The organism is Methylobacterium sp. 174MFSha1.1 (assembly GCF_900116815.1).
Lineage (GTDB): Bacteria > Pseudomonadota > Alphaproteobacteria > Rhizobiales > Beijerinckiaceae > Methylobacterium.
The window spans coordinates 1-49900 of sequence record NZ_FPCB01000044.1 but is presented as its reverse complement, the minus strand read 5'-3'; the positions used below and the strand labels follow the sequence as shown (position 1 = coordinate 49900).

At 70.1% G+C, this 49900-nt stretch carries 41 protein-coding genes, 4 tRNA genes and 1 pseudogene; 38 read left to right on the top strand and 8 right to left on the bottom strand.

What is annotated here, in order from left to right; genetic code table 11:
- Positions 1–672, top strand: a 672-nt coding sequence (locus tag BM430_RS28850) for an IS3 family transposase (protein WP_143132152.1), incomplete at its 5' end; no start/stop codon positions are given.
- A 131-nt stretch (positions 673–803) separates the two neighbouring features.
- On the opposite strand, the gene trpE is transcribed toward BM430_RS28850, so the two are convergent.
- Complete coding sequence (trpE, locus tag BM430_RS28845; RefSeq protein WP_093570668.1) at positions 804–2318, bottom strand: anthranilate synthase component I; 1515 nt, start codon at positions 2316–2318, stop codon at positions 804–806.
- 4 nt (positions 2319–2322) lie between these two features.
- Positions 2323–4227: a peptidylprolyl isomerase gene (locus tag BM430_RS28840; RefSeq protein ID WP_093570667.1), complete on the bottom strand. Its 1905-nt coding sequence runs from the start codon at positions 4225–4227 to the stop codon at positions 2323–2325.
- A gap of 197 nt (positions 4228–4424) precedes the next feature.
- Between BM430_RS28840 and tpiA the strand changes: the two genes are divergently transcribed.
- Positions 4425–5186, top strand: coding sequence for a triose-phosphate isomerase (tpiA, locus tag BM430_RS28835; protein WP_093570666.1), 762 nt, complete (start codon positions 4425–4427; stop codon positions 5184–5186).
- A 275-nt stretch (positions 5187–5461) separates the two neighbouring features.
- On the opposite strand, the gene BM430_RS28830 is transcribed toward tpiA, so the two are convergent.
- Positions 5462–5537, bottom strand: a tRNA-Val gene (locus BM430_RS28830).
- Between the two features lie 205 nt (positions 5538–5742).
- On the opposite strand from BM430_RS28830, the gene BM430_RS28825 reads away from it, so the two are divergent.
- From BM430_RS28825 to BM430_RS28665, 33 genes are all read left to right on the top strand, one after another.
- Positions 5743–5819 (top strand) — tRNA-Asp (locus BM430_RS28825).
- A 44-nt stretch (positions 5820–5863) separates the two neighbouring features.
- Positions 5864–5940, top strand: a tRNA-Asp gene (locus tag BM430_RS28820).
- A gap of 56 nt (positions 5941–5996) precedes the next feature.
- Positions 5997–6073, top strand: a tRNA-Asp gene (locus BM430_RS28815).
- A 150-nt stretch (positions 6074–6223) separates the two neighbouring features.
- Positions 6224–7885 carry a methyl-accepting chemotaxis protein gene (locus BM430_RS28810; RefSeq protein ID WP_244539702.1) on the top strand — a complete coding sequence of 554 codons (1662 nt, stop codon included), beginning with the start codon at positions 6224–6226 and terminating at the stop codon, positions 7883–7885.
- Positions 7886–8002: 117 nt separating this feature from the next.
- Positions 8003–8545 (top strand): CAP domain-containing protein, encoded by a 543-nt coding sequence (locus BM430_RS28805; protein WP_093570665.1) that lies wholly within the window; start codon positions 8003–8005, stop codon positions 8543–8545.
- Positions 8546–8872: 327 nt separating this feature from the next.
- On the top strand, positions 8873–9238 hold the full coding sequence (locus tag BM430_RS28800; RefSeq protein WP_093570664.1) for an NADH-quinone oxidoreductase subunit A: 366 nt from the start codon (positions 8873–8875) through the stop codon (positions 9236–9238).
- Between the two features lie 49 nt (positions 9239–9287).
- Entirely contained in the window at positions 9288–9869 is a 582-nt protein-coding gene (locus BM430_RS28795; RefSeq protein ID WP_093570663.1) for a NuoB/complex I 20 kDa subunit family protein, read from the top strand.
- Between the two features lie 8 nt (positions 9870–9877).
- Positions 9878–10540: an NADH-quinone oxidoreductase subunit C gene (locus BM430_RS28790; protein WP_093570662.1), complete on the top strand. Its 663-nt coding sequence runs from the start codon at positions 9878–9880 to the stop codon at positions 10538–10540.
- A gap of 6 nt (positions 10541–10546) precedes the next feature.
- Positions 10547–11737: an NADH-quinone oxidoreductase subunit D gene (locus BM430_RS28785; RefSeq protein ID WP_093570661.1), complete on the top strand. Its 1191-nt coding sequence runs from the start codon at positions 10547–10549 to the stop codon at positions 11735–11737.
- Positions 11738–11795: 58 nt separating this feature from the next.
- Entirely contained in the window at positions 11796–12881 is a 1086-nt protein-coding gene (nuoE, locus tag BM430_RS28780) for an NADH-quinone oxidoreductase subunit NuoE (RefSeq protein ID WP_093570660.1), read from the top strand.
- 49 nt (positions 12882–12930) lie between these two features.
- Entirely contained in the window at positions 12931–14232 is a 1302-nt protein-coding gene (gene nuoF, locus BM430_RS28775) for an NADH-quinone oxidoreductase subunit NuoF (RefSeq protein ID WP_048431988.1), read from the top strand.
- A gap of 99 nt (positions 14233–14331) precedes the next feature.
- Positions 14332–16413: an NADH-quinone oxidoreductase subunit NuoG gene (nuoG, locus tag BM430_RS28770; RefSeq protein ID WP_093570659.1), complete on the top strand. Its 2082-nt coding sequence runs from the start codon at positions 14332–14334 to the stop codon at positions 16411–16413.
- 13 nt (positions 16414–16426) lie between these two features.
- The gene (nuoH, locus tag BM430_RS28765; protein ID WP_093570658.1) at positions 16427–17449 is read left to right on the top strand and encodes an NADH-quinone oxidoreductase subunit NuoH; all 1023 of its coding nucleotides are present in this window, start codon (positions 16427–16429) and stop codon (positions 17447–17449) included.
- A gap of 23 nt (positions 17450–17472) precedes the next feature.
- Entirely contained in the window at positions 17473–17961 is a 489-nt protein-coding gene (gene nuoI, locus BM430_RS28760) for an NADH-quinone oxidoreductase subunit NuoI (RefSeq protein ID WP_048425444.1), read from the top strand.
- 190 nt (positions 17962–18151) lie between these two features.
- Positions 18152–18772, top strand: a complete 621-nt coding sequence (locus BM430_RS28755) for an NADH-quinone oxidoreductase subunit J (protein ID WP_093570657.1) — start codon at positions 18152–18154, stop codon at positions 18770–18772.
- A gap of 139 nt (positions 18773–18911) precedes the next feature.
- Positions 18912–19217, top strand: coding sequence for an NADH-quinone oxidoreductase subunit NuoK (nuoK, locus tag BM430_RS28750; protein ID WP_048425446.1), 306 nt, complete (start codon positions 18912–18914; stop codon positions 19215–19217).
- 84 nt (positions 19218–19301) lie between these two features.
- Positions 19302–21431 carry an NADH-quinone oxidoreductase subunit L gene (gene nuoL / locus BM430_RS28745; RefSeq protein WP_093570656.1) on the top strand — a complete coding sequence of 710 codons (2130 nt, stop codon included), beginning with the start codon at positions 19302–19304 and terminating at the stop codon, positions 21429–21431.
- A 22-nt stretch (positions 21432–21453) separates the two neighbouring features.
- Positions 21454–22974 carry an NADH-quinone oxidoreductase subunit M gene (locus BM430_RS28740; protein WP_093570655.1) on the top strand — a complete coding sequence of 507 codons (1521 nt, stop codon included), beginning with the start codon at positions 21454–21456 and terminating at the stop codon, positions 22972–22974.
- Positions 22975–22984: 10 nt separating this feature from the next.
- Complete coding sequence (gene nuoN / locus BM430_RS28735; protein ID WP_093570654.1) at positions 22985–24430, top strand: NADH-quinone oxidoreductase subunit NuoN; 1446 nt, start codon at positions 22985–22987, stop codon at positions 24428–24430.
- 4 nt (positions 24431–24434) lie between these two features.
- Positions 24435–25235: a biotin--[acetyl-CoA-carboxylase] ligase gene (locus BM430_RS28730; protein WP_093570653.1), complete on the top strand. Its 801-nt coding sequence runs from the start codon at positions 24435–24437 to the stop codon at positions 25233–25235.
- Positions 25236–25439: 204 nt separating this feature from the next.
- Positions 25440–27113 carry a ribonuclease J gene (locus tag BM430_RS28725; RefSeq protein ID WP_093570652.1) on the top strand — a complete coding sequence of 558 codons (1674 nt, stop codon included), beginning with the start codon at positions 25440–25442 and terminating at the stop codon, positions 27111–27113.
- Positions 27114–27435: 322 nt separating this feature from the next.
- Positions 27436–27840 carry a methylmalonyl-CoA epimerase gene (gene mce, locus BM430_RS28720; protein ID WP_093570651.1) on the top strand — a complete coding sequence of 135 codons (405 nt, stop codon included), beginning with the start codon at positions 27436–27438 and terminating at the stop codon, positions 27838–27840.
- The gene (locus BM430_RS28715; RefSeq protein ID WP_244539701.1) at positions 27837–28169 is read left to right on the top strand and encodes a DUF1467 family protein; all 333 of its coding nucleotides are present in this window, start codon (positions 27837–27839) and stop codon (positions 28167–28169) included. The genes mce and BM430_RS28715 overlap by 4 nt, the downstream gene beginning before the upstream one ends.
- 461 nt (positions 28170–28630) lie before the next feature.
- Positions 28631–29965 (top strand): proline--tRNA ligase, encoded by a 1335-nt coding sequence (proS, locus tag BM430_RS28710; protein WP_093570650.1) that lies wholly within the window; start codon positions 28631–28633, stop codon positions 29963–29965.
- A 4-nt stretch (positions 29966–29969) separates the two neighbouring features.
- Positions 29970–31274 (top strand): lipoprotein-releasing ABC transporter permease subunit, encoded by a 1305-nt coding sequence (locus BM430_RS28705; protein WP_093570649.1) that lies wholly within the window; start codon positions 29970–29972, stop codon positions 31272–31274.
- Between the two features lie 108 nt (positions 31275–31382).
- Positions 31383–32087, top strand: coding sequence for an ABC transporter ATP-binding protein (locus BM430_RS28700; protein WP_093570669.1), 705 nt, complete (start codon positions 31383–31385; stop codon positions 32085–32087).
- Positions 32088–32269: 182 nt separating this feature from the next.
- Entirely contained in the window at positions 32270–34948 is a 2679-nt protein-coding gene (gene ppdK / locus BM430_RS28695) for a pyruvate, phosphate dikinase (protein WP_093570648.1), read from the top strand.
- 58 nt (positions 34949–35006) lie between these two features.
- On the top strand, positions 35007–36743 hold the full coding sequence (locus tag BM430_RS28690) for an adenylate/guanylate cyclase domain-containing protein (RefSeq protein ID WP_093570647.1): 1737 nt from the start codon (positions 35007–35009) through the stop codon (positions 36741–36743).
- 153 nt (positions 36744–36896) lie between these two features.
- Positions 36897–38102, top strand: coding sequence for a cell wall hydrolase (locus BM430_RS28685; RefSeq protein WP_093570646.1), 1206 nt, complete (start codon positions 36897–36899; stop codon positions 38100–38102).
- 476 nt (positions 38103–38578) lie between these two features.
- Positions 38579–39487: an aldo/keto reductase gene (locus tag BM430_RS28680; protein WP_093570645.1), complete on the top strand. Its 909-nt coding sequence runs from the start codon at positions 38579–38581 to the stop codon at positions 39485–39487.
- Positions 39477–40190 (top strand): NADPH-dependent F420 reductase, encoded by a 714-nt coding sequence (locus BM430_RS28675; RefSeq protein WP_093570644.1) that lies wholly within the window; start codon positions 39477–39479, stop codon positions 40188–40190. The genes BM430_RS28680 and BM430_RS28675 overlap by 11 nt, the downstream gene beginning before the upstream one ends.
- Positions 40187–41575, top strand: coding sequence for an NTP/NDP exchange transporter (locus tag BM430_RS28670; RefSeq protein WP_093570643.1), 1389 nt, complete (start codon positions 40187–40189; stop codon positions 41573–41575). Before BM430_RS28675 ends, BM430_RS28670 begins: the two co-directional genes overlap by 4 nt.
- A complete protein-coding gene (locus tag BM430_RS28665) occupies positions 41568–42221 on the top strand; it encodes a class II aldolase/adducin family protein (RefSeq protein WP_093570642.1) in 654 nt (217 codons plus the stop codon). Before BM430_RS28670 ends, BM430_RS28665 begins: the two co-directional genes overlap by 8 nt.
- Before the next feature lie 222 nt (positions 42222–42443).
- Here the strand turns inward: BM430_RS28665 and BM430_RS28660 are convergent, their stop codons facing one another.
- Entirely contained in the window at positions 42444–43427 is a 984-nt protein-coding gene (locus tag BM430_RS28660; protein WP_093570641.1) for an MBL fold metallo-hydrolase, read from the bottom strand.
- Between the two features lie 298 nt (positions 43428–43725).
- Between BM430_RS28660 and hydA the strand changes: the two genes are divergently transcribed.
- Both hydA and BM430_RS28650 read left to right on the top strand, forming a co-directional pair.
- A complete protein-coding gene (gene hydA, locus BM430_RS28655; RefSeq protein WP_093570640.1) occupies positions 43726–45222 on the top strand; it encodes a dihydropyrimidinase in 1497 nt (498 codons plus the stop codon).
- A gap of 57 nt (positions 45223–45279) precedes the next feature.
- Entirely contained in the window at positions 45280–45684 is a 405-nt protein-coding gene (locus BM430_RS28650; protein ID WP_093570639.1) for a carboxymuconolactone decarboxylase family protein, read from the top strand.
- A gap of 36 nt (positions 45685–45720) precedes the next feature.
- On the opposite strand, the gene BM430_RS28645 is transcribed toward BM430_RS28650, so the two are convergent.
- On the bottom strand, positions 45721–46473 hold the full coding sequence (locus BM430_RS28645) for a 2-keto-4-pentenoate hydratase (RefSeq protein WP_093570638.1): 753 nt from the start codon (positions 46471–46473) through the stop codon (positions 45721–45723).
- Positions 46474–46481: 8 nt separating this feature from the next.
- Positions 46482–48059, bottom strand: a complete 1578-nt coding sequence (locus BM430_RS28640) for a gamma-glutamyltransferase family protein (RefSeq protein ID WP_093570637.1) — start codon at positions 48057–48059, stop codon at positions 46482–46484.
- Positions 48060–48361: 302 nt separating this feature from the next.
- Here BM430_RS28640 and BM430_RS28635 point away from each other — a divergent pair, with 302 nt between their 5' ends.
- Positions 48362–48601, top strand: a complete 240-nt coding sequence (locus BM430_RS28635) for a hypothetical protein (RefSeq protein WP_093570636.1) — start codon at positions 48362–48364, stop codon at positions 48599–48601.
- A 3-nt stretch (positions 48602–48604) separates the two neighbouring features.
- Here BM430_RS28635 and BM430_RS28630 read toward each other — a convergent pair whose 3' ends face one another.
- Together BM430_RS28630 and cysC are read right to left on the bottom strand one after the other, a co-directional pair.
- Complete coding sequence (locus tag BM430_RS28630) at positions 48605–48820, bottom strand: hypothetical protein (RefSeq protein WP_093570635.1); 216 nt, start codon at positions 48818–48820, stop codon at positions 48605–48607.
- Positions 48821–48925: 105 nt separating this feature from the next.
- Positions 48926–49498, bottom strand: a pseudogene (gene cysC / locus BM430_RS28625) (adenylyl-sulfate kinase); the annotation flags it as partial.
- Between the last annotated feature and the right edge of the window lie 402 nt (positions 49499–49900).

Sequence of the window (49900 nt, the reverse complement as noted above, 5' to 3'; positions counted from 1 at the left end):
GAGGCTCACAGCCGCAAGCGCATCGCCCGGCTGATGCGACAGGCGGGTCTCGTCGGGGCGTGCCATCGCCGCGGCGGACCGGTGACGACGCGGCGCGATCAGGAGGCCCGACCGGCTCCGGACCTGGTCGACCGCAGCTTTGCGGCCGATGAACCCAACCGGCTCTGGGTCGCAGACATCACCTACATCCCAACGCGTGCCGGGTTCCTCTACCTGGCGATCGTGCTCGATGCGTTCAGCTGTCGGATCGTCGGCTGGTCGATGGCGGATCATCTGCGAACTGAACTGGTACTGGACGCGCTCGAGATGGCTGTCGGCCAGAGAAAGCCGCGGGACGTGATCCACCACTCGGATCAGGGCTCGCAATATACATCGCTAGCCTTCGGCAGCCGCTGCCGCGAGGCGGGTGTGCGGCCCTCGATGGGCTCGGTCGGTGATGCCTACGACAACGCCATGGCCGAGAGCTTCTTCTCGACCCTGGAATGCGAGTTGCTCGCCCGCCGGCGCTTCCAGTCCCGGCCCGAGGCCCGCATGGCCCTCTTCAGCTACCTCGAGGGCTTCTATAACCCCGTACGGCGACACTCCGCCCTGGGCTACCGCTCACCCCTCGTCTACGAACAGGAGTATCCCCCAAAACCCGCAACCGGGACCCTGGTCAGCCAAGCCCCGTAGCCGTCCACAGAAACGGGGCAATCCCAGACGCGGAGGGTGACAGGAGCTGGGTTTGTCCGTCCGTTGACTTGGCTCCGTCGACTTGGCTCCGTCGACTTGTCGATGGAGCCGCCCTCCGGAAAGCGGACCCGCTACTGCCCGCGCCGCGCCTGCGCGGCGAACCGAACGGCCTCCTCCGCCGCCCGGAACAGCGCCTTCGCCTTGTTGACGCATTCCTGCTGCTCGGAGGCCGGATCGGAATCGTGCACGATGCCGGCACCCGCCTGGACGTGCATGCGCCCGTCCTTGACGATGGCGGTGCGGAGCACGATGCAGGTGTCCATCTGGCCGTCGGCGCCGAAATAGCCGATGCAGCCGCCGTACGGCCCGCGCTTCTCGCGCTCCAGTTCGTCGATGATCTGCATCGCCCGCACCTTGGGCGCGCCCGAGACCGTGCCGGCGGGGAAACCTGCGGCGAGCGCCGAGAGGGCGTCGTGCCGGGGATCGAGGCGGCCCTCGACGTTCGACACGATGTGCATGACCTGGCTGTAGAATTCGAGGAAGAACGAATCCGTCACCCGCACGCTTCCGATCTCGGCGACACGACCGACGTCGTTGCGGCCGAGGTCGAGCAGCATCAGGTGCTCGGAGCGCTCCTTGGGGTCGGCCAGCAGCTCGTCGGCGAGCGCACGATCCTCCTCCGGCGTCGCGCCGCGGCGGCGGGTGCCGGCGATCGGCCGGATGGTGACCGCGCCGTCGCGCACCCGCACCAGGATCTCGGGCGACGAGCAGACGATCTGGAAGTCGCCGAAATCGAGGTAGCATAGGAACGGCGCCGGGTTGACCCGGCGCAGCGAGCGGTAGAGCGCCAGCGGCGGCAGGGTGAACGGCGCCTCGAAGCGCTGCGACAGCACCACCTGGAAGATGTCGCCGGCGGCGATGTACTCCTTGGCCCGCGCGACCATGCCCAGGAAATCGTCGGGTGCGACGTTCGAGACCGCTTCCGGTGCCGGGATCTCGGTCGGGTTCTGCCGCGCCTCGACCGGCAGCGGGCCCTCCAGCGCGTCGGCGGCGCGCTCGAGACGCGCCAGGGCCGCCTCGTAGCCGGCCCTGGCCGAGAGGCCGGGGGCAGGGCGGATCGGCGCCACGAGGGCGATCTCGTCGCGCACCGCGTCGAAGATCACCATCACGGTCGGGCGGACCAGGATCGCGTCCGGCACCCCGATCGGGTCGGGATGGGGCGCGTCGAGCCGCTCCATCTCGCGAACCATGTCGTAGCCGAGATAGCCGAACAGGCCGGCCGCCATCGGGGGCAGGCCCGCCTCGGCGGGGATCGCGCTCTCGGCGATCAGCGCCCGCAGGCTGTCGAGGGGCGCGGCCTCCTCGGGCGCGAAGGCGGCGAGGTCGGGGGCGTTCGCGCGCTCGGCCCGGCCCCTGGCGCAGCGCCAGATCAGGTCGGGATCGAGCCCGATCATCGAGTAGCGACCGCGCACGGCGCCGCCCTCGACCGATTCGAGCAGGAAGGCGGCGCCCTCGCGCCCCGCCTTCAGCTTCAGGAAGGCGGCGACCGGCGTCTCGAGATCGGCCACCAGGGTGGCGCGCAGGAGGACCGGGCGGCCCGACTCGTAGGCCGCGGCGGCGGCCTCCTGGGATGGCGAGACGAGCACGGGATCAGTACTCGCCGCCGATGGCGCGTCGGAAGGCGCCCTCGTTGACAGACACGCCGGCCTGCTTCTGCACGTCGGCGATGTACTGGGCGAGCACGTCGTCGGCGAGCGCCGTGCGGTACTGCCCCTCCACCGCGACCGCGCCCTGGGCCGTCGGCACGAAGGCCGGCACCGTGGCGCCCGTCACCCGGAACACCACCCGGGCGGTCGCGTCGCCCGAGGCCGTGCCGGCCTTGCCCACCGGCGTCGCGAACAGGCGGGCGACGCCCTCGGTCGAGAGGCCGTCGCGGCCGCGGCCGCGGGCGATGTCGGTCGCGGTCTTCGTCTCCTGGCCCAGGGACTTCGCCACCTCCTCGATCGCCTCGCCCTTGTCGAGGCGCTCGGTCGCTTCGCGGGCCTTGGCGGCGAGGCGGCGAGAGACCTCGTCGGCCTTCCACTGCGCCACGACGGCGTCGCGGACCTCGGCGAGCGGCTTGTCGTGGGCCGGATCGATCTTGCTCACGTCGTACCAGACGTAGCCGCCGGAGCGGGTGCGCAGGGCCTCGTTGTCCGCGCCCATGTCGCTCCGGAAGATCGCCGCCAGCGTCGCGTCCTTGTCGGGGATCGCGTCGACAGCCTTGCCCTGCGGGTCGCGGCCCTGCGCGTCGACCGCCGGCACGGAGACGAGGGCGAGGCCCTGCTCGCGGGCGATGTCGGCCAGGGGCTTGGCGCCGGCGCGCTGGTCCTCGATCGCGTCGTGGACCTTTTCCAGGCCGTCCCGGGCCTTCTCCAGGGCGACCTCCTGGCGGACCTCGCCGGCCACCTCCTCGAAGGGCTTGCGGGCGCCGGGCTGCACGTTGGTCACCCGCAGGAGCACCGTGCCGAAGCGGCCCTTGACCGGCTCGCTCACGGCGTTCGGCTCGGCCGCGAAGGCGGCCTCCGCCACCGCCGGGTCGAACAGCTCGGACTTGGCGAAGGTACCGAGGTCGAGCGCCTTGGCGTCGAGGCCGCGCTCGGTCGCGACCTGGTCGAAGGTCACCGCGTTGCTGCGGATGCGGGCGAGCGCGGCCTGGGCGTCGGCGTCGTTCGGGAACACGATCTGCTGGATCGAGCGCTTCTCGGGGGTGCCGAAGCGGCTCTTCTCGGATTCGTAGCGGGCGCGGGCCTCGGCCTCCGGCACGGCGTCGGGCTTGGCCAGCGTCGCCGGATCGAGGACGAGCAGGTTGACGCTGCGGTATTCCGGCGCCCGGAACGCGCTCTTGCGCTCGGTGTAGAAGGTGTTCACCTCCTCGTCGGTCGGGGCCGGGATCTCGCCCGCGGCCGCATCCGGCAGGGTGAAGTAGGCGGCCGCTCGGCGCTCGGCGGTGTAGCGGTGGATCGCCTCGCGGGCGGCGAGCGGCACCGGCAGGTCGGCGGTGATCGCGTCGGCGAGCTGGAGGCGGGCGGCGACGGCGCGCTGCTCCTGCACGAAGCCCTGCTCGGTCAGGCCGGCCTGGCGCAAAGTGTCGCGAAACGTGTTGACGTCGAAGGCGCCGTTCACGCCCTTGAAGGCCGGTTCCTCCTGGATCAGCCGCACCACCGCGGTATCGGGGATGCGCAGGCCCAGATCCTTCGTCTTCTGGTCGAGGGAGGCCTCGGTGATGAGCTGCGCCAGAACCTGCCGGTCGAGGCCGAGCGCCCGGGCCTGGTCCGGGGTGATCGGCCGCCGGCTCTGGCGCGACAGGCGCTGGAGCTGGTTCTGGTAGGCGGTGCGCAGGGCCTCGGCCGGGATCTGCGTGCTGCCGACCGTGGCGACCGCATTGCTGCCGCCGCCCCGGAAGATGTCGCCGATGCCGAAGATGGCGAGGCCCGCGATCAGGAGGCCGAACACCACCGTCACCACGATCTTGCCGAGCCAGCTCTGGCTGGCGGCGCGGAACCCCTGGAGCATCGCGATCCTCGAAAACCTGGGAGGCGCCGCCCGCGCGGGGACGCCCTGAATCCGGCCGCGATACCGCATAAGCGCCGTTAGGCAAAGAGCGGCGCCTGCCACCGGTTTGCCGCCCGGCGGCGGACCTGTTACCCGGCAACGCTTGGTGATGACGGCGCCGTCGACGACGACGCTTGGTGACGATCCGGGGAGACGTGATGACGACCGAACGGCCGCGCCCGCTGGTGGCGGGAAACTGGAAGATGAACGGCCTCCAGGCCTCGCTGAAGGTGGCCGAGGCCGTCCGCGACGGCCTCGACGCGGGGTTGGCGCAGCGGATCGACGTGCTGGTCTGCCCGCCCGCGACCCTGGTCGGCGCGATGGCCGCGACGCTGAAGGGCTCCCCCGTCGCGGTCGGCGGCCAGGACGTCCATGCCGAGGCGAGCGGGGCTTACACCGGCAACGTCTCGGCCGAGATGCTGGCGGATCTGGGCGCGACCCACACCATCGTCGGCCATTCCGAGCGCCGGGCCTATCACCACGAGAGCGACGCCGACATCCGCGCCAAGGCGCTCGCCGCCCGCCGGGCCCGGCTCGTCGCGATCATCTGCGTCGGCGAGACCCGCGAGGAGCGCGAGGCCGGCCGCACCCTGGAGATCGTGCGCGGCCAGCTCGCCGGCTCGCTCCCCGACGGCGCCACGGCCGCCGACACGGTGATCGCCTACGAGCCGGTCTGGGCGATCGGCACCGGGCTCACCCCGACGGTGGACGACGTCGCCGAGGTGCACGCGCTGATCCGCAAGGAGCTGGAGGGTCGGCTGGATGCGGAGGGCGCGAAGGTGCGCATCCTCTACGGCGGCTCGGTTAAGCCCTCGAACGCGGCCGAGTTGATGGGCGTTGCCCATGTGGACGGCGCACTCGTGGGTGGGGCGAGCCTGAAGGCCGAGGACTTCCTGGGAATCGCGGCGGCGTATCGCTGAAAGGCGGTCCTTGAGCTTCCGCTCTGGCGGAGCCGCCTCTCGGCGTCATCCCGGGCCTCGCTTCAGGCGCTGACCCGGGATCCACAACCGCTGACGGGACCAAACACGGCGACCGGCTTTCCGCCTTGTCCTGAAACCCCGGTGGATCCCGATCCCGGGCTCCGCAGCGCGGCCCCGGGACGACGCGGAGGGTTTCAGAAGCCTGGGGGCGAAGGCGGCAGGTCGTATGCTGCAGCCCGCCTGGCACAGGCGAGTAATGCGCGCCGCGAAAGCGCTGGTGGGCGGTGACGGGCTCGAACCGCCGACCCTCTCGGTGTAAACGAGATGCTCTACCAACTGAGCTAACCGCCCGGATGCGGGCATCGTTAAGGCGCCTCGCCCGAGAGTGCAAGGCTTCGCGTGCAGCCCGTGCTCCCGCGCGGGCGGGATGCCGCGAGAGCCGCCGGCATGCCGGCTTCGGACCCTCGTCACCCCTCCCGACTTTCTTGAGCCGGCGGCTTGACAGGGTAGGGGGCTCCCCATACACCGCGGCCATCGCAGCACTGCGAGACGCCGGGCGGACGTAGCTCAGTCGGTTAGAGTGCCGGCCTGTCACGCCGGAGGTCGCGGGTTCGAGCCCCGTCGTCCGCGCCACTTCCTTCATCGGAAAGGCGTTTCTGTAGTGCATAGCGCCCTGTGCGGACGTAGCTCAGTCGGTTAGAGTGCCGGCCTGTCACGCCGGAGGTCGCGGGTTCGAGCCCCGTCGTCCGCGCCATCTCCTCCCAGGAGGAAGGGCAGCCCAAAGCTGCAGGGTACATGCGAGCGCGCCGCGCGGGCGTAGCTCAGTTGGTTAGAGTGCCGGCCTGTCACGCCGGAGGTCGCGGGTTCGAGCCCCGTCGCCCGCGCCACTCACCGCAGACGACACTGATCTTCCAGCAAAAGTGTCGATGTAAGAACCTGACGCTAAGGCACCATCAAGCATCTCCGTCCTATCGTCCCGTTGGACGCAGCGGGGATCGACGATGACTTGGTCTGGGGTATCCTGGTCGAACATGAGCGTGAGCCGGAAGTTCGCCGTGATGATGGCGGCGGCGGTGATCGGCTTCTCCGCCGTGGTCGCCTATGCCCTGCGGGCCAACCACGACAGCCTGATCGCCGAGCGGGTCGCCAAGATGCGCGCCCTCTCCGACGTGGCGCTCGCCGCCGCTACGAGCCTGGAGGCGCAGGCCGCGGCCGGCACGATGAGCCGCGAGGCGGCCCTCGCGGCGTTCCGCGCCCGCGCCCACGACATGCGCTACGAGGGCGACAACTACCTCGCGGTCTACGACTTCTCCGGCACCGCCCTGGTGATCCCGCCCAAGCCCGAGTGGATCGGCAAGGACATGAGCGGGCTGAAGGATGCGAGCGGCCTGCTCCTCGTCCGGGCGATCGTCGACATCGCCCGGTCGGGTACGCCCGGCACCCTGCGCTACGTCTTCCCCCGCCCGGGCGGCACCGCCCACGTGCCGAAGCTCAGCTATATCCAGGGCTTCGCGCCCTGGGGGCTCGCGATCTTCACCGGCGTCTACATCGACGACATCGAGGCGGCGTTCTGGCGGCAGGCGCTCTGGCTGTGCGGCATCGCCGGCGCGGCCCTGGTCGGCGTCGGATTGCTGGGGCTGCTCGGGTGGCGCTCCATCGTCGGCGGGCTCGAGGGTCTGAGCGGGGCGACGGCCGCGCTCGCGGGAGGGCGCTACGACCTCGCGGTGCCGGGCACGGGGCGGCGCGACGAGATCGGCGGCATCGCCCGCGCCATCGACGGCTTCCGGCTGGTGCTGATGGAGCGCGAGACGCTGGCGGCCGAGCGCGATGCGAGCGCGGCGCAGGCTCGCCGCGCCGAGCAGGTCGGCCAGGCGGTCAGGACCTTCGAGAGCAAGGTGGCGGAGGTGCTGGCGCAGGTCGACGCCGCCGCCCGGGACCTCGACGCGACGGCGCGGGCGATGTCCGGCACCGCGGCCGAGGCCGTCGGACGGGCCGGCACGGCGGCCAGTTCGGCGGCGGACGCGTCCCGCGAGGCCGGGGGGTTGGCGGAGGCGGCCGACGGGCTCGGCCGCTCGGTCGCGGCGGTCGGCGCCGACGTGCGCGAGGCGGCCGCGATGGCGCGGGACGCCGTGACCGGGACCGACCGCACGGCGGCCGTCATGCAGAGCCTCAGCGAGGCCGCCGCCCGCATCGGCGACGTGGTCTCGGTGATCGCCGGCGTCGCCTCGCAGACGAACCTTTTAGCGCTCAACGCGACGATCGAGGCGGCCCGGGCGGGCGAGGCGGGCCGCGGCTTCGCGGTGGTCGCGGCGGAGGTCAAGCAGCTCGCCGGCCAGACCGACCGGGCGACGCAGGAGATCGCCGCCCAGGTCGCGGCGATCCAGGACACGACGCGCCAGGCGGCGAACGCGATGGGCGAGGTCGCGACCCAGGCCCGCGCCATCAGCGGCGTCTCGGCCCGGGTCGCCACGGCGGTCGAGGCGCAGGTCGGCGCCACCCAGGCGATCGTGTCGGGCGTGGCGCAGGCCGCCTCCGGAACCGCCCTGGTGAGCGGCTCGGTCGAGGGGCTCGCCCTCGACGCCGAGGCCACCGGCGAGGCCGCCCGGCAGGTGCTCAACGCCGCCGACACCGTCGCGCGGCAATCGGCCAGCCTCGGCGCCGAGGTGAACCGCTTCCTCACCACCCTGCGGGCGGCCTGAGCCCGGATGACCTCGGGGACGCGCCCGCCCCGAAAATTTCCACAATCGCCCGACAGGTGGCGCTCTCGCGCGGCGCCGCCGCGTCCAAGTCTTCGAGAGACAGGGCTTCGAGAGACGATGTCGCATCCGTTCCGTTCGACGGTTCCCGCTCCCCAGACGGCGGAGATTCCGCGGCGCGGCCTCGTGACGATCGTGCTGCTCGGGGCTGGCTTGGCGCTCGCCGGATGCAGCGGCTCGGCGATCCTGCCCGCGCCGGACCTGCCGACCACGCCGGTGATCCTCGACGAGGCCGCGGCCGCGGCCGCGATCTCGCGCTACCGGGCGAGCCACGGCCTCGGGCCGGTGGTGATCGATTCCTCGCTGATCCGCGCCGCCTCCTACCAGGCCGAGGCCAATGCCCGGGCCGGCCAGCTCTCGCACGAGGTCGGCGGCACCTTCGACGCGCGACTCAAGCGCGCCGGCTTCGGCGGCCGCTACGCCGCCGAGAACCTGAGCGCGGGCTCCACCACTTTCGACGACGTGCTGAAGCGCTGGCAGGTCTCGCCCGAGCACAACCGCAACATGCTGATGCCGCAGGTCAGGCGCGTCGGCATCGCCCGGGTGGATGCGCCCGGCAGCCGCTACAAGCGGTTCTGGGCCTTGATCCTGTCGGACGGCTGAGAAGCGTCGCCGCACCGCGGAATCGGGCCGAATCGCGCAAAACACCCCGGAAGGGCAGGGCCCTGCGACGATCCTCCCCGCCCGCCGGACTCTTCCGGGCGTTGTGTGCAGGGCATGAGCCCCTATCTTGCGTGCAGACGTTCGCGGTTTGTGCGGTGCGAACGCCCCTTGTTTCGCAATACCCGCTCGTTTAAGCCTCGCGCACCTTCCGGGCTTTGGAACCGTTCCGAGAACGGCCCCGGCGGCCGGGTTCCGCCCGGGCACGCGCCAAGGCTCACGCTAAGGCCCGCTCACCCAAGGCCTCGCGCCTACCCTTGAGGATGCTCGATGAACGGCCTCCTGTCGGATTACCTGCCGCTGGTGATCTTCATCGGCGTCTCCCTCTTCATCGCGGCGGCGCTCCTCGTGGCCCCGTTCCTGGTGGCCTATAACAGCCCGGACCCGGAGAAGCTCTCGGCCTACGAGTGCGGGTTCAACGCCTTCGACGACGCGCGCATGAAGTTCGACGTGCGCTTCTACCTCGTCGCCATCCTGTTCATCATCTTCGACCTCGAAGTGGCCTTCCTGTTCCCGTGGGCGATCACGTTCGGGGATCTCGGCTGGTTCGGCTTCTGGTCGATGATGGCCTTCCTCGGCGTACTCACCGTCGGCTTCGTCTACGAGTGGCGCAAGGGCGCCCTCGAGTGGGACTAGCAGACCGACGCGCAGAGCCGCCCCCGAGACGTAGGAACCGGACCCCACCATGGCCCTCACCACCGTCCGCGCCCCGACGATCGCGCCGCAGCCGAAGGGTATCCTCGACCCGGCCACCGGCAAGCCGATCGGCGCCAACGATCCGACCTTCCTGACGATCAGCGACGAGCTCGCCGATCGCGGCTTCCTGCTGACCACCGCCGACGACCTCATCACCTGGGCCCGCACCGGCTCGCTGATGTGGATGACCTTCGGGTTGGCCTGCTGCGCCGTCGAGATGATGCAGATGTCGATGCCGCGCTACGATTGCGAGCGGTTCGGCTTCGCCCCGCGCGGCTCGCCGCGCCAGTCCGACGTGATGATCGTCGCCGGCACGCTCACCAACAAGATGGCGCCCGCGCTCCGCAAGGTCTACGACCAGATGCCGGAGCCGCGCTACGTCATCTCGATGGGCTCCTGCGCCAACGGCGGCGGCTACTATCACTATTCCTACTCGGTGGTGCGCGGCTGCGACCGGGTGGTCCCGGTCGACATCTACGTCCCGGGCTGCCCGCCGACCGCCGAGGCGCTGCTCTACGGCGTGCTGCTGCTGCAGAAGAAGATCCGCCGCACCGGCACGATCGAGCGCTGAGGCTGGCCATGAGCAACGGCATCACCATCCGCGCCCATACCCAGAGCGAGCAGGGCGACGCGGTCCTCGCGCGCCTCTCCGATACCCTCGCCGAGACGCTCGGCGCCGCCATCGCCGACCGGGCGATCGCCTTCGGCGAGCTGACCCTCGTGGTGGAGGGCTCCGAGATCGTGCGGGTGCTGACGCACCTGCGCGACGCTCCGGCCTGCGCCTTCTCGACCTTCATCGACATCTGCGGGGCCGACTATCCGGGCCGGGCGAAGCGCTTCGACGTCGTCTACCACCTGCTGTCGATGCGCCATAACCGGCGCATCCGCGTGAAGGTGCAGACCGACGAGCGCACGCCGGTGCCGACCGCGATCCCGGTCTTCCCGGCGGCGAACTGGTACGAGCGCGAGACCTACGACCTCTACGGCATCCTGTTCTCGGGCCATCCGGACCTGCGCCGGCTGCTCACCGATTACGGCTTCGAGGGCCACCCCCTCCGCAAGGACTTCCCGCTCACCGGCTTCGTCGAGGTCCGCTACGACCAGGACGAGGCACGGGTGGTCTACGAGCCCGTGCGACTGACGCAGGAATTCCGCAACTTCGACTTCCTGTCCCCCTGGGAGGGCACCGACTACGTGCTCCCGGGCGACGAGAAGGCCGACAAGGCACCGGCGAAAGGCTGAGCCGACATGGGCGAGCACAGCATCCGCAACTTCTCGATCAATTTCGGCCCGCAGCACCCGGCGGCGCACGGCGTGCTGCGCCTGGTGCTGGAGCTCGACGGCGAGGTGGTCGAGCGCGTCGACCCGCATATCGGCCTGCTTCACCGCGGCACCGAGAAGCTGATCGAGGTCAAGACCTACCTCCAGGCGACGCCCTATTTCGACCGGCTCGACTACGTCGCACCGATGAACCAGGAGCACGCCTTCTGCCTGGCGATCGAGCGGATGCTCGGCCTCGAGGTGCCGCGCCGCGCCAAGCTGATCCGCACGCTCTACTGCGAGATCGGCCGGCTGCTGTCGCACCTCCTGAACGTCACCACGCAGGCGATGGACGTCGGCGCCCTCACGCCCCCGCTCTGGGGCTTCGAGGAGCGCGAGAAGCTGATGATCTTCTACGAGCGCGCCTCGGGCGCTCGTCTCCACGCCAACTACTTCCGGCCGGGCGGCGTCCACCAGGACCTGCCGCCGAGCCTGATCGACGACATCGAGGCGTTCTGCGAGACGTTCCCGCAGGTGGTCGACGACCTCGACAACCTCGTGATGGCCAACCGCATCTTCAAGCAGCGCAACGTCGACATCGGCATCGTCACCGTCGAGGAGGCGCTCGCCTGGGGCTTCTCGGGCGTGATGGTGCGCGGCTCCGGCATGCCGTGGGACCTGCGCAAGTCGCAGCCCTACGAGGCCTACGACGAGATGGATTTCGACATCCCCGTGGGGAAGAACGGCGACACCTACGATCGCCAGGTCATCCGCATGGAGGAGATGCGCCAGTCGGTGCGCATCATGAAGCAGTGCATCGCCAAGCTGCGCGAGCCGGCCGGCCAGGGGCCGATCGCGACGCAGGACGGCAAGGTGGCGCCGCCGCCGCGGCGCGAGATGAAGCGCTCGATGGAGGCGCTCATCCACCACTTCAAGCTCTACACCGAGGGCTTCCACGTGCCGGCCGGCGAGGTCTACGCCGCGGTCGAGGCGCCCAAGGGCGAGTTCGGCGTCTACCTCGTCGCCGACGGCACCAACAAGCCGTACCGCTGCAAGATCCGCGCTCCGGGCTTCGCCCACCTCCAGGCGATGGACTGGATGTGCCGCGGCCACATGCTGGCGGACGTGTCGTGCATCCTCGGCACGCTCGACATCGTGTTCGGCGAGGTGGACCGGTAAGGGGCTCACGCCCCCGCCCGCACCCGCCGGAGACGTATGAGACATGGACGTTTGAGACATGGCCAACCGCAGACTTGCCCCGGTTTCCGAGCAGCCCGAGAGCTTCGCGTTCACGGCTGAGAACGCCGAATGGGCCAAGGGGCAGATCGCCAAGTACCCGGAGGGGCGCCAGGCCTCGGCCGTGATCCCGCTCCTGTGGAAGGCGCAGGAGCAGAATGGCGGCTGGCTGCCGCAAAAGGCCATCGAGGCGGTCGCCGACCAGCTCGGCATGCCGCATATCCGGGTGCTGGAGGTCGCGACCTTCTACACCATGTTCGCCCTCGAGCCGGTCGGCCGCTACTGGATCCAGGTCTGCGGCACCGCGCCCTGCGACGTCTGCGGCGCCCGCGAGCTGAAGCAGTACCTCCATGAGCGGCTCGGCCCCTCCGGCCATGTCAGCCCGGACGGCAACTTCTCCTGGCTCGAGGTCGAGTGCCTGGGTGCGTGCTGCAACGCCCCGATGGCGCAGATCAACCACGACTATTACGAGGACCTCACCCCTGAGTCCCTCGGCAAGCTGATGGACGACCTCGCGGCAGGGCGCCCGGTCAAGGTCGGCTCGCAGATCGGCCGTGTCTCCTCCGAGCCCAAGGATGCCGTCACGACCCTAAAGGACGAGACGCTGTTCGACGGCTCGCGCGTCGGCGCGTGGCGCAAGCGCTTCGAGGAAGAGGGGCTGAAGGAGACCGGCGCCGACACGACCGGCGAGAAGGCCCGCACCGAGGCCTCGGCTGCCGAGAGCCCGAAGGCGGCCCGACCCGATGCCGGCCGTCCGAACGAGAGCAAGGCGGCGGCCACCCCGGCGCAGGGCGCGGTCGATCCGAAGTCGGACAAGGGTGAGGTGACCCCGGACCGCACCACCGTGGCGGTGCCGCGCACCGGGCCGGAGACGGTCGGTGCGCCCCAGAGCGGCCGCTCCTACACCATGACGCCGGTCAAGCCCGAAGAGGGCCGTCCGGTGGCAGCGCCTCTGGGCACCACGCCCGAGGCCGGCGCCGAGCCGGCGACCGCGAATGCCAAGACCGACGGATCGCAGGCCAAGCCCGTCGGCATCACCAACGCGGACAAGCCGGCCGACAAGGGCCCTCCCGGCCCGAAGGCGTAATAAGTCGATATGATGTCCCCTTTCACAGCAGGCCTGTAGGACGATCGCCATGCTCGCCGATCAGGATCGGATCTTCACCAACCTCTATGGTCTCCACTCCCCCGGTCTCGAGGCCGCGAAGAAACGCGGCGCGTGGGACGGGACCCAATTCCTGCTGCAGCAGGGCCGGGACTGGATCATCGAGGAGATGAAGAAATCGGGCCTGCGCGGCCGCGGCGGCGCCGGCTTCCCCACCGGCCTGAAGTGGTCCTTCATGCCGAAGAAGTCCGACGGCCGGCCGCACTATCTGGTGGTCAACGCCGACGAGTCGGAGCCCGGCACCTGCAAGGACCGGGAGATCATGCGGCACGATCCGCACCTCCTGATCGAGGGCTGCATGCTGGCGTGCTTCGCCATGGGCGCGCATGCCTGCTACATCTACATCCGCGGCGAGTACGTCGCCGAGAAGCACGCCCTCCAGCGCGCGGTGGACGAGGCCTACGCCGCCCGCCTCGTCGGCGAGAGCAACGTCCACGACTACCCCTTCGACATCTACGTCCACCACGGCGCAGGCGCGTATATCTGCGGCGAGGAAACGGCGCTGATCGAGAGCCTGGAAGGCAAGAAGGGGATGCCGCGGCTGAAGCCGCCGTTCCCGGCCAATATGGGCCTCTACGGCTGCCCGACGACGGTGAACAACGTCGAGTCGATCGCGGTGGCCGGCACCATCCTACGCCGCGGCGGCGCGTGGTTCGCCGGCCTCGGCCGGCCCGGCAATACCGGCACCAAGCTGTTCTGCATCTCGGGCCACGTCAACAAGCCGTGCAACGTCGAGGAAGAGCTCGGCATCACCTTCCGCGAGCTGATCGACCGGCATTGTGGCGGCATGCGCGGCGGCTGGGACAACCTGCTGTGCTCGATCCCCGGCGGCTCCTCGGTGCCGCTGGTGCCGGCCGCCGAGATCATCGACGCGCCGATGGACTTCGACACGCTGAAGAACCTGAAGTCGGGCCTCGGCACCGCCGCCGTGATGGTGTTCGACAAGTCGACCGACATGGTCGCGACGATCGCCCGCATCGCGTACTTCTACAAGCACGAGTCCTGCGGCCAGTGCACCCCGTGCCGCGAGGGCACCGGCTGGATGTGGCGCGTGATGCTGCGCATGGCGGAAGGCCGGGCGCAGAAGCGCGAGATCGACATGCTGCTCGACGTGACGAAGCAGATCGAGGGCCACACCATCTGCGCGCTGGGCGACGCGGCGGCCTGGCCGATCCAGGGCCTGATCCGGCACTTCCGCCCCGAGATCGAGAAGCGCATCGACCGCTACACCGCCAACCCGCACCCGACCCCGGTGCCGATGGCGGCGGAGTGAGGCGGTGTCGCGTCCCACCCGTCATGACCTGCCTTCCCGGTTCGCCGGCCCGGCGCGCGGAGACGCGCGCCCCGCGGACCTCGCCCGAGAGTTGACCGCATGACCAAGATCCTCGTCGACGGCATCGAGGTCGATGTCCCGCCGGACTACACCCTGCTCCAGGCCTGCGAGGTCGCGGGCGCCGAGATCCCGCGCTTCTGCTTCCACGAGCGGCTGTCGATCGCCGGCAATTGCCGCATGTGCCTGGTTGAGCTGAAGGGTGCGCCGAAGCCCGTCGCCTCCTGCGCCTGGGCCGTGCGCGACTGCCGTCCGGGCCCGAACGGCGAGCCGCCGGCGGTGTCGACCAAGTCGGCGCTGACCAAGAAGGCCCGCGAGGGGGTGATGGAGTTCCTCCTCATCAACCACCCGCTCGATTGCCCGATCTGCGACCAGGGCGGCCATTGCGACCTGCAGGACCAGGCCATGGCCTACGGCGTCGATTCGACCCGCTACGGCGAGAACAAGCGCGCCGTCGAGGAGAAGTATATCGGCCCGCTGGTGCGGACCGCGATGAACCGCTGCATCCACTGCACCCGCTGCGTCCGCTTCCTGGCGGAGGTGGCCGGCGTGCCGGATCTCGGCGCCATCGGCCGCGGCGAGGACATGGAGATCACCTCCTACCTCGAGCGCGCGATGGAATCGGAGTTGCAGGGCAACGTCGCCGACCTGTGCCCGGTCGGCGCGCTGGTCCACAAGCCGCAATCCTACAACGTCCGCCCCTGGGAGCTGAACAAGACCGAGTCCGTCGACGTGATGGATGCGGTCGGCTCGGCGATCCGCGTCGACACTCGCGGCCGCGAGGTGATGCAGATCGAGCCGCGGGTGAACGAGGCGATCAACGAGGAGTGGATCTCCGACAAGACCCGCCACGTCGTCGACGGCCTCCGCCTGCAGCGCCTCGACCGGCCGTACCTGCGCGAGAACGGCCGCCTGCGCCCGGCCTCCTGGGCCGAGGCCTTCGGCGCCATCGCGGCCAAGCTCAAGGGTGCCGATCCGAAGCGCGTCGGCGCGATCGTCGGCGACCTCGCCGGGGTCGAGGAGATCTTCGCGCTCAAGACCCTGATGGGCGCGCTCAAGGTCCAGAACCTCGATTGCCGCCAGGACGGGGCGATGATCGATCCGGCCTGGGGCCGGGCCGCCTACACCTTCGGGCCGGGCATCGCCGGCATCGAGCAGGCTGACGCGATCCTGATCGTCGGCGCCAACCCGCGCACCGAGGCCTCGCTCCTCAACGCCCGCATCCGCAAGCGCTGGCGGCTCTCGCCGATGCAGATCGGCGTGATCGGCGAGGACGTCGACCTCACCTATCCCCACACCTATCTCGGTGCCGGCCCGGAGACGCTGGCCGAGGTGGCGGCGGGCCGTCACAGCTTCGCGGAAGGCTTCAAGGCCGCCGAGCGGCCGCTGGTCATCGTCGGCCAGGGGGCGCTCGCCCGTCCCGACGGCGCGGCCCTGCTCGCCGCCGTCGCCAAGCTCGTCCAGGGCCTCGGCACGAAGGCCGAGGGCTGGAACGGCCTCGGCGTGCTCCAGAACGCGGCCGCCCGCGTCGGCGCCCTCGATCTCGGCTTCGTGCCGGGGGAGGGCGGTCTCACCTTCGCCGAGATGGCGCAAGGAGGCGCGCTCGACGTGCTGTTCAACCTCGGCGCCGACGAGGTCGAGGTCGGACAGGGCGCCTTCGTGATCTACCAGGGCACCCACGGCGACAAGGGCGCCCACCGCGCCGACGTGATCCTGCCGGGCGCGGCCTATACCGAGAAGTCGGCGACCTACGTCAACCTCGAGGGACGGGTGCAGCTCGCCAACCGGGCCGCGTTCCCGCCGGGCGACGCCCGCGAGGACTGGGCGATCCTGCGCGCCCTGTCGGACGTGCTGGGAAGCCGCCTGCCGTTCGACTCGCTGCCGGCGCTCCGCAAGGCGCTCTACGCCGCCCACCCGCACATGGCCGGCATCGACCAGATCGCCCCGGCCGACGGCGCGGCCGCGCTGACGACGCTGGCGGGTCTGTCCGGAGAGCCGGGCCGCGAGCCCTTCCGGGCCGCGATTCCTGACTTCTATCTCACCAACCCGATCGCCCGCGCCTCGCGGGTGCTCGCCGAGTGCTCGGGTCTCGCCCGCGGGCGGGCCCTCGAAGCGGCCGAATGAGGAGCACCGACCGATGACCGCCTGGGAGGTGCTGGGCACCGTCCTCCTCGTCGCGCTGAAGAGCGTCGTGCTGCTTGTGGCACTGCTCGTCTTCATCGCCTACGCGCTGCTCGCCGACCGGAAGATCTGGGCGGCGGTGCAGCTGCGCCGCGGCCCGAACGTGGTCGGGCCCTGGGGCCTGTTCCAGTCCTTCGCCGACCTCTTGAAGTTCGTGCTGAAGGAGCCGGTGATCCCGGCGGGCGCCAACAAAAGCCTCTTTCTGCTGGCACCGCTGATCTTCGCCACCCTGGCGCTCGCCGCCTGGGCGGTGATTCCGCTCGCCGAGGGCTGGCCGATCGCCGACATCAATGTCGGCATCATCTACATCTTCGCGATCTCGTCGCTCGGCGTCTACGGCGTCATCATGGGCGGCTGGGCCTCGAACTCGAAATACGCCTTCCTCGGCGCGCTGCGTTCCGCGGCCCAGATGGTGTCCTACGAGGTCTCGCTCGGCTTCGTGATCGTCACGGTGCTGATGTGCGCCGGCTCGCTCAACCTGTCGCAGATCGTGCGGGCGCAGGACACCTCGCTCGGCATCCTCGGCTGGTACTGGCTCTGGCTGTTTCCGATGTTCGTGGTGTTCTTCATCTCGGCGCTCGCCGAGACGAACCGCCCGCCCTTCGACCTGCCCGAGGCCGAGTCCGAGCTCGTCGCCGGCTACATGGTGGAGTACTCCTCCACCCCGTACCTGCTGTTCATGCTCGGCGAGTACGTCGCCATCGTCACGATGTGCGCGCTCGGCACGATCCTGTTCCTCGGCGGCTGGCTCTCGCCGATCCCGTTCGCGCCCTTCACCTGGGTGCCGGGCCTGATCTGGTTCGCCCTGAAGGCCAGCTTCCTGTTCTTCATGATCGCCATGGTGAAGGCCATGGTGCCGCGCTACCGCTACGACCAGCTCATGCGGCTGGGCTGGAAGGTCTTCCTTCCGCTCTCGCTCGTCATGGTCTTCGTCGTCGCCTTCGTCCTGAAGCTGACCGGCCTCGCGCCGGTCTCCTGACCCCAACCGTCGGAGAACGAGCCATGAAGCTCGACCAGGTCGCCCGCGGCCTGCTGTTGAAGGAGTTCGTCACCGGGTTCGCCCTGGCGATGCGCTACTTCTTCAAGCCCAAGGCGACGATCAACTATCCGTTCGAGATGGGCCATCGCGGCCCGCGCTTCCGCGGCGAGCACGCCCTGCGGCGCTACCCCAACGGGGAAGAGCGCTGCATCGCCTGCAAGCTGTGCGAGGCGGTGTGCCCGGCCCAGGCCATCACCATCGAGGCCGGCCCGCGCCGCAACGACGGCACCCGTCGCACGACGCGCTACGACATCGACATGGTGAAGTGCATCTATTGCGGCATGTGCCAGGAGGCCTGCCCAGTGGACGCCATCGTCGAGGGGCCGAACTTCGAGTTCTCGGTGGAGACCCGCGAGGAGCTCCTCTACGACAAGGAGAAGCTGCTCGCGAACGGCGACCGCTGGGAGCGCGAGATCGCCCGCAACATCGCGGCCGACGCTCCCTACCGGTGATCCCGATCCGGGGAGGACGGTCCGCCCTCACGTGATCCGCGAGCGGGGAGGGCGCCGATCCTCCCCACATCGACGCCACATTCGCCGCTCCCCCGGTTGTGCGCCGCGGGAGCGGGTTCTATAGACGGGCCGCCGGAATGCTCCCGGGGGTCGGGCAGGAGGCCGCCGCCAGGCGGCGTGAATTCAGCGCATGACCGCAGCCGCCGCCTTCTTCTATCTGTTCGCCGCGATCACCGTTGCCTCGGGCTTCATGGTGATCGCCTCGCGCAACCCCGTCACCTCGGTGCTCTTCCTCATCCTCGCCTTCGTGAACGCCGCCGGGCTGTTCGTGCTGATGGGGGCGGAGTTCCTGGCCATGCTCCTGGTCGTGGTCTATGTCGGCGCCGTCGCGGTGCTGTTCCTGTTCGTGGTGATGATGCTCGACGTCGATTTCGCCGAGCTGCGCCAGGGCTTCCAAGACTACCTGCCGGTCGGCGGTCTGATCGGCGCCGTCTTCCTGGTCGAACTGCTCCTCGTCGTCGGCTCCTGGACGATCGATCCGGGGCTCGTCCACGGGCCGCTGGCGGTGACGCCCGGCACGGAGACGATGACCAACACGCAGGCGCTGGGTCTCGTTCTCTACACCAACTACTTTTTCTTCTTCCAGGTCGCCGGGCTGATCCTGCTGGTCGCGATGATCGGCGCGATCGTGCTGACCCTGCGCGACCGGCCCGGCGTCAAGCGCCAGGACATCGCGATCCAGAATGCCCGTACCCAGGCCGACGCCGTCGAGATGCGCAAGGTCCCGACCGGCCAAGGTGTCGAGGTCTGATGGGCGTCGCGGTCTGACCGGGATCGCGGGTCCGACGAGTTCGTGCGGGGCCTGACGGCCTCGCGAGGCTGATGACACGAGCGGCGGGGCGGAACGCGCCTCGCGACACGAAGGCGGCCGCCCGCGGCCGAGAGGCACGATGATCGGTTTGAGCCATTACCTGACGGTCGCCGCGATCCTGTTCACCCTCGGGGTGCTCGGCATCTTCATCAACCGCAAGAACATCATCGTCATCCTGATGTCGGTCGAGCTGATCCTGCTCGCCGTGAACATCAACCTGGTGGCGTTCTCGACCCATCTCGGCGACATCGTCGGCCAGGTCTTCGCCCTGTTCGTGCTGACGGTCGCCGCCGCCGAGGCCGCGATCGGCCTCGCCATCCTGGTGGTGTTCTTCCGCAACCGCGGGTCGATCGCCGTCGAGGACGTCAACATGATGAAGGGCTGACGCAGGCTCTCGAGAGCCCTCACGCCCTTTTCCCGAAGAACCAGCGCCGCAGCGGCACCCGTCACGCGAGGCCGGACCCCGAGCATGTACCACGCGATCGTCTTCCTGCCCCTGATCGGCTTCCTCATCGCCGGCGTGTTCGGGCGCCGCATCGGCCCGCGGGCCAGCGAGGTGGTGACCACCGGCATCCTCGTCTTCGTGGCGCTGCTCTCCTGGGTCGCGTTCTTCGAGGTGACCGGTGGGCACGGCCACGGCGCCACCAAGCACCACGTCGCGACGTGGTTCACCGCCGGCGGCCTGACGGTCGACTGGGCCTTCCGGGCCGACACGCTCACCGCGGTGATGCTGGTCGTGGTCAACAGCGTCTCGGCGCTCGTCCACCTCTACTCGATGGGCTACATGCACGAGGACCCGCACCGGCCGCGGTTCTTCGCCTACCTGTCGCTGTTCACCTTCGCCATGCTGATGCTGGTGACGTCGGACAACCTCGTCCAGATGTTCTTCGGCTGGGAGGGCGTCGGCCTCGCCTCCTACCTGCTGATCGGCTTCTGGTACGAGAAGCCCTCGGCCAACGCCGCGGCGATGAAGGCGTTCATCGTCAACCGCGTCGGCGATTTCGGCTTCTCGCTCGGCATCTTCCTCTGCTTCGTGCTGTTCGGCGCGGTCACCTACGACGGCGTCTTCGCCAAGGTGCCCGAGCTGAAGGACGCGACGTTCCACCTGCTCGGCTACGACTGGAACGCCCTGACCATCTGCTGCCTGCTGCTGTTCATGGGCGCGATGGGCAAGTCGGCGCAGTTCCTGCTGCACACCTGGCTGCCGGACGCGATGGAGGGCCCGACCCCGGTCTCGGCGCTGATCCACGCCGCCACCATGGTGACCGCCGGCGTGTTCATGGTCGCCCGCCTGTCGCCGCTCTTCGACGCGGCGCCGAACGCGCTGATCGTCGTCACGGTGATCGGCGGCATCACGGCCTTCTTCGCCGCCACCGTCGGCCTCGTGCAGAACGACATCAAGCGCGTCATCGCCTACTCGACCTGCTCGCAGCTCGGCTACATGTTCGTCGCGCTGGGTGTGGGCGCCTACGCGGCGGGCGTGTTCCACCTCTTCACCCACGCCTTCTTCAAGGCGCTGCTGTTCCTCGGCGCCGGCTCGGTCATCCACGCGATGCACCACGAGCAGGACATGCGGAACATGGGCGGCCTGCGCCGCTACATCCCCTTCACCACCGCCATGATGGCGATCGGGACGCTCGCACTGATCGGCTTCCCGTTCACCGCCGGCTTCTACTCGAAGGACGCCATCATCGAGGCGGCCTACATGTCGACCCGGCCGGGCCACACGCTGGCCTTCCTGGCGACCGTCATCGCGGCCTTCTTCACCTCGTTCTACTCCTGGCGCCTGTTCTTCATGACCTTCGAGGGTCGGGCCCGCTGGCAGAACGCGCATGCCCATGGGCATGACGACCATCACGCCGACGCGCATGCCGCCCACCATCCGGCGGTGGCCCACGCCGCGGCCCAGGCCGACGGCGCGCCCGGCCACCACGAGGGCGTCGCCCACGACGACAAGGGCCACGACATCGAGCCGGCCTCGCACTCGGCGATCGAGCACCACGACGACCACCACGCCCACACCCCGCACGAGAGCCCGCGGGTAATGACGATCCCGCTGGCGATCCTCGCCATGGGCGCGCTCTTCGCCGGCCTGGTGTTCAAGAACCGGTTCATCGGCGAGGGCATGGACGAGTTCTGGAAGGGCGCGCTGGCGCACGGCCCCGACAACCACATCATGCACGACATCCACAACGCGCCGGGCTGGGTGCAGAACTCGCCCTTCGTGATGCTGGTGCTAGGCTTCCTCCTCGCCTTCTGGATGTATATCCGCCGGCCGGAACTGCCGCACCAGCTCGCCCAGAGCCAGCCGCTGCTGTACCGCTTCCTGCTCAACAAGTGGTACTTCGACGAGATCTACGACCGGCTCTTCGTCCGCCCGGCCAAGGGCTTCGGCGAATTCCTGTGGAAGGTCGGCGACGGCCGCATCATCGACGGGATGGGCCCGAACGGCATCGCCGCCCGCGTCGTCGACATCACCCGCGGCGTGGTCCGTTTCCAGACCGGCTACGTCTACCACTACGCCTTCGTGATGCTGGTCGGCGTCGCCGCCCTGGTGAGCTGGTACCTGATGACCGGCGTCTCCGCGGCCACCCACTGACCTGACCGGAGAACAGAGAATCATGCTCGGCCTCGGGATCCTCTCCGGCCTCCTCATCCTGCCCCTCGTCGGCGCCGCGTTCATCCTGAGCTTGCGCGGCGACGAGGAGTCGGTCCGGCGCAACGCCCGCTGGGCGGCGCTCATCGCGACGCTCGCCACCTTCCTGCTGTCGCTCGTCGCCTGGGGCCGCTACGACGCCTCGACCGCGCAGTTCCAGCTCGTCGAGACCCATGCCTGGCTGACGGACACGATCCGGTTCAAGCTCGGCGTCGACGGCTTCTCGATGCCGCTGGTGCTGCTCACCACCTTCCTGATGCCGTTTTGCATCGGCGCTTCCTGGCTCTCGATCGAGCACCGGGTGAAGGAGTACTTCGTCGCGTTCCTGGTCCTCGAGACCACGATGATCGGCGTATTCTGCGCCCTCGACCTGGTGCTGTTCTACCTGTTCTTCGAGGCAGGCCTGATCCCGATGTTCCTGATCATCGGCATCTGGGGCGGCAAGCGCCGGATCTACGCGTCGTTCAAGTTCTTCCTCTACACCCTGCTCGGCTCGGTGCTGATGCTGCTCGCCATCATGGCGATGTACTGGCAGGCCGGCACGACCGACATCCCGACCCTGCTGCAGACCCGCTTCCCGGCGAACATGCAGATCTGGCTCTGGCTCGCCTTCTTCGCCTCTTTCGCGGTGAAGATGCCGATGTGGCCGGTCCATACCTGGCTCCCCGACGCCCACGTCGAGGCGCCGACCGCCGGCTCGGTCATCCTGGCGGGCATCCTCCTGAAGATGGGCGGCTACGGCTTCATCCGGGTCTCGCTGCCGATGTTCCCGGACGCGTCCCATTACTTCGCGCCGATGGTCTACACGCTGTCGGTGGTGGCGATCATCTACACCTCGCTGGTCGCGCTGGTGCAGACCGACATCAAGAAGCTGATCGCCTACTCCTCCGTGGCCCACATGGGCTTCGTGACGCTCGGCCTGTTCACGCTGAACGAGCAGGGCATCCAGGGCGCCCTGTTCCTGATGATCTCCCACGGCATCGTCTCTGGCGCGCTGTTCCTCTGCGTCGGCGTGATCTACGACCGGATGCACACCCGCGAGATCTCGGCCTATGGCGGCCTCGTGAAGCGGATGCCGCTCTACGCCGTCGCCATGATGGTGTTCACCATGGCCAATGTCGGCCTGCCGGGCACCTCCGGCTTCGTCGGCGAGTTCCTGGCGATGATGGGCGCCTTCCGGGCCAACCCGATGGTGTCGTTCTTCTCGGTCTTCGGCATCATCCTGTCGGCGGCCTACGCCCTGTGGCTGTTCGCCCGGGTGGTCTACGGCAAGCTCGAGAAGCCGAGCCTGCAGGGGATCACCGACCTCGACCGCCGCGAGATGCTGATCCTCGCGCCGCTCGTGGTGCTGACGATCTACTACGGCGTCCATCCCGGCCCGATCCTCGACGTCTTCGCGCCCTCGACCGACGCGCTAATGCAAGGCCTGCGCGCCGCCCTCTCCACGACCCAGACCGCTGCCGCGGCCCTGCCGGTCCCGCACTGAGTTTTTCGCGATGAACGCCGCTCAGATCGTCATGCCCGCCCTCGGGCCCGCCCTGCCGGAGCTGATCCTGTCGGTCGGCGTCCTGGTGCTGATCCTCTACGGGGCCTTCAAGGGCGAGCGCTCCACCGAGGGCGTCAGCGTCGGGGCCCTGATCCTGCTGATCCTCGCCCTGTTCGCGGTGGTCAGCCAGCCCTTCGGCGCCAAGGTCACCACCTTCAACGGCTCCTTCATCGTCGACGGGTTCGCCCGGGTGATGAAGGCGCTGACCCTCATCGGCTCGGCCGCAGCGATCCTGCTCGCCAAGGAGCATTTCGAGCGCGAGCGCATCGCCCGGTTCGAGTACCCGATCCTGATCGTCCTCTCGACGATCGGCATGATGATCATGGCCTCGGCCAACGATCTGATCGGTCTCTACATGGGCCTGGAGCTGCAGAGCCTCGCGGCCTACGTCATCGCCTCGTTCCACCGCGACGACGTGCGCTCGACCGAGGCCGGCCTGAAGTACTTCGTGCTCGGTGCCCTGTCCTCCGGCATGCTGCTCTACGGCGCCTCGCTGGTCTACGGCTTCACCGGCACCGTCTCGTTCCCGCACATCGCCACCGCGCTCCGCGAGGGCTCGGGTCTCGGCGTGGTGCTGGGCGTGGTGTTCGTCGCCGCCGGCGTGTCGTTCAAGCTCGCCGCCGTGCCGTTCCACATGTGGACGCCGGACGTCTACGAGGGCGCGCCGACCCCGGTCACCGCCTTCTTCGCCTCGGCCCCCAAGATGGCCGCGATGGCGATGGCCGTGCGCGTCTTCATCGGTGCCTTCCCGGTGATCACGCCCGAGTGGCAGCAGATCATCGTGTTCGTGTCGATCGCCTCGATGGCGCTCGGCTCCTTCGCGGCGATCGGCCAGCGCAGCCTCAAGCGCCTGATGGCCTATTCCTCCATCGCCAATGTCGGCTACGCGCTCATCGGGCTCGCCGCCGGCACGCAGGAGGGGGTGCGCGGCGTGGTGATCTACATGGCGATCTACCTCGCCATGACGCTCGGCGCCTTCGCGGTGATCCTGTCGCTGCGCCGCGGCCGCAAGATGTTCGAGACCATCGACGACCTGTCGGGCCTGTCGCGCACCCACCCCTGGGTCGCCTTCCTGCTCGCCATGATGATGTTCTCGCTCGCCGGCATCCCGCCGCTCGCCGGGTTCTTCGCCAAGTTCTACGTCTTCGCCGCGGCCATCAAGGCGAACCTCGTGACCCTGGCGGTGATCGGCGTGGTGACCAGCGTGGTCGGCGCCTACTACTACCTGCGCCTCGTCAAGGTGATGTACTTCGACGAGCCGGCGGAGGCCTACGAGCCGATGGGCCCGGGCCTGCGGATCGTGCTCGGCCTGTCGAGCGTGGTGGTGCTGCTGTTCTGGCTGGTGCCGGCCCCGCTGGTCGGCCTCGCGGGCACCGCCGCCAAGTCGCTGTTCTAGGCGAATGACCTTCGTGCTCGACCCCGCGGCCACGGCCGCGGGATACCGTATCGAGGTCCATGACAGCCTCGGCTCGACGAGCACGCAGGCCCTCGAGCGCGCCCGCGAGGGTGCGCCGGGGCCGCTCTGGGTCGTGACCCGGGAGCAGACCGGCGGTCGCGGCCGGCGCGGCAAGGGCTGGGGCTGGATCCAGGGCAATCACGCGGCGAGCCTGCTCTGGCCGGTGCCGGCGGGCCTGGCGCCGGACCGGGTCGCGACGCTCGGCTTCGTCGCCGGGGTCGCGGTCGACCGGGCCCTGCGCCGTGCCTGCGGGCCGGGACCCGACGGACGAGTTCCCGATTTCCGGCTCAAATGGCCGAACGACGTGCTGCTCGGTGGTGCCAAGCTCGTCGGCATCCTGCTCGAGATGGAGACGCTGCCGGGTCGCGGCGCTGTCGTCACGGTCGGCATCGGCATCAACGTGACCGGCGCGCCGGAAGGGCTTCCTTACGCGGCGACCTCGCTGGCCCAGGCCGGTTATGCCGTCGACGCGCCGGGGCTGTTCCGGCTGCTCACCGGCGCTTGGGTCGAAGCCGAACGGCTATGGGACGAAGGCCGTGGTTTCTCGCGGATCCGCGATGCCTGGCTCAGCGTCGCCGCAGGTCTCGGCGGGCCGGTGAATGCCCAGTCCGGCGGGCGCGCGGTGACGGGAACGTTCGAGACCATCGACGAGGGCGGTCGTCTTGTCGTCCGGCTGCCGGAGGGGAACCGCATCGCGGTCTCCGCCGGCGAGGTGCATTTCGGAGCGGCGGCCACCGCTGCCTGATGGGGAGGCGGTCCGGCGCCCGCGCGGCGACGACGCTCTCCCCCGACATGGTCGAAGTCTTCCCGGCGGGGCGCCTCACGGCGCCGCCGCCGCGCGGCCGTTCTCGGCCGCACACGCAACATGACGGCGCCGTGACCGTGACGGCAGACGAGGCCGTTCCTCGAGTGGGACCGCGACGGCGGTCCGTGTGATGATGGTACGGATATGTCGAACAAGGGAGATGAGCTGATCTTCGTGCCCCTCGGTGGGGTGGGCGAGATCGGCATGAACGCCGCGCTCTACGGCTTCGGGCCGCCTAAAGCTCGCAAGTGGATCATGGTCGATCTCGGCATGGGCTTCGCGAGCGAGGAGCACATGCCGGGCGTCGACCTGATGTACCCGGATCTCAGCTTCGCCGAGGAGCATCGCGAGAACCTGCTCGGCATCCTGATCACCCACGGCCACGAGGACCATATCGGCGCCATCGGCGAGCTGTGGCCCAAGCTGAAGGTGCCGATCTACGCCACCCGCTTCACCAAGAACCTGATCGAGGCCCGCCGCCTCGGCGAGCCAGGCGCGCCCAAGGTCGACATGCGCGAGGTCCCGGCCGACGGCCGGCTGAATCTCGGGCCGTTCTCGATCGAGTACGTGCCGGTCGCCCACTCGATCCCGGAAGCCAACGCGCTCGCCATCCGCACGCCGCTCGGCATGGTGCTCCATACCGGTGACTGGAAGCTCGACGACACCCCGGTCGCCGGCAACTCGACCTCGGAGGAGACCTTCACCCGCCTCGGCGAGGAGGGCGTGCTGGCCCTGGTCTGCGATTCGACCAACGTCACCCGCGAGGGCCGCTCGCCGAGCGAGTCGGAAGTCGCCGACCATCTCGCCGAGCTGATCCGCAACTCGCCGCACCGGGTCGCGGTCACGACCTTCGCGTCGAACGTCGCCCGCATGCGCGCCGTCTGCCTCGCGGCGCAGGCCTGCGGCCGCGACGTCGTCGCGGTGGGCCGTGCCATGGACCGGGTGATCGACGTCGCCCGCGAGTGCGGCTACCTCGACGGACTGCCGGAGATCCGCGGCGCCGAGGCCTACGGCTACCTGCCGCGGGAGAAGGTGGTGGCGCTGCTGACCGGCTCGCAGGGCGAGGCGCGGGCCGCACTCGCCCGGGTCTCGCGCGACGAGCACCCGGAGATCGCGCTCTCGCCCGGCGACCGGGTGATCTTCTCGTCGCGGGCGATCCCCGGCAACGAGCGGGCCGTCGGCGCGATCATCAACGACCTGATCGAGGCCGGCATCCAGGTCATCACCGACCGCACCGAGCTCGTCCACGTCTCCGGCCACCCGCGGCGCGACGAGATGGCGGCGATGTATCGCTGGACCAAGCCGCGTATCGCCGTGCCGGTGCACGGCGAGGCGCTGCACCTTGCCGAGCACGCCACCTTCGCCCGCAAGCAGGGCGTCGACCAGGTGATGAAGGCCCGCAACGGCACCCTGATCCGGCTGGCGCCGGGCGAGCCGGAGATCGTCACCCACGTCAAGAGCGGGCGAATCTACAAGGACGGCAACGTGCTCGTGGATTCGAACGACCGTGCCATTCCCGAGCGGCGCAAGCTCGCCTTCACGGGCATCGTCTCGGTGGCGATCGCGCTCGACCGCAACGGCGAGATCAAGAGCGAGCCCTCGATCGACCTGATGGGCCTGCCGAGCTACGGCCGCAAGGGCGAGGTCATCATCGACGTGATCGGCGACGCGGTCGAGCGGACGCTCAACGGGCTGGCGCGGACCAAGCGGCGGGATTCGGAGGCGGTTGAGAACGCCGTCGACCGGGCGATCCGCTCGGCCGTCAACGAGGTGTGGGGCAAGAAGCCGGCCTGCCACGTGATGGTGGTGGAGGTGTGAGGGGCATGGTCCCCTGACAGTGCCGGACCTGGCGCGATAACCCTCCCCCCTCTGCGGGGGAGGGTGGTCCCTGCGTCAGCAGGGGCCGGGAGAGGGGCAGCGCGACGCCGATCCAGAGGGCGCCTCGCACAACGGTTCAGTCTCTTCCGGAAACGTGGTTCCCCTCTCCCGCCCCACTTCGTGGGGCACCCTCCCCCCGCAGAGGGGGGAGGGGTCGGGCGTCGCGCTTCACGCCGAAGACAAAGACCATCCTTGCCGTAGCGCCACCCCGCACCGCACCCTAAAATCAACGGTACCCCCAGGGACACGGAGGAACACCCCCATGATCGGCCGGCTCAACCACGTCGCCATCGCGGTGAAGGATCTCGAGGCCTCGGCGAAAGTTTATCGCGACACCCTCGGGGCGACCCTGTCGGCGCCGCTGCCGCAGCCCGAGCACGGCGTCACGGTGATCTTCGTCGAACTCCCCAACAGCAAGATCGAGCTCCTGGAGCCGCTGGGGCCTGACTCGCCGATCAACGCCTTCCTGGAGCGCAACCCGGGCGGCGGCATCCACCACGTCTGCTACGAGGTCGACGACATCCTGGCGGCCCGCGACAAGCTGAAGGCGCAGGGCGCGCGCATTCTGGGCAGCGGCGAGCCGCGCATCGGCGCCCACGGCAAGCCGGTGCTGTTCCTGCACCCGAAGGACTTCCTCGGCACCCTGGTCGAGCTGGAGCAGGCGTGACCGCCCTCCTCGACCGCGCCACCGCCTCGATCCCGCGCACCCTCGGGGTGTGCGTGCTCCTGATGCTGCCGATGCTCGCGCTGGCGGTCTGGGGTTTCCGCCTCAGCGGCTTCGGGGCGGGGGCGCTCTACTTCGTGGTGTGGTGGACGGTGCTGTTCGCGGTGCTGCCGTTCCGCGCCGCGCCCGACGGCACCGAGGTGATCGTGCCGGGACAGGATCTCGGCGCGCCGCACAAGCCGCAGATGCGCCGCAAGGCGGTGTGGACCACGCTCGTGTCGGACGTGGTGTTCATCCTGGCGGTCGCGGCCTTTCCCCTCGCCGGACTGTAACGGGTCGCGGCCTGACAAGGTCGCGGCCTGCCCCAGCGAGATGGGGATACTCTCGGTCAGAGCACACAATAAAAAAGCAAGGCTCGGAAGCCTTGCTTGATAGCTTTCTGAATGTTTTGACCAGCCTATGATCTGTTGTTCACCCGTCGGGGCGTTGAGGCTGGTTTTTCCTCCCGAGACTCGGACCTTGCGCGGCGCCGTTCGGCCTGCCTGCGCATCATCGCGAGGACGCTTATAGGAAGAAGAATTCGCATTGTCACCTGGCTACGAGCAGGTTGATGCGTTTTTTTGCATGGCCCCCGCATTTTCCTTCTCCGACCCGCGCCGGGCGCGGGGGAGGCAGGCCGGACGGCGCGCCGGTCCGCGTTTCATGTTTTGCGAACGGGACCGGAAGCGTGCAAAAGGGCGTTCCCCCGGGGAGAGCCCCGGCGAAGCCACCGCCTGCCACGCCAAGGTCCGACATGCGTCTCAGCCGCTATTTCCTGCCCATCCTGCGCGAGACGCCCAAGGAAGCCGAGATCGTCTCGCACCGGCTGATGCTGCGCGCCGGCATGATCCGCCAGGAGGCCGCCGGCATCTATGCGTGGCTGCCGCTGGGCTTGAGGGTGCTCAACCGCGTCGCCGACATCATCCGGGCCGAGCAGGACCGCTCCGGTGCCGTCGAGCTGCTGATGCCGACGATCCAGTCGGCGGACCTCTGGCGCGAATCGGGCCGCTACGACGCGTACGGCAAGGAGATGCTGCGCATCAAGGACCGGCACGAGCGCGACATGCTGTTCGGGCCGACCAACGAGGAGATGATCACGGCGATCTTCCGCTCGGCCGTGCGCTCCTACAAGGACCTGCCAAAGAACCTCTACCACATCCAGTGGAAGTTCCGGGACGAGGTGCGGCCGCGCTTCGGCACGATGCGCTCGCGCGAGTTCCTGATGAAGGACGCCTACTCGTTCGACCTCGACCAGGCCGGCGCGCGTCATTCCTACAACAAGATGTTCGTCGCCTACCTGCGCACCTTCGCGCGCCTCGGCCTGAAGGCGATCCCGATGCGGGCCGAGACAGGACCGATCGGCGGCGATCTCAGCCACGAATTCATCATCCTGGCTCAGACCGGCGAGAGCGAGGTCTATTGCGACCGCGCCTATCTCGACTTCGCGACGCCTGAGGCGGCGACCGACTTCGACGACGTCGCGGGCCTGCAGGCGACCGTCGACCACTGGACCTCGCGCTACGCCGCCACCTCCGAGATGCACGACGCCGCCGCCTTCGCCGAGGTGCCGCAGGCTGAGCAGATGGCCGCCCGCGGCATCGAGGTCGGCCACATCTTCTATTTCGGCACCAAGTACTCGGAGCCGATGGGCGCCAAGGTGACCGGTCCGGACGGCCAGGAGCGCCCGGTCCATATGGGCTCCTACGGCATCGGCCCGAGCCGGCTGGTGGCGGCGATCATCGAGGCCGGCCACGACGAGGCCGGCATCGTGTGGCCGGACGCGGTGGCGCCGTTCGACGTCGCGCTCCTCAACCTCAAGGTCGGCGACGCCGCCACGGATGCGGCCTGCGCCAAGCTCCAGGGCGAGCTGGAGGCCGCCGGCCTCACCGTGCTCTACGACGACCGCGACGAGCGCCCGGGCGGAAAGTTCGCCACCGCGGACCTGATCGGCCTGCCCTGGCAGGTCATCGTCGGCCCGAAGGGCCTCGCCGACGGCAAGGTCGAGGTGAAGCGCCGCGCCACCGGCGCCCGCGAGACCGTGGCGCCCGACGCGGTACCCGAGTTCCTCCGCCAGAACCGGGCTCGGTAAGCCGATGGCCCTCGCCGCGATCCGCGAGCGCCTGCCGAAATTCGGTGGGCGCATCTTCGGCGGGGGCGCCACGCTGCCCTTCGCGCCCTTCGAGTGGACGATCGCCGGGCGCTACCTGCGCACCCGGCGGAAGGAGGGCTTCGTCTCGGTCATCGCCCTGTTCTCGTTCCTCGGGATCATGCTGGGCGTCGCCACCCTCATCATCGTGCTCTCGGTGATGAACGGTTTTCGCAAGGAGCTCTTGAGCAAGATCGTCGGCATCAACGGCCACATCTTCGTCGCGCCGATCGACCGGCCGCTGACCGACTTCGCCGACCTGTCGGACCGGCTCGGCAAGGTGGCGGGCGTCCACCTCGCCCTGCCGATGGTCGAGGGCCAGGCCTTCGCCTCGTCGCAATTCGGCGGCTCCGGCGTGCTGGTGCGCGGCGTGCGGGCCGACGACCTGCAGAAGATCCCGTCCGTCGCCAAGACCATCCGGGGCGGCACGCTGGAGAACTTCGACACCGGCGGCGGCGTCGCCATCGGCAAGCGGCTCGCCGAGTCCCTCGGGCTCCAGGCCGGCGACACGATCACGCTCGCGACGCCGAAGGGCGCCACGACGCCGTTCGGCACCGCGCCGCGGATCAAGAGCTACAACGTGGCGGCGGTGTTCGAGGTCGGCATGTCCGAGTTCGACGGCACCTTCGTCTACATGCCGCTGACCGAAGCCCAGGCCTTCTTCAACCGCGACGGCGACGTCTCGGTGATCGAGATCTTTCTCGACAATGCCGATTCCGTCGGCGAGGCGCGGGGCGAGCTGGAACTCGCCGCCGAGCGCCCGGTGCTGATCACCGACTGGCGCCAGCGCAACCGCACCTTCTTCTCCGCCCTCGAGGTGGAGCGGAACGTGATGTTCATCATCCTGACGCTGATCGTGCTGGTGGCGGCGCTCAACATCGTGTCGGGCCTGATCATGCTGGTGAAGGACAAGTCGAGCGACATCGCGATCCTGCGCACCATGGGGGCGACGCGGGGCGCGATCATGCGGGTGTTCCTGATCACCGGCGCCTCGATCGGCATCCTCGGCACGCTCGCCGGCTTCGTCCTCGGGCTGGTCTTCTCGGCGAACCTCACGGTGATCCAGCGCACGCTGTTTCCGGGCGCCTGGGACCCGACGGTGCGGTTCCTGTCCGAGATCCCCTCCGAGACCAATGCCAGCGAGGTCGTCGCCGTCGTCCTGATGTCGATGGTGCTGTCGCTGCTGGCCACGCTGTACCCGTCCTGGCGCGCCGCCCGGCTCGACCCGGTGCAGGCCCTGCGCTACGGCTGAGCCTTCGGGCCCTCGCCCCCCGATCCTGTTCCCGAGTACGTACCGGATGCCGCGACCCGTCTATCCCCCGATTTCCGCCCCGTGCATGCCGGCGAGGGGCGCCTGACCTTGACGGACGACATCCAGCAGCAGCCGGTCCCGGCCCTTTTCCTCGCCCAGGTCGAGCGCCGCTACGCCCAAGGGGCCGGCCATCTCGACATCCTGCGCGGGGCCGACCTCGCGATCTGGCCCGGCGAGATCGTCGCCCTCGTGGCGCCGTCCGGCACCGGCAAGTCGACCCTGCTCCACGTCGCCGGCCTGCTCGAGCAGCCCGACGGCGGCGAGGTCTATATCGGCGGCCAGCCGAGCGCCCGGATGGACGACGCCGCCCGCACCCGGATGCGGCGCGAGGAGATGGGCTTCGTCTACCAGTCGCATCACCTGTTGCCCGAGTTCTCGGCGCTGGAGAACGTGGTACTGCCCCAGCTGATCCGCGGCCTCTCCGCGAGGGAAGCCCGCTCCCGCGCCGCGGAACTGCTGTCGTTCCTCGGCCTCAAGGAGCGCCTGAGCCACCGTCCGGCCGAGCTGTCGGGCGGCGAGCAGCAGCGCGTCGCCATCGCCCGGGCGCTCGCCAACGGTCCGCGGCTGCTGCTCGCCGACGAGCCGACCGGCAATCTCGACCCGCAGACCGCCGGCCACGTCTTCGCGATCCTGGTCTCGCTGGTGCGCGCCTCCGGGGTCGCGGCGCTGATCGCCACCCACAACCTGGATCTCGCCGCCCGGATGGACCGGCGGGTGACGATCCAGAACGGGCTCATCGTCCAGCTCGCCTGACCCATCGCCGAGCGACCGCCGGGCGCTACATTCCGGGTCGGGGCCGGCTCACGGATTCTCTACGCACGGGGCGCGGGACGGCGCTGCCGTTCAGCTTGCGTTGGGGTTGCGAATGGTCCAACCCCGGCGGGACGTCAGGCGGCAGCCGCTACGAACGGACGAGTGACATGGCCGGAAGTGACATGGCGAAGTGGGTCTACACCTTCGGCGACGGCAAGGCCGAGGGGAAGTCGGCGATGCGCGACCTGCTCGGGGGCAAGGGCGCGAACCTCGCCGAGATGTCGAATCTCGGGCTCCCGGTGCCGCCCGGCTTCACCATCACGACCGAGGTCTGCACCTATTACTACGACCACGGCCGGCAATACCCGCCGGAGCTCGAGGGCCAGGTCGCCGCGGCGCTCGAGGCGGTGGGGTCCCTGACCGGTCGCCGCTTCGGCGATGCCGAGTCGCCGCTCCTCGTGTCGGTGCGCTCCGGCGCCCGGGCCTCGATGCCCGGCATGATGGACACGGTGCTCAATCTCGGCCTCAACGACACCACGGTCGAGGCGCTGGCCCGCGGCGCCGGCGACGAGCGCTTCGCCTATGACAGCTACCGCCGCTTCATCACCATGTACTCGAACGTGGTGCTCGGCGTGGAGCACCACTCCTTCGAGGAGGTGCTGGAGCGCTACAAGGACGAGAAGGGCCTCACCCTCGACACCGAGCTCGGCGCCGCCGACTGGAAGCACCTGATCGGCGAGTACAAGGCGCTGGTGAAGCGCGAGCTCGGCCAGGACTTTCCGCAGGATCCGCAGGCCCAGCTCTGGGGCGCGATCGGTGCGGTGTTCGGCTCGTGGATGAATCCGCGCGCCAACAAGTACCGCGAGCTGCACAGCATTCCGGCGAGCTGGGGCACCGCGGTCAACGTCCAGGCCATGGTCTTCGGCAACATGGGCGAGACCTCGGCCACCGGTGTCGCCTTCACCCGCAACCCCTCCACCGGCGAGAAGGCGCTCTACGGCGAGTTCCTGATCAACGCGCAGGGCGAGGACGTGGTGGCAGGCATCCGCACGCCGCAGGACATCACCGAGGCCGCGCGCAAGGAATCCGGCTCCGACAAGCCCTCGATGGAGCGGGCGATGCCGGAGGCCTATGCCGAGCTCGTCCGCATCTACGGCATGCTCGAGCACCATTACCGCGACATGCAGGACCTGGAATTCACGGTCGAGACCGGGAAGCTCTGGATGCTGCAGACCCGCAACGGCAAGCGCACGGCGAAGGCTGCGCTTCGCATCGCCGTCGAGCTCGCCGCGGAAGGCCTGATCACCCACGAGGAGGCGGTCGGCCGCGTCGAGCCCGCCTCCCTCGATCAATTGCTCCACCCGACCATCGACCCGAAGGCCGAGCGCAAGGTCATCGCCACCGGCCTGCCGGCCTCGCCGGGCGCCGCGTCCGGCGAGATCGTGTTCAACTCCGAGGAGGCCGAGGCGGCGAAGAAGGCCGAGCGCAAGGTCATCCTGGTCCGCATCGAGACCTCGCCGGAGGACATCCACGGCATGCACGCCGCGGAAGGCATCCTGACCACCCGCGGCGGCATGACCTCGCACGCGGCGGTGGTCGCCCGCGGCATGGGCAAGCCCTGCGTGTCGGGCGCCGGCCAGATCCGGGTCGACTATGCCGCCCGCACCCTGTCGGTCGGCGGCGTGACGCTGAAGGCCGGCGACCGCATCACCATCGACGGCTCGAACGGCCAGGTGATGCAGGGGTCGGTCGAGATGATCGAGCCCGAATTGTCCGGCGACTTCGCGGCGCTGATGGAATGGGCGGACGCGGTGCGCACCATGAAGGTCCGCACCAACGCCGAGACCCCGCTCGACGCCCGCACCGCCCGCAAGTACGGCGCGGAAGGGATCGGCCTGTGCCGCACCGAGCACATGTTCTTCCAGGAGGAGCGCATCGTGGCGATGCGCGAGATGATCCTGGCCGACGACGCGGAAGGCCGGCGCGCCGCGCTCGCCAAGCTCCTGCCGTACCAGCGCCAGGACTTCGTCGAGCTGTTCACCATCATGTCGGGCCTGCCGGTGACGATCCGGCTGCTCGATCCGCCGCTGCACGAGTTCCTGCCCCACTCCGACAAGGAGATCGGCGAGGTCGCCGCCGCCACCGGCGTCCAGGAGGACAAGGTGCGGCGCCGGATGAACGAGCTGCACGAGTTCAACCCGATGCTCGGCTTCCGCGGCTGCCGGCTCGCGATCCTCTACCCCGAGATCGCCGAGATGCAGGCCCGCGCGATCTTCGAGGCCGCCGTCGAGGCGGGCAAGCAGACCGGCACGCCGATCATCGCCGAGGTGATGGTGCCGCTGGTCTTCACCCGCACCGAGTTCGATCTCGTGAAGGCCCGCATCGACGCCATGGCGAAGGCCGTGGCCTCCGAGACCGGCAGCGAGGTCGAGTACCAGGTCGGCACGATGATCGAGCTGCCCCGCGCCGCTCTGCGGGCCGGCGACATCGCCCAGACGGCGGAGTTCTTCTCCTTCGGCACCAACGACCTGACCCAGACGACGCTCGGCATCAGCCGCGACGATGCCGGCCGGTTCCTCGGGCCCTACACGCAGCGCGGCATCCTGGCCTCCGACCCCTTCGTGTCGATCGATCAGGAGGGCGTCGGCGAGCTGGTGCGGCTCGCCGCCGAGCGCGGCCGGGCGGTGCGGGACAAGCTGAAGCTCGGCATCTGCGGCGAGCACGGCGGCGACCCGGCCTCGATCGCCTTCTGCCAGGATACCGGCCTCGACTACGTCTCCTGCTCGCCGTTCCGCGTGCCGATCGCCCGGCTCGCGGCGGCGCAGGCGGCGCTCAAGGTGAAGGGCCGCGGCGAGGCGTGAGTCGACACGAGCGGCAGGCCGTCCTCCCGGACGGCCTGCCGCCCTGCGAGAGGACCCCATGCGCGAGCCGCCTCCCGCCGGCCGTCCCGATCCTGGGGCCGGCGCCCGCCTGTGGCGCGGCTCGCTCGCGCAGCGCCTGAGGCTGGTCTCGGGGCTGGTCCTGTTCGCCTTCGCGGGCACCCATTTCGCCAACCACGCGCTCGGCCTCGTCGGCCTCGACACGATGATGGACGTCGCCCGCTGGCGGGTCGCGGTCACGCGCTCGATCCCCGGCAGCCTGGTCCTCGGCCTCTCGCTGCTGGCCCACGTCGCCTTCTCGCTCGTCAAGCTCGCCGAGCGCCGGACGCTCCGGATGCCGCCCTGGGAGGCGGCGCAGACGATCCTCGGCTTCGCGATCCCGTTCCTGCTGGTGCCGCACGTCCTGGGGACCCGGGTCGCCAACCTGGTGGACGGCACGCGGACGACCTACGCCTACGTGATCACCCGCATCTGGCCCGACGGCATGGGCTACCAGACCGCCCTGCTGCTGGTGGTCTGGCTGCACGGCTGCCTCGGCCTGCATGCCTGGCTGCGCCTGTCGCCGCTCTACCGGCGGATGGCGCCGCTGCTGGCCGTGCCGGCCTTCGGCCTGCCGGCCGCGGCGCTCGCCGGCATCGTCACGCAGGGGCGCATCATGGAGCGGGACCGGGTGCTGGCCCGCCGCTTCGACGCGCCCGACCTCGATGCCCGCTGGCCGGTGCCGCAGGTCGATCCCGCGATCTCCGCCTGGGGCGACACCGTCACCGGGGCGATCTACGCCGCGGTGGCGCTGGCCCTCGGGGTGGTGCTGATCCGGGCGGCCGCGAGCCTGCGGGCCCGGCGCTTCAGCGTCGCGTATGTCGGCGGACCCACGGTGAAGAGCCTGGAGGGGCCGACGCTCCTCGAGATCAGCCGGGCGAACCGGGTGCCGCACGTCTCGGTCTGCGGCGGGCGCGGGCGCTGCTCGACCTGCCGGGTGCTGGTGGTCGGGGGCGAGGCGAACCTGTCCGCGCCGAGCCCCCAGGAGGCCGCGTCGCTGCGGGCGATCGGCGCGCCCGCCAACGTGCGTCTCGCCTGCCAGGCGCGGCCTTCCGGCGACGTGGCGCTGGTGCGCATCCTCGACGCGCGCCGCGAGAGCGCGGACCAGCACCTGACCAATACGGACGTCGCCGGGATTGAACGCGAGGTGGCGATCCTGTTCGTCGACATCCGCGGCTTCACGCCGCTCTCGGAGCGCAAGCTGCCCTTCGACGTGGTGTTCATCCTCAACCACTTCTTCGAGGCGGCGGGCCGCGAGATCGAGGCGGCGGGGGGCTGGATCGGCGGCTATGCCGGCGACGGCCTGCTCGCCCTGTTCACCCATCCGGACGGGACCGGCCCCGCCTGCCGCGCCGCCTTCACGGCCGCCGGCCGCATCGACGGCGCGGTGGCCGAGCTCAACCGGCGGCTCGCCGCCGAGCTGCCGGCGGCGCTCCGGATGGCGATGGGCCTGCATGCCGGCCCCCTGGTGCTCGGCCGCCTCGGCTACGGCGCGAGCCGGGGCATGTCGGTGATCGGCCCGGCGGTGAACCTGGCGAGCCGGCTCGAATCCCTTGCCAAGGCCGCCGACGTGCAACTCGTCGCCTCGGCGGAAGCCGCGCAGCGCGCCGGCATCGCCCTCGACGGATTGCGGGTCGAGACCGTGGCGGTGCGGGGCGTGCGGGCCGAGCTTCCGGTGATCTACGCCCCGCGCGCCGCCGATCTCGCCAGGCGGTTGCGCGCGCCCGCGCCGGTTTAACCAACGCTCAACCATACCTCGCGACACTCACGCTCAGGTTTTCGGTCCCGCGCGGGCCGGGTGGGCTCGTGCGAGAGTGAGGTCGGGGCTGTGGGCAGGCGGTACTTGCGCAAGCGCGAGCTGCGCCAACGGCAGGCTCGGCGGACGAAGGGGATGCGCTGGCTCGCCGCGGCCGTCGCGCCCTGGGCCGTCGGCCTCGGCGTCCTGGTCTCCTTCACCGCCTCGGCCGGCTACGAATCCTCGCTCGGATCGAGCGCGGCGGCGCGCCTCGTGCCACGCATGACGCCGCCGCTGCCGGAGCGCGGGCTGATCACGCAAGTGTCCCTGTCGCAACTGAGCCTGACGGGGCCCTTGCGCCTCGCCCTTGATGCCGAGCCGCTGCGCCCGGACCTGAAGGTCGATGCCCGCACCCGGCCGGAAGCCGAGCGTACCCACAAGGGCGACGCCCTGGTGCCGGCCCGGGTCGGCGGTGCCGGCCGCGCCGTCCCCCTGAATACCGGCTGGCTCGGCAGCAGCGGCCCGAGCGTCGCCTCGACCTTCACCCCGGGTTCCTCGACCTGGAACCCGGAACTCGAGCCGCAGGAGGGCTTCGTGCCGTTCCCGGAGGCCGATGGCGGCGAGGCGGGCGCCAGCTCGCCGGCGGCCGGCGCCTCGGCGCCGACCCGCGGCGCGGCCGCCGGCGGGCAGACCGTCGACGCGGCCCGCGAGGCCCGCGAGCGCGGGAGCCAGGGCGGCAGCACCCCGGCGGTGCCCCGCGCCGTCGCCCTGTCCTCGACGACGCCGGCCCCCGCCGACGCCACGCCGGTCGAGATCGCCGCCGGCGGCCAGATCTCGCCCCGCCTCGACCGCGACGTGCGCGCCGCCGTCACGACCGCCGCCCGCATCGCCCCGGAGGCCCTGCCGAGCGAGGATGCCAAGCGCCGCTACGCCGACCTGATCACCCCGGAGACCGCCGAGAAGGAGCAACGCTGCCTGGCGGAAGCCGTCTATTTCGAGGCCCGCGGCGAGCCCGAGCAGGGTCAGGCCGCGGTGGCCCAGGTGGTGCTCAACCGCGCCAAGAGCGGCCTGTATCCGGCCAGTATCTGCGGCGTGGTCTACCAGAACCGCCACCGCTACATGGGCTGCCAGTTCTCCTTCGCCTGCGAGGGCAAGTCGCTGCGCATCACCGACGACGCCTCCTGGCAGACCGCGACCCGCGTCGCCCAGTCGGTGGTCGAGGGCCGCACCTACCTCGCCGATGTCGGCGGGGCGACGCATTACCACGCCGACTACGTCAAGCCGCGCTGGTCGCGCCGCCTGCGCAAGATGGACGTGATCGGCCGCCACATTTTCTACCAGCTGCGGCCGGGGCAGACGTGAGCGCCTGATCGGTTAGATATTCTCGACATCCCTCTGTATCGGTCCGGGCTCCATTGTGCGGCTACGGGTGCAGCCCGGAGGATTTTCGTATCATTCAGCGCATTGAACAGATCTTTGTCTGTATTAAATGCCCGCAAATCCGCGGCAAAAATCATTTTTTTCGATTTACAAAGATATTGCTGCGGATATTTTCGTTCCACCCACGACCTCATCCCGAGGTGCGATCAGCGGGGGCGTCGAAGGAGGGCTCCAGGGATCGCCTAGACTGCTGGAGGCCTCCTTCGAGGCTCCCTTCGTTCGCACATCAGGACGAGGTCGCGGGTGGGAGTGAAAGGATCTCGCGCGTCGGGCATGGGCTGAGACTCGATCCGGCCGCCTTCCCTCAAGCGCTTGTGTGCGGGCGCGGCGTGGCAGGCGCCCTGCTGCGCCCTAACCTTGTCGGCCAGCGACGCACAGAGAGCCGAAGAGAGACCCGCATGATGCTCCACCGCCGCGCCGTGCTGGCCGGTACCCTGGCTTCGGGCCTGCTCCCGGGCCGCCTTCTGGCACAAGGCGACGGGCTCATCCGCCGCCCGATCCCCTCGACCGGCGAGACGGTGCCGGCGATCGGCATCGGCACCTCGCGGCGCTACGACGTGGCGCCGGATTCGGAGGCGCTGGCGCCGTTGCGCGAGACGGTGGCGACCTTCGTGGGCGCGGGCGGCACGGTGATCGACACCGCGCCGGATTACGGCCGGGCCGAGGAGGTGCTGGGCCGGATCCTGAAGGACACCGGTCTCCGCGAAAAGGTCTTCCTGTGCAGCAAAGTCGCGGCGCGCGGGCGCGAGGCGGGCCATGCGCAGGTCGAGCAGTCGTTCCGCCGCCTCGGCACCGACCGGATCGACCTGATCGCGGTCCACAACCTGATCGACCCGGCGGCGCAGCTGCCGCTCCTGCGGGAGCTGAAAGAGAAGAAGCGCATCCGCTATCTCGGCGCCACGACCTGGGCCGAGAAGCAGTACGGCGATCTCGAAGCCCTGATGAAGGCGGAAAAGCTCGACGTGATCCAGGTCAATTACGCCGTCGATGCCCGCCAGGCCGCCGAGCGCATCCTGCCGCTCGCGCGTGATCGCGGCATCGCCGTGATGGTCAACGTGCCGTTCGGCCGCGAGCGGTTGTTCAACCTGGTGCGCGGCCGCGAGCTGCCGCCTTTCGCGGCGGAGTTCGACTGCCGGAGCTGGCCGCAATTCTTTCTCAAATACGTCCTGTCGCACGAGGCGGTGACCTGCCCGGTGCCCGGCACGGCGCAGGTCCGCTACGCCGAGGACAATCTCGGCGCCGCCCGCGGCCGCCTGCCGGACGCCGCCGCCCGCCGCAAGATGGAGGAGTTCATCGATGGCCTGTGATCGCCGTACGCTCCTGCGCGCAAGCGCCGTCGCCCTGGCGCTCGCCGCCGGCCCCGCCTTCGGGCAGGATGCCAAGAGTCCCATCGCGGTGATCGGCGGCGGGAACATCGGCGGCACCATCGGGGGCCTGTGGGTCAAGGCCGGCCACCCGGTGATGTTCGCCTCGCGCCACCCGGAGGACCTGAAGCCGCTGGTGGAGACACTGGGACCGCTCGCCAAGGCCGGCACCGTCGAGCAGGCGCTGGCCTTCGGCGAGGCGGTGCTGATCGCGGTGCCGTACAAGGCCTATCCGGAGCTCGGGAAAACCTATGCCGGCCTCCTGAAGGGCAAGGTCGTGCTCGACGCCGGCAACGCCACCAAGGCGCGGGACGGGGAGCTGGCGGCCGAGGCCGAGAGCGCCGGCATCGGCGCCACCTCGGCGAAGTACCTGCCCGGCGCGCGGCTGGTGCGGGCCTTCAACGCCGCGAATTACCGCCTCTTCGCCCAGAACGCCCATCGCAGCGGCGCAAAGATGGCGGTGCCGATCGCCGGCGACGACCAACAGGCGCTCGCCGTCGCGGCGGCCCTGGTGCGCGATGCCGGCTTCGACCCGGTGGTGGTCGGCGGCCTCGACGCGGCGACGAAATTCCAGATGGGCAGCCCCGGCTTCCAGCGCGATGCCACCGGCCCTGAGGCCCGCAAGGCCTTCGGGGTCGCCGAATGAGCGCGTCGCCCGGCGCCGCCAAGTCCGGCGCCGCCAAGTCCGGCGCCGCCAAGTTCCCGGACAAGTCCGCGGAGGCGGCGCGCGCCGGCCTCAAGGTGCCGGCCTGGCTGCGCCGGCTCACCGACGTGCGGCCGGAGGAGGTGCCGGCGCTGGGCTGGGCCTGGCTCTACATCTTCGCGCTGCTCTCGTCCTACTACGTGATGCGGCCGATCCGCGACCAGATGGGTCTGGCGGGCGGGCTCGAGAACCTGCCCTGGCTGTTCACCGCCACGCTCGTGGGCATGCTGGTGCTCAACGTGCCGTTCGGCTGGCTGGTGCGCAAGCTGCCGCGGGCCCGCTTCATCCCGATCACCTACCGCTTCTTCGCCGCCAACATCCTGGTCTTCGCGGTCGTGCTCTACCGCGCCGGGCCGGAGGATACGGTGTGGATCGGCCGGGTGTTCTTCGTCTGGCTGTCGATCTTCAACCTGTTCGTGGTCTCGATCTTCTGGGCCACGATCGTCGACGTGTTCGACACCGAGCAGGGCAAGCGGCTGTTCGGCTTCATCGCGGCCGGCGCGACGCTCGGGGCCATCACCGGCTCGGCCTTCACGGCAGTGCTGGCCCGCGACGTGCCGATTCCCTTCCTGCTCCTGGCGGCGGCGGCCCTGCTCGAACTCGCCGTCGTCAGCATGCGGGGTCTCGCCCGGATCTCGGACGCGCTGTCGCGCGAGCCGGGGGCGGCGGCGCAGGCGATCGGCGGCAGCCCGTTCGCCGGCATCAGCCGGGTGCTCGGCTCGCCCTACCTGCTCGGCATCTGCCTGTTCCTGCTCCTGTTCTCGATCACCTCGACCTTCCTGTACTTCGAGCAGGCCGGCATCGCGAAGCGCAGCTTCCCCGATCGCGGCTCCCAGACGGCGTTCTTCGCCTCCGTCGACCTCGCGGTGAACGTGCTGACGCTCGGCATCCAGCTCTTCCTCACCGGGCGGATCGTGCGCCGGCTCGGCGTCGGCCTCACCCTGGCGATCCTGCCGCTCGTCAGCGCGCTGGGCTTCGGGCTGCTCGCGGTGGCGCCCACCATCGCCAGCGTGGTGGTGTTCGGCGTGCTGCGCCGGGCCGGCAACTTCGCCATCGCCCGGCCGGTGCGCGAGGTGCTGTTCACCGTGCTGCCGCGGGAGGACCGCTACAAGGCCAAGGCCTTCATCGACACGGTGGTCTACCGCCTCGGCGACCAGGTCGGCGCCTGGTCCTACGGTCTCGTCGGGTTCTTGGGGCTAAGCGCCACCGCCCTCTCGGTCCTGGCGGTGCCGCTCTCGCTGGCCTGGCTCGTCAACGGCCTCTGGCTCGGGCGCCGGCAGGACGCTATGGCGAAGGAGCGGAGCGCGACGGAGGCGGAGAATGGCTGAGACCGAGGCGAGCTTGCGTGCGGCGATCGTCGCGACCTGCCACAGCATGGCCGAGCAGGGCCTGAACCAGGGCACCTCCGGCAACGTCTCGGCGCGGTTCGGCGACGGCCTGCTCATCACCCCGTCGGGCCTGCCCTACGAGGAGATGACGCCCGACGACATCGTGCCGATGACGATGGACGGCCGGACCGACCACGCGCTGTCGCCCTCCTCCGAGTGGCGCTTCCACCGCGACATCCTCCGGGCCCGCCCCGATGTCGGGGCGATCGTCCACGCCCACCCGACCTACTGCACCGCCTTCGCGATGTGCCGCAAGGACATCCCGGCGGCGCATTACATGATCGCCGCCGCCGGCGGTCCGACCGTGCGCTGCGGCGGCTACGCCCTGTTCGGCACCGAGGAACTGTCGCAGCGGGCGCTGGAGGCGCTCCAGGACCGCACCTGCTGCCTGCTCGCCAACCACGGCATGATCACCACCGGCCCGACCCTGGCCAAGGCCCTGTGGCTCGCGCTCGAGCTCGAGACCCTGTGTCGGCAATACGCCGTGGCGCTCCAGGTCGGCCGGCCGCACATCCTCAGCGAGGCCGAGGTGGCGGAGGCGATGGAGCGGTTCAAGTCCTACGGGCCGCGGCCGAAGGCGGGGTGAGGGCGTTGCCCAACCTCTCGGGCGTGTCCGATCATACGACATCCTCCATCGTCATCCCGGAGCCGCGCAGCGGAACCCGGGATCCATAACTGCTGACGATGCAGGATGCGGCGGACAGCGTTCAGCCTGATTCTTCACCGTCGCGGTTATGGATCCCGGGTTCTCGCCTTCGGCGAGCCCCGGGATGACGACAGAGAGATTGCAACGTCGGCGATCTCGACCCTACAGCTCCATCTTCATCGCCTGCGGATAGTACCGGAACCCGCCCTGGCCGTTCTCCGCGACGTGGCCGATGCCCGGCCAGGCGAAGTGGTAGGCGAGCACCGGGATCCGGTTCTTCGCCAGCATCGTCAGCATCCGGAGCCGGGTCTGGGCCGATTGCTTCGGGTCGGTGTCGTAGGCGAACTCGGTCAGCGGCTTCTCCATCAGCAGCACCGGATGGTGCGTCAGGTCGCCGAGGTAGCAGAGGCTGTCCTTGCCCGAGGTGATCATGAACATCGTGTGGCCGATGCTGTGGCCCGGCGCCGCCAGAGCCTGGATGCCGGGCAGGAATTCCTGGCCGTCCTTGACGAAGACCAGCCGGTCGCGGATCGGCAGCAGGTTCTTGCGCGCCGTGTCGAGGAAGGCGCTGAACGAGGCCGGCACCTTGCCCGGGTCGGTCCAGTAGTCGAAATCGGCCTGGGAGATGTAGAACTGGGCGTTGGGGAAGTGCGGCACGCCGTCGTCGCCGACGCAGCCGCCGCAATGGTCGACATGGGCGTGGCTCATCACCACGGCGTCGATGTCCTTCGGGTCGATGCCGGCCTGGCGCATCGTGCTCAGAAGCTTGCCGGTGGTCGGCCCGAACAGCTTGAGCGAGCCCATGCCGGTATCGAACAGCACCAGCTTGCTGCCGGTGTTGAGGATCAGGATGTTCTGCTCCAGCACCGCGTTCGAGAGCGGCAGGAAGTTGTTGGTGAGCTGCGCATCCATCTCGGCCGGGGTGAGGCCGAGGAAGTTGGCATGGGGGTCGCCGAGCGGCAGGGTGCCGTCGGAGACCATCGTCGCCTCGGCGTCGCCGAGGGTGAAGCGGTAGAAGTACGGGCTCTGGCTGCGCAGCATCGGCGCCTTGGCCTGGCCTGCGCCCGGCAGCCCGGCCGTCACCGCGGCCGCCGCCGCGCCGAGCATCAGGCCGCGCCGGCTCGGGTTATCCAACTGAATCGTCATCTGGGATTCCTCCACGCTGCACCGTGGGCGCCCTTGTGCGCACGCTCGATCGCGGGACGTCCCCCGGCGCGAGCGCGGCCGGTCACCTCAGCGGTACCGTAGTTCTCCGCCGGCTGGATAAGCTTGTCAAACCGGTCGTTAGGTCATGTGCCGCCGGTGCGGGCACGGGGCCGGGATCCCCGCCCGAATGGTGGGCCCCCTGCGCAAACCCCCGGCACACGGGGCCTTCATCCCGGCACCCGAATTGACAGTCTTCCCGGCCGGTTCCTACACCGCTGGCAACGAGGGAGGGCCTGCGATGTCGAGCCACGATTTCGACTACGACCTGGTGGTGCGCGGCGCGACGCTTGCCGGCCCGGCCGAGGTGTTCGAGGGCGATCTCGGCGTGCGCGACGGGGTGATCGCGGCCATCGGCCGGAACCTGCGGCGTGGGCACGAGGAGATCGACGCCAAGGGCTTGGTCGTCACCCCGGGCGGTCTCGACCCGCATTGCCACATCGAGGAGCCCTCCGAGGGCGGCGGCGTGCAGGAGGAGAGCTTTGCCAGCGGCTCGGCCGCGGCGCTCGCCGGCGGCACCACCTCGTTCATCTGCTTCGTGCCGCAATGGAAGGGCCACCCCATCGCCGCGACGGCGACGGATTACGAGGTCCGCGCCCGGGCCTCGCGCGCCGATTACAGCTTCCACCAGATCATCACCGACCCGACGCCCGACGTGCTGGAGCGGGAGGTGCCGGCCCTCGTCGCCCGCGGCATCCGCAGCCTCAAGGTCTTCCTCACCTACGATCCCTTGCGCCTCACCGACGGGCAGTTCCTGGAGGTGCTGGCGACGGCGCGGCGCCTCGGCGCCTTCGTGACGGTGCATTGCGAGAACTACGACGCCATCGGCTGGCGCATCCGCGCGCTGCTCGCGGCCGGCCTCACCGACCCGCTCCAGCATGCCTGGGCCCGCCCGCCGGTGGTCGAGCGCGAGGCGACGCACCGGGCCATCGCGCTGGCGGAGCTCGTCGACCAGCCGATCCAGGTCTTCCACGTCTCCTGCGACGAGGCGGCCGAAGAAATCGCCCGGGCGCGCGCCCGCGGCGTCAAGGTCTGGGGCGAGACCTGCCCACAATACCTGACCCTCTCGACCGACGACCTCGCGAAGCCGGATTTCGAGGGCGCCAAGGTGGTGTGCTCGCCGGCTTTGCGGGCGCCCGGCGAATCGGAGAGGATCTGGGCCCGGATCCGCGAGGGCACCCTCGACGTGGTCTCCTCCGACCATTGCGGCTTCTCCTTCGCCACCGCCAAGCGCGATCCCGGCAGCAGCGGCTACGGCCAGGGCGGGGCGGGGGCCCGGCCCGACGGGATGCCGGCCTTCAACGCGATCCCGAACGGCGTGCCGGGGATCGAGACCCGCCTGCCGGTGCTGTTCTCCGAGGGCGTCTCGGCCGGCCGCATCGACCTGCCGACCTTCGTGCGCCTGACCTCGACCAACGCGGCCCGCCTGTTCGGCCTCGCCGGCCGGAAAGGCACGCTGGCGCCCGGCGCCGACGCCGACCTGGTGCTGTGGAACCCCGACGCCGAGAAGACCCTGACCAACGCCGACCTGCACCACGCCATCGACTACACGCCGTGGGAGGGCATGCGCCTCAAGGGCCTGCCCACGATGACGATCCGGCGCGGCGAGATCGCGGTGCGCGACGGTCAAGTCCTGGCTGAACCGGGCTCCGGCCGCTTCCTCGCCCGCGGCCCCTACGCGCTCGCCACCCCCTCGGGCCGGGTCCCGGACGGCTTCGACGCGGCGGCGCGGCGCTGACGCCCTCGACGCCGGACGTCGCCTGACGGATCCTGCGGCTCCACCGGAGGAGCGAGCATGGCGACCGTGAGATTGTGGAGCGACGCGGAGGCGGATGCCGATCCCCGCGTCAAGGCGGTGTTCGACGACATCCGGGCGGCGCGCCGCTCGGACTTCATCAACAATTTCTGGCGCGCGCTCGCCAACCAGCCGGCTGTGCTGGAGCGGACCTGGGCCGACCTGAAGCAGGTGATGGCCGCCTGCGGCGCCCTCGATCCGCTGACCAAGGAGCTGATCTACATCGCCGTCTCGACCGCCAATGGCTGCAGCTACTGCATCCACTCCCACACCGCCGCGGCCCGGGCCAAGGGCATGACGGAGGCGCAGTACGGCGAGCTCCTGGCGGTGATCGGCATGGCGAACCAGACCAACGCGCTCGTCACCGGCATGCAGGTGCCGGTGGACCGGGAGTTCCAGGTGTGAATGGGGCGACGCCTGCCCGCAGGCGTCGCCCCCACCTTACTCGATCGCCAGCGTCACGCTGCCCAGTCCCGGAAAATCGGCGGTCATCCGGGTCGGCGCCGTGACGAAATCGGTCCCGGTGCAGGAGCCGGTGGTGACGACCTGGCCGGCCTTGATCCCGCCCAGCGACCGCGCGCCCTCGTTGGCGAGCCAGACCAGCAGGCGCACCGGATCGACCGCCGAGTTGCCGCCGACCTTGTCATGGACGACCCGGCCGTCGAGGGTGAGCCGGACGGCTTGCGTCACCGGGTCGAGGCCGCGCCACTCCGTGAGCCCGGGCCCGAGCACCAGGACGCCGTGATTCTGCTGGTCGGCGCGCTGGCTGGGGGTGTCGACCGCGCCGAAGGTCGAGAAGCGCGTATCGGCGATCTCGATCGCCGGATGCATCGTGGCGACCGCCGCCAGCACCGCCTCCCGGTCGTAGGGACCGGCCTCCGGCGGCAGATCGCGGCCGAAGCGGTAGGCGATCTCCGCCTCCGCCCCGATCACGTGGAACAGCGAGGCCGGCAGCGTCTCGGTTTCGAAGATCGTCTCGGCGTGGAGCGCGGCGCGGGCCGGAGTGGCGGTGGCGCTCGGCGCACCGACCTTCCACCCGGCGACCGGGCCGAGAACGCGGGCGACCGCGTCCTGCACCGCGTAGGCCTCCGCCTCGCTGCCCGGCCGGGCGCCCTCCGGAAGGGCGTCGAGGCGGGTGCCCGAGCGGCGGGCGTCGAGGAGTGCCGCCGCGGCGGCGTCGATGTCGAGTGGCATGATGGACCTCAATAGCCGAGCGCGCTGCCGTCCTTGCGCGGGTCGGAGCCCGAGGCGAGCACCCCGCGCTCCCGGTCGATCCAGATGATCTGGCCGCCGCCGATCGGGCCGGAGGCCGGGATGATGCGGTGGCCCCGCGCCTCGAGGCCGGCGACCACCTCGGGTGAAAAGCCCGGCTCCATCTCGATCCCGCCGCCATAGGCGAAGCTGCGCGGGGCATCGAGCGCCTCCTGCACGTCGAGGCCGCGGTCGAGGATGCCGGTCAGGAGCTCGACATGGCCCATCGCCTGGTAGTGCCCGCCCATCACGCCGAAGGGTGCCACCGCCGCGCCGTCCCGCATCAGCATGCCCGGGATGATGGTGTGCATCGGCCGCTTCCTCGGCCCGATCGTGTTCGGGTGGCCCGGATCGATGCGGAAGGACAGGCCGCGGTTGTGCAGCAGCACGCCGCTCTCCGGCGCGGTGATGCCGCTGCCGAAGCCCTGGAAGATCGAGTTGATCAGCGACAGCGCGTTGCCGTCCCGGTCGACGACGCTGAGATAGACCGTGTCCTTGTGGGCGAGTTCGGGCCAGATCACCGGCTCCCGCGCGCGCGCCATGTCGATGGCCCCGTGGGCGCTCGCCCGCCAGGCTTCCGACAGCAGGTGCTCCACCGGCACCCGGTTCAGCACCGGATCGGCGAAGAGCGCGTCGCGGTGATGGTAGGCCTGCTTGCAGGCCTCGGCGAAGAGGTGGACCCGGTCGAGTTCGGACAGGCCGGCGACGTCGTGGTGCGTGAGCACGTTGAGCATCATGAGCACCGCGAGGCCCTGGCCGCTCGGCGGGCACTCGTAGACGTCGTAGCCGCGGTAGCGGGTGGTGACCGGCGTGACGATCTCGGGTGCCGCGAAGGCGAAGTCGTCGAGCGTGTGCAGGCCGCCGAGGTCGCGCAGGCGCGCCACGATGTCCTCGGCCACCGGCCCCTCGTAGAAGCCGCGCGGGCCTTGTTCGGCGATCCGCCGCAATGTGGCGGCGAGCTTCGGGTGGCGCATGATCGTGCCGACCTCCGGCGCCCGCCCGTCGATCAGGTAGGCCGCGGCGGAGGCCGGATCGCCGGCGACGCGCTCGACGCTGCGCGACCAGTCGAGGGCGACGCGCGGTTGCACCGGGTAGCCATCCTCGGCGTAGCGGATCGCCGGCTGCAGCACCTCGGCAAGGCTGCGGGTGCCGTGATCCTGAAGGAGCTTCGCCCAGGCCGCGACCGCCCCCGGCACCGTGACGGCGTGAGGCGAGGTCGGGGTCAGGGTGATGCCGCGCTCGAGGAACCAGGCATCGTGCGCCGCCGCCGGGCTGCGGCCGGAGCCGTTGAGCGCGATCGGCGTGGATGCGCCCTTAGGCGCGTAGAGGGCGAAGCAGTCGCCGCCGATGCCGGTCATCAGCGGATCGACTACGCCTTGCACCGCCACCGCGGCGATGCCGGCATCGACCGCGTTGCCGCCCGCGCGCAGGACCTCGATCGCCGCGAGGGTCGAGAGCGGGTGCGACGTCGCGACGGCGGCGTTGGCGGCGTAGACGGGCGAGCGCCCGGGCTTCGAGAAATCCCTCACCGCGACGTTTCCTCCTGATGCGTGAACCAGTTGCGCCACGAGGTGGCGTCGGCCCGGCCCCGGTTTAGGGGCGGCGTCGATCCCCGTACAGGGTATTGCCGCCGGGGAGCCGCGCGGGCCGGCCGCTTTCATGCATCAGGCATACCATCGGGACATGGCACCGGGACGAGGCGCGGGCCCAAGCCCCCCATGCGCCGGGGCATCGTCCGTGCTATGGAGCGGCCGGCGCGACCCCGGCACGGAGCCGGGACCGCGCGGCGCGGCCCTTCCGCCGCCCCGAGACGAGGTTCCAGGGCATCGCCATGCAGGCTGAGATCCCGATGCGCCGCGTGACGGCGATTCGCTGCTATCCCTCCGGCGAGCGCGACGATCCCGATCAGCGCGTGCTCAACGTGCTCGAATGCGGCCACGTCGTCAGCTTCGAGGGCGCGAACGCGGTCGCCGCCCTGCTCGCCAAGCGCCAGCTCTGCCTCAAATGCGCCGAGGAGGCCAAGAGCGAGGCCGAGACCGAGGCTTCGCGCGAGGCTTCGCCGCCGGCCTGATCGTCAGTACGTCGCCATCGCCTGCGTCATCATCGCGACGAGCTGCTCCGGATCGGACGCGTTCTGGATGCCGGCGACGATCAGCAGGCAGACGGCCAGGGCGAAGACCAGGTAGGTGAGGATCGGCGTCAGGGTCTCGGCCCAGCGCCGGGCCGCGTGGATGGCCAGGCACCCTGCGGTGAATCCGGCCGCCTCCGCCACGGGTATCAGCTCGACCATCTCTTCGCTCCGTTCCGTCGCCACGTCATGCTGCACTGCAACATAGCGTGGGGCTGCGGGCGGGACCACCGTCCGGCGCGCATCCGCCTCATGCGGTGCGGGCAGTCACGGGGCGCAGGTCGTGATGCCCCGGCGCTGCAGCGCGTTCAGGACCTGACCGGCCAGCGCGTCGACGTCGTCCACGTCGGTCCGCAGGTGGATCTCGGGTGAGTCCGGGGCCTCGTAGGGGGAGGAGATGCCGGTGAAGTTCGGGATCTGCCCGGCGAGCGCGCGGGCATAGAGGCCCTTCGGATCGCGGCGCTTGCACAGCTCGAGAGGGGCGTCGACGAAGACCTCGAGGAACTCGTCCGGGCCGACCAGCTGGCGCGCCAGCATCCGTTCGCGCCGGAACGGCGAGATCAGCGAGCAGATCACGATCAGCCCGGCCTCGAGCATCAGCTTGGCGACCTCCGCGGTCCGCCGGATGTTCTCGACGCGGTCGGCATCGGTGAAGGCCAGGTCCTTGTTGAGCCCGACGCGCAGGTTGTCGCCGTCGAGCAGCATGGTGTGATGACCGCACCGCCACAACATCTCCTCGACCCTGTTGGCCACGGTCGACTTGCCGGCGCCGGACAGGCCGGTCAGCCAGAGGATCGCCGGCTTCTGGTTCTTCGATTCCGCCCGCACCGTCTTCCCGAGCGTGGCGACGGTTCGAAGGACCGTCGGAGCGGTGGGCCGCGGGGAGCAGGCGGGGGAGACGGGTTGGTCCACGGGGACGGCGGCCCTCTCGCGATCAAGGCGACCTGGCATTCGGCACGGTTCGTTCGTCGGAGTCGAGACGTTCTTCCGGAAGTTGCGAACGCCCGTCAAGCGCTGCCCCTCTGGCTGTATCTGCCCCGTATCCGAGCGTATCCGGCCGACCCGGTCTGGGCGCCCGGGGAGGCCGTCGCGAGCCCGGAAGGGGAGGGGGCCTGTCGCGAGAGTTTCACAAAGGAGTTGACGGGGAAAAATGCGGGGCCTATACGACCACCCATCGGCGCCGGCCGCTCCCGCGGACCGGTCGCTGAAACGTCTTCGAGACAGTCTGGGCCGGCAAGCCTG

What these genes read in the sequence shown, in the direction of transcription:
- BM430_RS28680 (WP_093570645.1), top strand. Translation starts at nt 38,579, where the DNA reads ATGATGCTCCACCGCCGCGCCGTGCTGGCCGGTACCCTGGCTTCGGGC.
- nuoF (WP_048431988.1), top strand. Translation starts at nt 12,931, where the DNA reads ATGCTCGCCGATCAGGATCGGATCTTCACCAACCTCTATGGTCTCCAC.
- proS (WP_093570650.1), top strand. Translation starts at nt 28,631, where the DNA reads ATGCGTCTCAGCCGCTATTTCCTGCCCATCCTGCGCGAGACGCCCAAG.
- BM430_RS28705 (WP_093570649.1), top strand. Translation starts at nt 29,970, where the DNA reads ATGGCCCTCGCCGCGATCCGCGAGCGCCTGCCGAAATTCGGTGGGCGC.
- BM430_RS28660 (WP_093570641.1), bottom strand. Translation starts at nt 43,427, where the DNA reads ATGACGATTCAGTTGGATAACCCGAGCCGGCGCGGCCTGATGCTCGGC.
- BM430_RS28725 (WP_093570652.1), top strand. Translation starts at nt 25,440, where the DNA reads ATGTCGAACAAGGGAGATGAGCTGATCTTCGTGCCCCTCGGTGGGGTG.
- BM430_RS28670 (WP_093570643.1), top strand. Translation starts at nt 40,187, where the DNA reads ATGAGCGCGTCGCCCGGCGCCGCCAAGTCCGGCGCCGCCAAGTCCGGC.
- BM430_RS28840 (WP_093570667.1), bottom strand. Translation starts at nt 4,227, where the DNA reads ATGCTCCAGGGGTTCCGCGCCGCCAGCCAGAGCTGGCTCGGCAAGATC.
- hydA (WP_093570640.1), top strand. Translation starts at nt 43,726, where the DNA reads ATGTCGAGCCACGATTTCGACTACGACCTGGTGGTGCGCGGCGCGACG.
- BM430_RS28630 (WP_093570635.1), bottom strand. Translation starts at nt 48,820, where the DNA reads ATGGTCGAGCTGATACCCGTGGCGGAGGCGGCCGGATTCACCGCAGGG.
- BM430_RS28795 (WP_093570663.1), top strand. Translation starts at nt 9,288, where the DNA reads ATGGCCCTCACCACCGTCCGCGCCCCGACGATCGCGCCGCAGCCGAAG.
- nuoI (WP_048425444.1), top strand. Translation starts at nt 17,473, where the DNA reads ATGAAGCTCGACCAGGTCGCCCGCGGCCTGCTGTTGAAGGAGTTCGTC.
- BM430_RS28665 (WP_093570642.1), top strand. Translation starts at nt 41,568, where the DNA reads ATGGCTGAGACCGAGGCGAGCTTGCGTGCGGCGATCGTCGCGACCTGC.
- BM430_RS28790 (WP_093570662.1), top strand. Translation starts at nt 9,878, where the DNA reads ATGAGCAACGGCATCACCATCCGCGCCCATACCCAGAGCGAGCAGGGC.
- BM430_RS28645 (WP_093570638.1), bottom strand. Translation starts at nt 46,473, where the DNA reads ATGCCACTCGACATCGACGCCGCCGCGGCGGCACTCCTCGACGCCCGC.
- BM430_RS28755 (WP_093570657.1), top strand. Translation starts at nt 18,152, where the DNA reads ATGACCGCAGCCGCCGCCTTCTTCTATCTGTTCGCCGCGATCACCGTT.
- BM430_RS28740 (WP_093570655.1), top strand. Translation starts at nt 21,454, where the DNA reads ATGCTCGGCCTCGGGATCCTCTCCGGCCTCCTCATCCTGCCCCTCGTC.
- BM430_RS28800 (WP_093570664.1), top strand. Translation starts at nt 8,873, where the DNA reads ATGAACGGCCTCCTGTCGGATTACCTGCCGCTGGTGATCTTCATCGGC.
- nuoK (WP_048425446.1), top strand. Translation starts at nt 18,912, where the DNA reads ATGATCGGTTTGAGCCATTACCTGACGGTCGCCGCGATCCTGTTCACC.
- nuoN (WP_093570654.1), top strand. Translation starts at nt 22,985, where the DNA reads ATGAACGCCGCTCAGATCGTCATGCCCGCCCTCGGGCCCGCCCTGCCG.
- BM430_RS28805 (WP_093570665.1), top strand. Translation starts at nt 8,003, where the DNA reads ATGTCGCATCCGTTCCGTTCGACGGTTCCCGCTCCCCAGACGGCGGAG.
- BM430_RS28675 (WP_093570644.1), top strand. Translation starts at nt 39,477, where the DNA reads ATGGCCTGTGATCGCCGTACGCTCCTGCGCGCAAGCGCCGTCGCCCTG.
- nuoH (WP_093570658.1), top strand. Translation starts at nt 16,427, where the DNA reads ATGACCGCCTGGGAGGTGCTGGGCACCGTCCTCCTCGTCGCGCTGAAG.
- BM430_RS28685 (WP_093570646.1), top strand. Translation starts at nt 36,897, where the DNA reads ATGCGCTGGCTCGCCGCGGCCGTCGCGCCCTGGGCCGTCGGCCTCGGC.
- nuoE (WP_093570660.1), top strand. Translation starts at nt 11,796, where the DNA reads ATGGCCAACCGCAGACTTGCCCCGGTTTCCGAGCAGCCCGAGAGCTTC.
- nuoG (WP_093570659.1), top strand. Translation starts at nt 14,332, where the DNA reads ATGACCAAGATCCTCGTCGACGGCATCGAGGTCGATGTCCCGCCGGAC.
- tpiA (WP_093570666.1), top strand. Translation starts at nt 4,425, where the DNA reads ATGACGACCGAACGGCCGCGCCCGCTGGTGGCGGGAAACTGGAAGATG.
- BM430_RS28785 (WP_093570661.1), top strand. Translation starts at nt 10,547, where the DNA reads ATGGGCGAGCACAGCATCCGCAACTTCTCGATCAATTTCGGCCCGCAG.
- BM430_RS28730 (WP_093570653.1), top strand. Translation starts at nt 24,435, where the DNA reads ATGACCTTCGTGCTCGACCCCGCGGCCACGGCCGCGGGATACCGTATC.
- nuoL (WP_093570656.1), top strand. Translation starts at nt 19,302, where the DNA reads ATGTACCACGCGATCGTCTTCCTGCCCCTGATCGGCTTCCTCATCGCC.
- BM430_RS28690 (WP_093570647.1), top strand. Translation starts at nt 35,007, where the DNA reads ATGCGCGAGCCGCCTCCCGCCGGCCGTCCCGATCCTGGGGCCGGCGCC.
- mce (WP_093570651.1), top strand. Translation starts at nt 27,436, where the DNA reads ATGATCGGCCGGCTCAACCACGTCGCCATCGCGGTGAAGGATCTCGAG.
- BM430_RS28635 (WP_093570636.1), top strand. Translation starts at nt 48,362, where the DNA reads ATGCAGGCTGAGATCCCGATGCGCCGCGTGACGGCGATTCGCTGCTAT.
- ppdK (WP_093570648.1), top strand. Translation starts at nt 32,270, where the DNA reads ATGGCGAAGTGGGTCTACACCTTCGGCGACGGCAAGGCCGAGGGGAAG.
- BM430_RS28650 (WP_093570639.1), top strand. Translation starts at nt 45,280, where the DNA reads ATGGCGACCGTGAGATTGTGGAGCGACGCGGAGGCGGATGCCGATCCC.